The organism is Kitasatospora sp. NPDC048662 (assembly GCF_055587065.1).
The window spans coordinates 61,893-116,962 of the sequence record NZ_JBVJHA010000009.1 but is presented as its reverse complement, the minus strand read 5'-3'; the positions used below and the strand labels follow the sequence as shown (position 1 = coordinate 116,962).

Below are 55,070 nucleotides of genomic sequence, written 5' to 3'. Positions count from 1 at the left end.
GGCACGCGGCGGCCCAGCGCACCGCGTGCTCCGGGTCGTCGGCCCGGACCGACACCACCGCGCCGTCGGGTGCGGTGGTGTCGAGGCCGAACCCGGCGAGGCGGGTGGAGAGTTCGCGGGCCACCCGGAGCGCGTCGGCCGCCCGGCCGGGTTCGGCGCGCAGCAGGCGCAGCGCGCCGAGCGCGGCGCCGACGGCGGCCGGGTTGAGGCCGGTGTCGAAGATGAAGGTGCGGGCGGCGGAGATCAGGTGGCGGATCACCCGTTCGGGGCCGAGCACCACGCCGCCCTGGGAGGCGAGCGACTTGGAGAGCGTGGCGGTGGAGAGCACGTCGGGCTGGCCGGCGATGCCGAAGGCGGCGCCCGCTCCGGCGCCGCCGGGGCCGAGCACGCCGAGGCCGTGCGCGTCGTCGAGGACCAGTGCGGCGCCGAACTCGCGGGCGGCGGCCAGGTGCTGGGCGAGCGGCGCGGCGTTGCCGTCCACCGAGAACACCGAGTCGGTGACCACCAGGGCGCGTGGCTGCGTACGGGCGGCGAGCGCCTCGCGGACGGACTGCGGGTCGCAGTGGGCGGTCCGGGCGACCTGGCCCCGGGCGAGGCGGCAACCGTCGATCAGCGAGGCGTGGTTGTGGGCGTCGGAGACGATCAGGGTGTCCGGGCCGGCGAGTGCGGTGAGCACGGCCAGGTTGGCGGTGTAACCGGAGGAGAACACCAGGGCCGCCTCGTAGCCGCAGAACTCGGCGAGTTCCCGCTCCAGTTCGGTGTGCGCGGCGGTGGTGCCGGTGACCAGGCGGGAGCCGGTGGAGCCGCCGCCCCAGCGCAGTGCGGCCTCGGCGGCCGCGCCGGTGACCGCCGGGTGCCTGGTCAGTCCCAGGTAGTCGTTGGACGCGAGGTCGAGCACCTCGTCCTCGGCGGCCCGGCTGCGCAGCCGCCTGGTCAGCCCGGCGGCCTCCCGTTCGGCGGCCGCCGCGTCCACCCAGTCGAACACCGTCTCCGGGCGCGCGCCCCGCGTCCCCGTCCTGACCTGCGACTCTTCCATGTCCGGCACTCTGTCACCCTGCCCCGGCCGGGGGCAACGGCCGCCGCCCCGATGTGCGCCTTCGCACACACCGGGGTGCCGGCCGCCGCCCCGGGCGCCTTGGCGGCTGGTCAGTTGCGGTAGCGGAACAGGATCCGTCCCCTGGTCAGGTCGTACGGGCTGAGCTCGACCAGGACGCGGTCGAACGGGAGGATCTTGATGTAGTTCTTGCGGATCTTTCCGCTGATGTGGGCGAGCACCTGGTGGCCGTTCTGGAGTTCCACCTTGAAGGTGGCGTTGCGCAGGCACTCCAGTACGGTGCCCTCGATTTCCAGGCCTTTGGCGATACGCGGCAAGACAGCTCGTTTCTCGAGTCGGTGAAGCGAAGTGTGGTGGTGCTTGGTGGCGGTGTCAGTGCGGGCGTCGCACCAGCTCGGCGAGCTGGCCCGTGCGCCGGGCGCCGAAGTGTTCGAACAGGGTGGTGGCAGGGGTGTTGGCCTGGTCGATCTCCGTCCAGGCGGTGTCGATTCCGGCCTCGTGCAGCGTGTCGAGCGCATGCCCGAGCAGCACCCGTCCGATCCCCCGCCGCCGGTACTCGGCACGCACGGCGAGCAGCCCGATCCGGGCGCGCCTGCCCCGCGATACCACCCGGATCAACCCGCCGTACTGGCCGTCCACCACGGCGACGGCGTACAGCGACGGATCCACCAGGGTGTCCCCTGCCGGGCCGGACCTGAGCTCGGCGGGCATGGTGTGCCAGCCGACGGTGGCCTCGACCTGCGCCCGGATCTCCCGATCGAGCTCGCGCAGTAGCCGCTCATCGGCCGTGCCGGCGGGCAGGATTGCCACGCCCTCCGGAGCCTGGCCGCTGGTCTCCGTGCGGGTGGGCAGGAGGTACTCCCACTCACGCCGCTCAACGGCGAACCCGGCCTTCCCCCAACGGGCCGCCAGTTCGGCGTCCTCGCCACCGACCAGCGTGTGCAGCACGGCATTCGGCAGCTCGCCCAGCATCGCCTCGGCGAGCGGGTTGAACGCCTCGTCCTGCCACACGTCGATGCTGACGAAGAGCCGTCCGTCCGGCCGCTCGCAGACATCACCGCGGCCGACGATCTGCTCGTCCGCCACCGCCTGCCACTGGGCCTCGTCGACCCGGGAAATCATCACAGTGTTCATGGCTGTCGCCTTTCGGAAGTACCTGCACAGCAGGGCGCTCCCGACAGCGGCTCGATCAGCCGCACACCGTGAGGAAAAGGGGGAGCACCCACCTTGGTCCAGCTCTCATGGGTGTTCACCTCCTCGCGTCCTGTCACGGTGCTCCGTACGGTAGCAACCACCCCCGCGGCACCGCCAACGATTTAATTTTCCGGTCGCCACAAGGGGATTGGGCAGACTCCCCCGGGTCCGCCGACAGGCCGTCCGCCGAGCGGGCGCACCGGTGGACACCGGAGGCCGCGCGCGGTGGCCGAGGCCGGGCGGTTCGGCTCCGCGTTCGAGTGGCGGCATGGTGCTGCCCAGTCCGCCCGCCGACCGTCGGCGGACCTGTTGGCGCTGGGCGTCCGTGCCCGGGTCGTCGGCGCATCCTCGGCTCCCGGCAACGCTCCGCTTCCTCGGCCGGAAAGTCGGGATCGGGACCGCGGGAGTCCTGGCCCTGCGGGGATGAGCGCGGACTCCCGTCCCCGGAAGCCTCCACAACATCCGCCGATGGCCGGCCGCAGGTGCTGTCGGGGGCGCGTGGCAGGCTTGGCGGGTCGGCGGAGCGGGGAAGGTCCGGAGCGAATGGGAGGGGGCCGGTGATGTGGCGTCGGTTGAAGTCGTTGGCACCGGGGTTGGCGGTGTGGTGGCTGTGGATGCCACTGCTCGCCGCGCTGGTGTGGGTGGTCAAGCATGCGGTGTTCGGCGGGTTCGGGCAGCAGGACCAGAGCTATGTGCTGTTGCTGAAGCGGCAGCTCTTCCCGCACGGCGGGCCGGTCGATGCCGCGCCGCTGTTCTGGTTCTGGCTCGCGGTGGGCTTGTGCGGCACGGCGTGGGCGGTGGTGGGCGCTGTGGGCTTGGACGGTTGGCGGGCGCGTCTCGCCGTCTCGGTGGTGCTGCTGGCGCTGGTCGGTTCGCTGGTGCGGGCCGGCACCGGCGTGTGGGACAACGACAAGGACGCGGGCCGGTTCTACGCGGCGGCGACGGTGCTGGACGTACCGGCGGGCGGCGCGGCCGCGCCCCGTTCGGTGCTGCCGGTGACGCAGCACTCCCGGCCCGGTGACGGCACCCGGTGCGACCTGGTGGGCACGGCGGACGTGCCGGCCTGCGTGAAGACCGCGTCGATGCCGGACTTCGACTTCGAGGCGCGCACCGCCTCGTACGCGGCGGCGACCAAGGCGCTCACGGACAGCGCCGGTCTCTCCTCGGGCGTCCATCTGATGAACCACAGCCTGCACTACCTGCCCGGCGCGGCAAGTGGCGGCGGCGCGTGGACGGCGGTGCTGGACGGTTCGGGCGAGCAGCCGATGGAGGGCGTCGCGGTCTGGGACGGCAAGTCCAACTCGGTGGCCAGCTGCGCGTTCCGCGGCGACCACGCGTTCGACCGGGCGTTCGGCGGGACGGGCGCGGTCAGTCTGCGCAACCTGCTCGCCGAGAAGTTCCCCGGCCTGGTCTACAGCGACCAGGACATCTGGGGCTACTGCGACGGCCCCGACCCGCGCACTGCCCAGCCGGTGGTGGTGATCTCGGTGGCCCGGCAACTCGCCTGGAAGCAGCGCACGGTGGTGGCCCCGGCCGGGGTGCTGGTGCTGCGCGGATCGTCCGACGGGAAGCCGGACGTGACGTACCGGGCGCAGGTCGAACCGGGCGAGCTGCCGGGGGCGGTGTACCCGGCGTCGGTGGTGCGCTCGCAGATCCACGAGGTGCAGTGGCTGGGCGGTCGCGGCGCGAAGGACGACCAGGGCTTCGGCTTCGCGCACACCTCGGCGGGCACCAACGCCACCAACCCCGGTGAGTTCCTGCTCCGTTCGAAGGCGGACGGCCACCTGTACTACGTGACGCCGCTCGTCCCCCGGGAGAGCTCCTCCCAGCTGGTGGTGGCCTTCGCCGTCCTGCAGGCGGACCGGGCCGGTGGCGGCCTCAACGACCTGCACGTGTACGTCCGCAGCGACGACGCCCCCGCGGTGAACCTGGACGTGCTGGCCAGCCGGATGGTCTCCTACATGGCGCAGCAGACCGCGATCACCATCAGCGCGGGCCAGGGCGGCGCCCTCCAGGAGATCATCCCGTTCGGCCGCGACATGTGGCGCGGCTTCGTCGACTTCAACGGCCAGACCCAGGACTACATCGACCTCTCCGGCGACGCCACCGTCACCCCCAACCTGGTCTCCCTGACCGGCCCGATCACCGCCCCGGGCGGCCAACCCCAACCCCAGCCCCCAGGCCAGCCGACCGGCCAACCGTCGGGCCAACCCACGGCCAACTGCGGCGGCGACCCGAGCCAGCTGACCAACACCCAACTCGCCGCCTGCATCGCCGAGTTGTCGAAGGCCCTCCAGGGCCGGGTGAAGGACTAGCCACCCGCCCGGCCGCTACTCGCCGGCCGCGCCCTGTTCGTAGGCCGTCATGGTGCGGACGAACAGGGCGCGTTCGGCGGGGGTGAGCGGGGCGAACGCGGCGTGCCAGGCGGCGGCGCCGTTGGCGAGCCAGTGTTCGATGGCGGTGCGGGTGGTGGGGTCGGAGGTGAGGGAGACGATGGTGCGGCGGCGGTCCTCGGGGTCGGGGCGGCGTTCCAGGACGCCCTGACGGGTGAGGTCGCCGACCATCAGGCTGGCCGTGGTGGGCGCGACTTCGAGCCGTGCGGCCAGCGTCCCGACCGGCATCGGGCCGTCGTAGACCAGGTAGGAGAGCAACGACAGGTGCCGGGGGGCGAGTTGGAAGCCCGCCAGCGCCTCGGGGACGGCGATCCGTTTGACCCGGGCGGCGACCCGGGGCATCAGCAGCAGCATGGCCCGGACGGCGTCCGGCGCGGTGAGGCCGTCGTCCGGCTCCGGCCGGGGACGGGATGCGTGGGCCATCCAGCCTCCTTGCGCTGTCCGGTTCCTGGCCGCCGGGCCTCACCGTACCGGACGAGTCGGTCAGCGCGGCGGGTGCGGGGCGGACGGCGGCAGCAGGTGGGTCTCCTCGTAGGCGAAGTGGGCTTCCAGGCCGTCGGTGAGCCGGTCGAGTTCGGTGCGCAGCTCGGCGGCATCGGTGCCCGGGGCCGCCAGCCGTTCCTCGAAGCGGGTGAGCGCTTCGGCGACGGTGCGGTGTTCGGCGCGCAGCCGGGCGAGGGCGGGGATCAGCTGGGGGTACTGCCGCTCGAAGGCGGTGAAGGCGCCGTCCTCGCGGGTGTGGTGCATGCCGAGGCCGTAACAGAACTCCAGGCAGTGCTGGCGCAGTTGGGCGGCGAGGTCGGGTCCGGGGACGGGTCCGGCGTCGTCCAGCCGGGTGCGCAGGTCGGCGAGCTGGCGGCGCAGGTCCTCGTGGTGGAGCCGGAGTTGGCCGACCACGGCGGCGGCGGTCGCGGGGTTGTCGGTGAGATCGAGCGGGTGCAGCGCGAGGACCGGGATGGTGCGGTCGGTGCGCTCCGCGTAGGCGGCGAACGACGGTACGCGGCGGGCCTGTTCGGCGTACTGGCGGTCGCGTTCGGCGGGGTCGAGTTCGGCGGGGCGGACCGAGAGGGTGGTCAATCCACCTTCGCCGTCGGGGAGTTCGATGATGCCGCCGCCGGCGGCGAGCAGGTTGCGGTACCACTGGGGGTGTTCGGCGGCGCCCCCGTTGGAGCCGAACACCAGGTAGCGGCCGCCGTCCCGGTGGTAGGCGAGCGGCGTGGTGCGGGGCCGGCCGGTGCGTCGGCCGGCGGTGGTGAGCAACAGGATCGCGGGGAAGCCCTCGGCCCGTCCGCCGCCCGCCCGGAATTCCCTGATGACCCGCTGGTTGACGTTCTCTTCCATGGCTGAGCCTCTCCCCCGCTCCCAGATTATGTTTGCAAGCAAAGACAATCTAGGCAGACCGCCGACACCCGGTCAACATCCCGCCGGAAGCAGCGACTTGAAACTCCATCAGTAGTCGTAGACCGTCACGGCCGTACCCCGCACGGTCAGGCGCGCGGTCACCAGCGGCTCGATGCGCTCCCAGCGTCCGCCCGCCAGCCCGCACCCGATCCGCGGCATGTGGACGGAGGCGCCGAGGCGGCGGGCGTGGCCGCCGAGGGTGGCGAGGGCGGTGTCGATGGCCTCGTAGCGGACGGGGACGCCGGTGGAGCGGCCGGTCCTGATGCCGCGCTGGCCGACCATGTTCGCCACCCACAGGTACGACTCGACCTGCACCAACTGCACCGCACCGAGCCCGAAGTCGTTGCCGGACCGCTCCCGGTGCCAGCGCCGGTACGCGGCCTCGGGTTCGGGCCACCGGCGCGACAGCGCGAGCACGAAGCCCTTGCCCCACCCGCCGAGGTCGTTGCAGACGTGCGCGATGATCCGCGCGCCCTTGCCCTGCGGCGCGGAGGCGTCCCCGCGCAGATAACTGATCGACTGTTCCATCCGGGCATCCTCGCAGCCGCCCCGGACAGTGCTCAGTGCGCGTGCTCGGCGCCCGTGTAGCTCCGCGGCACCGTGCTCTCCGTCCCGGGGGCGACGGTCACGAACTGCCCCATCATTCCGGCGTCCTCGTGGCGCAGGATGTGGCAGTGGTACATGTACGGCTCGACGGGGTCGCTGAACGGGCCGAACCGGACGGCCAGGCGGACGGTGGTGTGGGCGGGGGTGAAGACGGTGTCCTTGTGGCCGCCGGTGGGGGCGCCTTCGTCGTCCAGGACCTGGAAGGCGACTTCGTGGATGTGGAAGTTGTGGGAGGTGCCGGTGCTGTTCTCGACCTCCCAGATCTCGACGGCTCCGGAGGGGACGACCTCGTCGATCCGTTTCATGTCCATCGGGCGGCCGTTGATGCTGTCGCGTCCGCTGAGCGTGAAGTGACGGACCGTCGCGCCGGCGGGCGGGACGATCGGGTCGGGCGCGGGGAGGGTGGCGGGGAGGTCGGGTGCGGAGCGCAGCTGCTCGGCGGCGACGAAGCGGATCAGGTCGAGGTCGCCCATGGCGATGTCGAGGCCGGTGTCGAGGCTGCGCAGCACGACGTTGTCGCCGGGGCTGAACTCGACCACGATCTCGGCGCGTTCGCCGGGGGTGAGGGCGAGCGTGTCGGTGGCGAGGGGTGCGGGCAGCAGCCCGCCGTCGGTGGCGACGAGGTGGAAGCTGCGGTGGTCGGCGAACGCCAGTTGGTACATGCGGGCGTTGGAGGCGTTGAGCAGGCGCAGCCGCAGGCGGGTGGTGGTGACGTCGAAACGCGGGTTGTAGGTGCCGTTGACCAGGATGCGGTCGCCGAGGATGCCGAAGGGGCCTTTGAGCGGGTCGCCGTCGATCCGGCCGTGGTCGTCGAGGTTCTTGTCCTGGAGGATCAGCGGAATGTCGTCGGTGCCGTAGCCGCTGGGCAGTTGGACCTCGTGGTCGTCGTCGATCAGGAACATTCCGGCCAGGCCCCGGTAGACGTGCTTGGCGGTGGCTCCGTGCGGATGGGGGTGGTACCAGGTGGTGGCGGCGGGCTGGTCGATGGTCCAGCTGGGGGTCCAGCGGGCGCCGGCGGCGATCAGCTGGTGCGGGCCGCCGTCCATCCTGGCGGGCAGGCGCATGCCGTGCCAGTGGACGGTGCTGGCTTCGGGGAGGGCGTTGCGGACGGACATCGCGACGCGGTCGCCGCGGCTGGCCCGCAGGGTGGGGCCGAGGTAGGCGCCGTTGAAGCCCCAGGTGGTGGTGGGTTTGCCGGGCAGCAGTTCGGACTGCCCGGCGAACATGATCAGCTCGAAGCGGCGGACCCGGTCGGCGTCCGGGTCGGGGTGCAGCAGCGGCGGGATCCGCAGGGGGGTGGACAGGTCGAGCGGCGGGGGCGGGAGGTGGTGCCCGGCGCCGGATCCGCAGCCGGCGGCGAGGCCGGCCGTCCCGGTGGCGCAGGAGAGCGCGGCGAGGGCGAGGAAGGTGCGCCGGTTCAACGGGTCAGCGCCGGGATGACGTGCTCGCCGTAGGCGTCGATGGTGGCTTCGCGGGCGTCGTGCATCGCGTAGATGGCGAACTGGTCGGCGCCCGCCTCCCGCAGGACGTGCAGTTTCTCGATGTGTGCCTCGGCGGGCCCGAGCAGGCAGAACCGGTCGACGATGGCGTCGGGGACGAAGTCGGTGGAGGGGTTTCCGGCGCGGCCGTGGTGGCTGTAGTCGTAGCCGTGCCGGCCCTTGATGTAGGCGGTGAGTTCCTCGGGGACGAGCTCGGAGTGTTCGCCGTAGCGGGCGACCAGGTCGGCGACGTGGTTGCCGACCATGCCGCCGAACCAGCGGCACTGTTCGCGCGCGTGGTCGAGGTCGTCGCCGATGTAGGCGGGCGCGGCGACGCAGACGGTGATCGCGGCGGGGTCGCGGCCGGCCTGTTCGGCGGCCTGGCGGACGGCCTTGACCATCCATTCGGTGAGGTAGGGGTCGGCGAGTTGGAGGATGAAGCCGTCCGCCTTCTGTCCGGCCAGGGCGAGCGCCTTGGGCCCGTAGGCGGCCATCCACACGGGCAGGCGGCCGCCCTTGATCCAGGGGATGCGGATCGGGGTGCCGTCGACGACCGCCTCGCGGCCCTCGGCGAGCTCGCGAATGGCGTCGATGGCCGCCCCGAGCCGGGCGAGCGTGTTGGGCCGCCGGCCGGCCACCCGCATCGCGGAGTCACCGCGGCCGATGCCGCAGACGGTGCGGTTGCCGTACATGTCGTTGAGGGTGGCGAAGGTGGAGGCGGTGACCTCCCAGCTGCGGGTGCCGGGGTTGGTGACCATCGGGCCGACGTGCAGCCGCTCGGTGTGTTCGAGGATCCGGCTGTGGATCACGAACGGTTCCTGCCACAGCACGGCGGAGTCGAAGGTCCAGCCGTAGCGGAAGCCGTTGCGTTCGGCGCGGCGCATCAGGTCGACGACCTTGGAGGCCGGCGGGTCGGTCTGCAGGACGAGTCCGAAGTCCACTGCGGAAAATCCCCACTTTCTCAGAGGTACTGGCAGGTGGAACGGGGCAGGAAGGCACCGTGTCCGGGGCGGCCGAGGTAGTGGCCGCGGTCGAGGACGACCTCGCCGCGCGACAGCACGGTCTCCACCCGGCCGGTGACGGTGCGGCCCTCGTACGCCGAGTAGTCGACGTTCATGTGGTGGGTGGCGGCGGACAGCGTGTGGGTGGCGTGCGGGTCGTAGATCACCACGTCGGCGTCCGAGCCGGGCGCGAGGGTGCCCTTGCGCGGGTACAGGCCGAACATCCGGGCGGGCGCGGCGCAGGCGATGTCGATCCACCGGCGGCGGGTCAGGTGGCCGTCCACCACGGCCTGGTGCAGCAGGTCCATCCGGTTCTCCACGCCGGGCAGGCCGTTGGGGATCTTCGAGAAGTCGCCGCGGCCGAGCTCCTTCTGCCCCTTGAAGCAGAACGGGCAGTGGTCGGTGGAGACCACCTGGAGGTCGTCGGTGCGCAGCCCGCGCCACAGCGCCGCCTGGTGGTCCTTGGGCCGCAGGGGCGTCGAGCACACGTACTTGGCGCCCTCGAAGTCCGGTTCGGCGAGGTTGTCGGTGGACAGGAACAGGTACTGCGGGCAGGTCTCGCCGAACACCGGCAGGCCCAGGTCGCGGGCGGCGGCGAGTTCGGCGAGCGCCTCGTGGGCGGAGACGTGCACCACGTACAGCGGTGCGCCGGCCACCCGGGCGAGCTGGACGGCGCGGTGGGTGGCCTCGGCCTCCAGCAGCGCCTTGCGGACCTCGCCGTGGTGGCGGGGGTCGGTCTCGCCGCGGGCGAGAGCCTGCTCGACCAGCACGTCGATGGCGGGGCCGTTCTCGGCGTGCATCATGATCAGCGCGCCGGTCTCGGCGGCCTGCTGCATGGCGCGCAGGATCTGGCCGTCGTCGGAGTAGAAGACGCCCGGGTAGGCCATGAACAGCTTGAACGAGGTGACGCCCTCGCCGATCAGCCCGGGCATCTCGCGCAGCGTCGACTCGTTGACGTCCGACATGATCATGTGCAGGCCGTAGTCGATGGCGCAGCGCCCGTCGGCCTTGGCGTGCCAGGCGTCGAGTCCGGCGCGCAGCGAGGCGTCCTTGGACTGCACGGCGAAGTCCACGATGGTGGTGGTGCCGCCCCAGGCGGCGGCCCGGGTGCCGGTCTCGAAGGTGTCGGAGGCGTACGTCCCGCCGAACGGCAGCTCCATGTGGGTGTGGACGTCCACCCCGCCCGGAATCACGTACTTGCCGCTCGCGTCGAACACCCGCTCCGCCGCCCACTGGTGGCGTCCGGGCAGGCCGAGTGCGAGGACGGTGCCGTTCTCGATCAGCACGTCGGCGGGCATCTCCTCGGCGGCCGTGACGACCAGTCCGCCGGTGATCAGGGTCCGGGTCATCGCGCTCACGCCCCGGTCAGCGGGCCGTAGGCGTCCGGCCGGCGGTCCCGGTAGAACGCCCACTGCTGCCGGACCTGGTCGATCAGGCCGAGGTCGAGATCGCGGACGAGGAGTTCCTCGCGCTTGTCGGAGGCGACCTCGCCGACGAACTGCCCGCGCGGGTCCACGAAGTAGCTGCTGCCGTAGAAGTCGTTGTCGCCGTACTCCTCGACGCCGACCCGGTTGATCGCCGCCACGAAGTACTCGTTCGCGACGGCCGCGGCGGGCTGTTCCAGCTGCCACAGGTAGGCGGACAGGCCGCGGCTGGTGGCCGACGGGTTGTAGACGATCTCCGCCCCCGCGAGCCCGAGCGCCCGCCAGCCCTCCGGGAAGTGCCGGTCGTAACAGATGTTCACGCCGACCTTGCCGACCGCCGTGTCGAACACCGGCCAGCCGAGATTTCCGGGCTTGAAGTAGTACTTCTCCCAGAATCCGTGCACCTGCGGAATGTGATGCTTGCGGTATTTGCCGAGAAAGCGGCCGTCGGCGTCGATCACGGCGGCCGTGTTGTAGTAGAACCCGGCCTGCTCGATCTCGAAGACCGGCACCACCATCACCATTCCGAGCTCACCCGCGAGCGCACACATCCGCTGCACGGTCGGCCCGTCCGGCACCGGCTCGGCCCACCCGTAGTGCTCGGGTTCCTGCACCTGGCAGAAGTACGGCGCGTTGAACACCTCCTGGAACCCGATGATCTCCGCTCCCTGCGCGGCGGCCTCCCGTGCGGCCGTCTCGTGCGCCGCGATCATGGATTCCTTGTCGCCCGTCCACGCGGTCTGGAACAGGGCAGCCCTGACGACACGACTCATAGTCGTACTCCTCGCTCGAAGGCCCGGCGGAAGAGGCACCGTAGATCGTCGAGACTAGGAGGTGCAGGGGAAATGCCGGTGTGCCACGCGGAAGACGACGGAAATTCCGCGATTGGAACGATTTCCGGATCGTACGTTCTACGGGGCGGAATTCACCCCGCGCGTCCACCAGCGACCGCGCCCCCCGGACACCCCACCCGCCCCATGCGTCCCCGCCCGGCGCCGATGTCGAAAACGGCGGTGGCCTGGCCCGACTTCGAGTGACCGGGCGTCCGCGTCCGTCAGGCGGTCGGGGGCAGCAGGCGGTTCAGGGCGTTGCGGGTGCGGGTCGCGGCGAGCGGGTCGCGCAGGAGCTGGAGGGACTGGTTGAGCGCCAGGTAGATACCGGTCAGCTCGTGGACGATCTGCTCGGGATCGGTGTCGGCGGGCAGCTCCCCGGCCTCGATCGCGAGCCGGACCTCGCCGGCCAGGCGGCGGCGCCACACCAGCAGCAGGCGGGCGACGTTCTTGCGGACGGGCCCGTCGTGGGCGTCGAACTCGACGGCGGCGGTGGTGAACAGGCAGCCGCCGGGGAAGATCTCGCGGGCGTGCTCCAGGTACGCGATCCAGCTCTCGCAGACGGCGCGCAGCCGCCGCAGCCCGGGCTCGGCGTGCGCGGCCGGCTCCCAGACGAGGGTGGTGAACAGCGCGGACGCCCGTTCCAGGGTGGCGAGTTGGAGGGTCTCCTTGGTACCGAAGTGGCCCAGCACGCCGGCCTTGCTGAGCCCGAGATCGGTGGCGAGCCGTCCGATGGTGAGGCCTTCGAGCCCGTCCACGGACGCCAGCGCCACGCTCCGGTCGATGATCCGGGCCCGGGTCCGACGCGCCTCGGCCACGGTGTTGCGCGGGCTCATCGGTCCACCTCCGTCACGCTGCCCGGTCCGGCGGCGCCCGGTCGGCACCCCGGTCGCGAATCCTACGTGGTGCCGACCTGGCGCGGTGAACCCGTGTGCCCGGTGGATCGGCAGGTCAGGGGGCGGGCGGTGACGCGGCACGCCGAGTGGTCCGGAGGGGCTGCTTCTGAATGAACGGCCACCGCGTCCGTGGCGCGCCGAGGGCGTGGCGGGGGGAGCCGGCGGGTGAGGATGCAGCCGTCGTGCGCCGGTCCGGCGGCGCGGTCGAACCTGCAGAGAGGCGCCCATGTCCGTCGAGGAGAACAAGAGTCTGGTCCGCCGGTTCTATCGGGAGATCGATGCGGGCAACCTGGAGGCTATGGACGAGTTGGTCTCCGAGGACTACGTGGACCACTCGCCGCCGCCGTTCCCGGGGCTCGCGCCCGGGCGTGAGGGCTTGAAGCAGGCGTTCCGGCTGTTCTGGGAGGCCACACCCGGGGTGCACGAGATCGAGGACCAGATCGCGGAGGGCGACAAGGTCGTGACCCGGCTGACGGGGCGCGGGACGAGCGTGGGCGACCTGCCGGGCATCCCGGCAACCGGGCGGCCGATCACCATGACGGCGACGGTGGTCCACCGCATCGAGAACGGGAAGCTCGCCGAGAAGTGGTCGGACAAGGACATTCTCGGCTTCCTTCAGCAGCTCGATGTGATCCCGCCGCTCGGTGAGCAGTCGGAATAGGCTCCCGTGGCACCGAAACTCCTTTTCCAGGGCCCGACCGACCGACCACAGGATGGCCGCAGGATGGCCGACAGCGGCGTCAGGCTCGGCGGGCAGAGGCGGTGAGCCGCTCGGCGAGCGCGAGGACGAGGTCGCGGAGTTCGTCCGGGCGCTCGATGACGAACGGCCGGTCGAGCGAGGCGAGGACGGGAGGCAACCAGTCGAGCCGCTCTGCTCGCACTTCGACGTGGAGCCACCGCTCGGTGTGCGTGTCGCCCTCCGCCGGCGCGGCCTCCGCCACGCTCGCGACGCTGGCCGGCAGTCGGGTGCGGATCTGTTCGACCGTCCCGTGGATCCGCAGGGTCACTTCGTGCCGGTACGCAGCCTTGGCGAGCCCTGACAGGACGTGCTGGGCCGGATCGAGTCCGGCGGGCGGCTCGAACGAACCCGGCAGCGTCCTCGCGTCCGCGATGCGGTCGAGGCGGAAAGTCCGGTCCTGGCCGATCCCGGGATCGGCGCCCGTGACGTACCACCGGCCCTCATGGGTGACGATCCCGTACGGGTGCAGGGTGCGTTCGCTCCGTCGGCCGTCCCGGGTGGTGTACCTGATCGAGATCGGGCGGCGGTGGCGTACCGCATCGGCGATGGCGAGCAGGACGCCGGTCTCCGGGGTGGCGGACTCGCCGGGCGGAGCCGTGAAGGCGAGGGATTCCATGACGGCGTCGAGCCGGCGGGCCAGTCGCTCGGGCAGGACCCGGCGGATCTTGGCCGCTGCGGTCTCGCCCGCGGTCCCGGTCGCCGTCAGCAACCCCGTCCGGCGGCCGGCGACGAGGCCGAGCAGCACCGCGAGCGCCTCGTCGTCGTTGAGCATGAGCGGCGGCAGCCGGTACCCGGGGGCGAGCCGGTACCCGCCGTAACGGCCACGGACCGCCTCGACGGGGATGTCGAGCTCGACCAGGTGGTCCACGTACCGCCGCACGGTGCGCCCGTCCACGCCGAGCCGGCCGGCGAGTTCGGCCACCGTTCTGACGCCGCCCGACTGCAGGAGTTCCAGGAGGGTGAGCACGCGGCTGGTGGGTCGAGCCATGTCCAGGAGCCTAGCGCCGATACCGGACCGATTCTGTCCACTATCTGCTCTAGCGTCCGGGGGCAACGGCTTCACCGACCCGAGGAGAGCACCATGGACTTCGTTTCGACCCGGATCATCACCGACGACATCGCTCGCCTCGTCGGCTTCTACGAGCGGGCCACCGGAGTGCGGGCGGACTGGTCCACCGAGGACTTCGCCGAACTGCGGACCGCCGGCGCGACCCTCGCGATCGGCAGCACCCGCACCGTGGCACTGTTCGCCCCAGGCTCCGCCCGTCCGGCCGACAACAACTCCGTGATCATCGAATTCCTCGTCACCGACGTGGACGGCGTGCACCGGAACCTGGCCGATTCCGTCACCGACTTCGTGGCCGGGCCCACCACGATGCCCTGGGGCAACCGCTCACTCCTGCTCCGCGACCCGGACGGCAACCTCGTCAACTTCTTCACCCCTGTCACGCCGGCGGCCATCGAGAAGTTCACCCGCTGACGACAGCCCGGCCGCCCCAGCGGGGTCCGTTCCGGGCGGGTCAGCAGCCCCGGCGGGTGGCGGCGGTCGGCGGTTCGGCTTTTAGCTTCCGACCGATCGGTTGCTATATTCGCGGCCGTTGCCCCCGGCACCGGCCGGTGGCCGTTGTTGCGGAAGGGAACTGCCATGCCCGGAGTCCGTATCACTGGTCTCGGCCACCACCAGCCCGGCAGGGTGCTGACCAATGACGAGTTGGCGACCATGGTGGACACCAACGACGAGTGGATCCGGCGGCGAACGGGCATCGCCACCCGGCGGATCGCGGGGCCGGACGAGTCGGTGGCGGATCTCGCCACGACCGCCGCCGCGAAGGCGCTGGCGGCGTCGGGGCTGGACCCGGCGGAGATCGGGCAGATCACGGTGGCCACCTGCAGCGCGATGGACCGGTGCCCGTCGACCGCGGCGCAGGTCGCGGCCCGGCTGGGGATCCCGTCCGCCGTGGCGTTCGACGTGAACAACGGCTGCGCGGGCTTCTGCACCTCGCTCTCGCTGGCCGACCACTCGCTGCGCGCGGGCGCCGCCCGCCACGCGCTGGTTATCGGCGCGGAGAAGATGTCGGACGTCACCGACTGGACGGACCGCCGCAGTTGCATCCTGCTGGGCGACGGCGCGGGCGCGGCCGTCCTGTCGGCGACCGACGGCACGGAAGCCGGCGTCGGGCCGGTGGTGTGGGGGTCGGATCCCTCGCGGGCGAGCGCGGTGCGGCTGCTGGGCGACTGGCACCCGCGGTTCGAACAGGACGGGCAGGCGGTGTTCCGCTGGGCGACCACGGAACTGCCGGCGCTGGCCGAGCAGGCATGCCGGGCGGCGGGGTTGAGCCCGGCGGAGCTGGACGGGGTGGTGACGCACCAGGCGAACCTGCGCATCATCGAGTCGCTGGTGCAGAAGCTGGGCCTGTCGGAGAACGCGGTGATCGCCCGGGACGTGGTGGACTCGGGCAACACCTCGGCGGCCTCCGTCCCGCTGGCGCTGGCGAAGCTGGTGGAGCGCGGTGAACTGCGCTCCGGCGCCCGGGTGTTGCTGTTCGCCTTCGGCGGCGGCCTGTCCTGGGCCGGCCAGGTCGTCACCTGCCCCTGACGCATTCGCCGTCGCCGGGACGCCGGCTTCCGTCGGCGCAGACGACGGTCGGGGCCGGCCGACCGCCAGGGCTCAGCTCCCGTCGGTGCAGGTGATGGTCAGGCGGATGGAGTCCGGCGGCGGCGGGGAGCCGCCGTAGGGGGCGATCCACGCTCCGACGCCGGTGGCGCCGACGGCCGTGGTGTGTACGCGCTGGTCGGGCCCGAGCGGGGTGCCGTCGCCGTTGGTGACGCGCACGTCCGAGGGGTGGGTGCCGTCGGGGCAGGTCGCGACCACTCCGCTGGGGGCGCCGGTCGCGGCCACCGTCTCGGTGAACACCGCGGCCGGCCCGGCCGCCATCGCCACCGTCGCCATAGCGACAACCGCCGGGCCGGCAACTCGCTTGCGCATGGATGTCCTTCCGTCGGGTCGCCCCCAACCACGTCGGGGGCGGGCGGCCCGATCCTCCCGTAACGCACAGCAACACGCCAAGCACGTAAAGGAATCGACCGGACGGTCCGGCGGCGGCGCGGGCGGGCCGTGCGGGCCCGAGCTTTGCCCATGGTCATGCCGGACGGGCAAGATAGCGGGGTGACCCTCCTGGACCTGATGCCGAAACCCGCCACGCCCGACTCGCTGTTCGAGACCTTCGCCGAGTGGGCGTCGGAGCGCGGCATCACTCTCTACCCCGCCCAGGAGGAGGCGCTGATCGAGCTGGTCTCCGGGAACAACGTGATCCTGGCGACGCCGACCGGCTCCGGCAAGTCCCTGGTCGCGGCGGGCGCGCACTTCGCCGCGCTGGCCGAGGGGAAGCGGACGTTCTACACCGCGCCGATCAAGGCGCTGGTGTCGGAGAAGTTCTTCGACCTGTGCAAGATCTTCGGCACCGAGCAGGTCGGCATGATGACCGGCGACGCCTCGGTCAACCCGACCGCGCCGATCATCTGCTGCACCGCCGAGGTGCTGGCGCAGATCGCGCTGCACGACGGCCCGCGCGCCGACATCGGCCAGGTCGTGATGGACGAGTTCCACTTCTACGCCGAGCCGGACCGCGGCTGGGCCTGGCAGATTCCGCTGCTCGAACTCCCGCAGGCGCAGTTCCTGCTGATGTCGGCGACCCTCGGCGACGTCCGCCGCTTCGAGGAGGACCTGACCCGCCGCACCGGCCGCCCGACGGTCGCGGTGCGTTCGGCGACCCGCCCGGTGCCGCTGTTCTACGAGTACCGGCGGACGACTCTCCACGACACCCTGGAGGAGCTGCTCAACACCGGTCAGGCGCCGGTGTACGTCGTCCACTTCACGCAGAAGGAGGCGGTGGAGCGGGCGCAGTCGCTGATGAGCATCAACATGTGCTCGAAGCAGGAGAAGGAAGCGATCGCCGATCTGATCGGAAACTTCCGTTTCACCACCAAGTTCGGTCGTAACCTGTCGCGTTATGTCCGGCACGGGATCGGCGTGCATCACGCCGGCATGCTGCCGAAGTACCGCCGTCTGGTGGAGCGCCTCGCGCAGGCCGGTCTGCTGAAGGTGATCTGCGGCACCGACACGCTCGGCGTCGGCGTCAACGTGCCGATCCGCACGGTGCTGTTCACCGCGCTGTCCAAGTACGACGGGCAGCGGGTGCGGATCCTGCGGGCCCGCGAGTTCCACCAGATCGCCGGACGGGCGGGCCGGGCCGGCTTCGACACCGTCGGCCAGGTGGTGGCGCAGGCGCCGGAGCACGTGGTGGAGAACGACCGGGCGCTGGCGAAGGCCGGGGACGACCCGAAGAAGCGCAAGAAGGTGGTCCGCAAGAAGGCCCCGGACGGGTTCGTCTCGTGGACCGAGGAGACCTTCGAGCGGCTGATCGGGGCCGACCCGGAGCCGCTGGTGTCCCGGTTCAAGGTCAGCCACGCCATGCTGCTGTCCGTCATCGGCCGCCCGGGCAACGCGTTCGAGGCGATGCGCGAGCTGCTCACCGACAACCACGAGGACCGCCCGGCGCAGCGCCGTCACATCCGCACCGCGATCGCCATCTACCGCTCGCTGCTGGAGGGCGGCGTGGTGGAGCAGCTGGACGAGCCGGACTCCGAGGGCCGCACGGTGCGCCTGACGCTGGACCTGCAGGAGAACTTCGCGCTGAACCAGCCGCTGTCCACCTTCGCGCTGGCCGCGTTCGACCTGCTGGACCCGGAGTCGCCGTCGTACGCGCTGGACGTGGTCTCGGTCGTGGAGGCGACGCTCGACGACCCGCGGCAGATCCTCGCCTCGCAGGAGAACAAGGCGCGCGGCGAGGCCGTGGCGGAGATGAAGCGCGACGGCATCGAGTACGAGGAGCGGATGAACCGGCTCCAGGAGATCACGTACCCGAAGCCGCTGGAGGAGCAGCTCGGTCACGCCTATGACGTGTACCGCCGGGCGCACCCGTGGATCGGCGACCACCCGTTGCAGCCGAAGTCGGTGGTCCGCGACCTGTACGAGCGCGCCATGACGTTCACCGACTACGTGGGCTTCTACGAGCTGGCGCGCACCGAGGGCATCGTGCTGCGTTACCTGGCGGGCGCGTTCAAGGCGCTGGAGCAGACCGTCCCGGACGACATCAAGACGGACGACCTGAAGGACGTCATCGCCTGGCTGGGCGAGCTGGTCCGCCAGGTCGACTCCTCGCTGCTGGACGAGTGGGAGGCGCTGGCCAACCCGACCGAGCCGGAGGCGGGCGAGGTGCGCCTCGACGACAAGCCGGCGCCGGTCACCGCGAACTCGCGGGCGTTCCGGGTGCTGGTCCGCAACGAGCTGTTCCGCCGGGTCGAGCTGTGCGCGCTGGAGCACTACGACGAGCTGGCCGAACTCGACGGCGAGGACGGCTGGGACGCGGACCGCTGGGCGGACGCGATGGACGGGTACTGGGAGGAGTACGACGACCTGTTCACCGGCCCGAACGCGCGCGGCCCGAAGATGCTGCTGATCGAGGAGGTCGAGGACGAGGGCCTGTGGCGGGTCCGGCAGATCTTCGACGACCCGAACGGCGACCACGACTGGGGCATCTCCGCGGAGGTGGACCTGTACGGCTCCGACGAGGAGGGCCGCGCGGTCGTCAAGATCACGGCGGTGGGCGCGCACTGACGTCCCGCCGGTCGGCGGCGGCTCCGGTGTCCACCTCCGGCGCCAGGTGCCCGGAGCAGCCGTCCTCCGGCCCGCCGAGGGGGAACCGCACCAGCGGTGTTCCGTGCGTCAGGTCACTCCTTCCCGGTGCTGCACACCTGCCCCCGGTACGCCCCGGGCGGGAGTTTTCGGGCGGCGGCGTCGGGCAGTGTCTCGTCGCCCAGCGCCCGGCAGAGCGCGGCCAGCCGCGCCCCGGCGTCCGCCGCGTCGGGGCGCTGCCCGGGCTTGGGCAGGCGGGTCAGCGGATCGCGGCCGGCCACCACGGCGAGCAGGCCGGGGTCGGCCATCAGGACCGCCGGTTCGGCTTCGGTACCGAACAGGTCCAGCGTCCAGTTGCCGCCGATGGACAGGACGGGCCCGTCGTCCGGGCCGGTGGCGACGGGCCGGCTGTCAGCGATGGGGAAGGCACCGTCGGTCTGGTAGGGCACGGCGTGTGAGCCGCCGGGGGCGATCGTGACGCCGGAGGCCACCACCTGCTGGTCGCTGGTGGTGTCGCTGAGGACGTGTCCGCTCGGCAGCTCGTGCACCACCAGGTGGTGACTGACCGTCCCCCCGGCCCCGATCCGGCTCTCCACGACCGCCGCCCGGTCCGCCGTCGGGCTGACGCCGACCACCAGGCCGTCCGTGGCGGAGGCGTCCCAGTGCAGCAGTTCCCGCCCGGTGGGCGCGTCGCCGCGCAGGTCCCAGAGTCTGAGCGAGTGGACGATCGCCATGTCCCGGCCCAGGCCCTCGTTCAGGCTGAGCAGGGTGTCGCCGCCCGCGCCGAGCCAGAGTTGGCCGTTCAGGTCGCTGGGGGCGGGCATCACCTTCCTGATCCGCCCGGACGCGGTGTCCCACAGCACCACCCGCCCTGCTGTGCCGAAGGCGCCGGTGCGGGCCAGCAGCAGCGAGCCGTCGGCCGAGAAGGAGAACTGCGCGTACTGGGTCGGCAGGGTCAGTCCGTCCGCACCGGCCTGTGCGAGGTCGGGCAGTTCGAATCCTGGCAGGACCCCGCTCACGTCCAGGTCCCAGCGCAGCGGGTCGCCCTCGACCGGCCTCTCCAGCTCCCGCACGGCGCCGGTCCGCACGTCGTACAGCTCGACCGGCAGTCCCCGGGAATCGGAGTCCGCGGTGAACGGTGGGGTGTGTCCCATCGCCAGCGCCGAGCCGTCCGGGCTGACGCCGATCACGGCGGCGCGGCGGCCGGTGGGCTGCCGGTGCACGCCGTCGGTGCCGAGGCGGAGCACCACCGCGGTGCCGTCCCCGGCCCACCCGACGACCATCCGTCCCGAGGCGTCGGTGAGCATCGCGGCGGGCAGTGCGCCGGTCAGCCCGGCGAGTGGCGACTCGGAGCTCGGGTAGCGGGGCACGAGCAGGTCGGCGAAGCCGTACTTGGCGTACATCTCGCCGAGCCGGGCCCGGGTCTGCTCGGTGTCGCGGGTGCGGTAGGCGCGCATCGCCAGCAGCAGCGCGGTGTAGGACGAGCCGCGGTCGGTGACGAAGGCGCCGTCGGCGTCCCGGGACTGCTGCACCAGCACCTCGGAGGCGGTGGTCGCCGCCTCGTCCCGGACGGTGTCCTGCCAGGCCCACGTTCCCAGTCCCACGAGCAGGCCGAGAACGACCGTCAGGGCCACCGCCGTGCTCCATCGCCGATGACTGCCGCGCACGCTCGCCGCGATGAACTCCCGTTCGGTGGGCGGCAGTTCGTCGGCACGGCGGCGCTGCCAGGTGCGGGCGTCGCGCAGTTCGGCGCCGCGCAGCAGGCGGCGGGCCGGACGGCCGTCGCCCTGCCAGCGGCCGATCCGCCGGCGCAGGTCGGCCTGCCAGGTGCGGAACTCGCGGTCCGCCTCGAACCAGCCGCGCAGGCGGTCCCAGTGGGTGAGCAGCACCTCGTGGGCGAGTTCGACGGTCTCCTCGGGCGGCCCGTCGGCGGGGAGGTACTCGGCGCCGGGGACGATCAGCCGGGTGGTCAGCAGGCGCTGGGCGATCCGCCACTGGCGGTCGTTCAGGTCGGAGCGGGCGGCGGTCCGCCGGGTCGGGGCGGTGCCGTCGCCGCCGGGTTGCACGAGCTGGACCAGCAGGGCGCGGGCCGCCCGCTGCTCGTCCTCGCTCAGGCTGCCCGTCCACAGCTGCTCGGCGTGCCTGGCCAGTGCTTGGCCGACGCCGCCGAGGGCCTCGTACGCGGTGTGGCCGATGGCGCCGTCCTGCTGGCGGTCCCACAGCTCGGCGAGGGTGAAGGCGAGCAGCGGCAGCCGGCCGGGGTCGCCGCCGAGGTCGCCGAGGAGCCGGTCGACCAGCCCCGGCTCGTAGCGGACGCCGGTGCCCTCCAGTGGCCGCTGCACGGCGGCGCGCAGTTCGCTGTCGGTCATCGCGCCCACGGTGACCAGGCGGTCGCCGCCGAACAGCGGGGCGAGGCCGGGGTGGGTGAGCGCGGCGGTGAGGAAGTCGCTGCGCAGGACGGTGACCACGCGCAGCGGGGAGCCGGGGCGCAGGGCGGCGGCGAGGGCGGCCGCCAGCGTGTCGAGGTCGGTGGCTTCGGTGCCGCTGAGGGCCTCCTCGAACTGATCGACCATCAGCAGCAGGCGGTCCTTGCCCTGCCGGGCGAGCAGCCGGTCGGTCAGTTCGGGCAGTCGGCCGTCCCGCAGCAGCTCGGTGAGGGCGGGGAGTTCGGCCAGCCGGGCGGTCTCGCTGAGGGCCGGTTCGAGGGCGGGCAGCAGGGCTGCCGCGAGCGCCTCGACCGGGCTTCGGCCGTGCTGCCCCGGGCGGAGCGTCACCACGTGGAGTCCGTCCTGGCGGCGCAGCCCGGGCAGCACTCCGGCGTGCACCAGCGAGGACTTCCCGCAGCCCGACGGCCCGACGACGCCCAGCACGGGCGCCCAGGCGAGCTGGTCGACGATCCGCCCGGTGAGCTGTTCGCGGCCGTGGAACCGGTCGGCGTGGCGTTCCGCGAACGGCTCCAGTGCCCGGAACGGGCTCACCGGCCGGGCGGCCGGGCCGAGTTCGGGGCGGCCGGCGCGCAGCGTCTCGGTGGGGATCAGGTACGCGGACCGGCCGCCGCCCGCGCCGTCGGCCGCGACCACCATGCCGACCACGCCACCCTCGGCGACGTCCCACACCGGTGCGCCGGAGAAGCCGGGGCGCACCCGGTGCTGCCCGGCCGGGTCGGTGTCGTACTGGTACCAGCCGGCCGCCGTCCGCCCGCGCAGCCACCCGACGCTCCACACCCCGTCGTCGTGCCCGGCCGGGAACCCGAACGTCCGTACCCGCCGGTCGGATGCCGCGCCCTGCTCCACCACCCTGGCCGAGGCTGCCCGGGCGGGCGCGGCCTCGACCAGGCGCAGCACCGCGACGTCACCCGACCCGTCCGGGGCGATCGGCGTCCACCCGGTGACCTCGGCGGCCGTCCGCCGCCCCGGCGCGACCAGGGGGAAGTCCACCTCCAGCCGACCGCCCGGCGCCTGCGCCGCGTCCGCCGCCACGCCGAGCACCCGGGCCACCACGTGCGCGCAGGTGACCACGTCGCGCCGCCCCACCAGGAACCCGGCCCCCTCCGGCCGCCCGTCCCGGCCGAGGACCCTCACCACCGAGGTGTCGCTCGGCGCGGCAGTGCCAGGCTCCATCCGCCTCACCCCCGAGGCAAGGAATTCTAATGCAGCGTCAAAATCCTTACCAGACAGCCTCGTTCACATTCACAGTGGCGCATCGGGAAGTCGGCGTGCGGTGCGTGACCCTTGCCACCGCACGCTAGTGACGGCCACTGGCGCTCAGCCGCTCCAGCCGTTCCACGATCGCTCGGGCGCACTCGGACGGGGGTGTGCGGGTGGTGTCCACCTCCAGGTCGTAGTGGACGCCGTGGTGCACCCGCAGGGCCTGGTCGGCGGCCATGCCCGGGGTGCGGTCGGGCCGGGCGCGCTCGCGGGCGGTCGCGGCGGCCGGGTCGCAGCGGACCCCGACCCAGAGCACCTCCAGGCCCAACAGTGCTTCACGCCAACGGTGTTGGGAGTCCGCCCCGGAGAGGAACACGTCGTCCACGAGGACCCGCGCACCCGCCCGGGCGGTGGCGGCGACGCCGGCCATCCAGGCGGCTTCCAGTCGGCGGAAGGTGTCGCCGACGGTGACGGCGCCGTCGCCGCCGAGGTCGATCCCGGCGTCCTCCGCCAGCAGGGCGGGCGGCATCGCCTCGATCAGGCCGTCGATCCCGAAGGTCAGCCAGGGCTCCGGCAGCCGGTCCTGGAGCGAGCGCGCCAGGCTGCTCTTCCCGCTGCTGGAGCCGCCGTTGAGCACGATCACCCGAATGGTCACCGGGCCACCCTATCTGCCCCTATCACCACTGGTGTGCGGCGAAGTCCACCGGGCTGGAGACCAGTTGGGCGGCGTGGGCGACCAGTGCGCCCAACTGCTCGGCCATCTGCCCGGGCGTCAGCTGCTTGCGGTCGCCGTGTCCCGGGAGCATCCATTCGAAGTGCAGCAGGGGCGCGACGCGGGCCAGCGAGGCGGCCTGCTCCTCGATCGAGTACCAGGTGACGTGTTCGGCGACGGCCAACGCGCCGGCGGTGCGCGACCAGTAGATGCTGTCGCCGCTGAAGCAGTACCGCCGGTCGGCGAGGTAGAGCACACTGCCCTCGGTGTGGCCCGGCACCGGGTGGGCGGTCACGCCGTCGGCGATCTCGACCGGATCGGTGCCGCGCAGCACCCGGTCGGCGTCCGGCGCGGCGGCCGAGTCGCCTTCGTGGATCCACAGTCGGGCCTTGAAGCGGTCCGCGTAGCTGCGGCCGTGCGCGGCGTGGTCCCGGTGGGTCAGCAGGACGTCCGTCACCCGCCCGACCGCCTCGTAGCGGGCGGCGAGCGACTCCGACCAGCGCGGCGTGTCGATCATCATCACGGTGCCGTCCGGCCGCCGCAGCAGATAGGAGTTGGCGCCGGCCGTCTGCCGCGAATTGTGGCCGCAGAGCAGGACGTTCTCGTCGATCGCCAGCGGGAACGGGTCGGCCGCCGCGTCCAGCGGCCCCGAGTGCCGGCGGATCGAACGGGTGTGGCAGGCGAACGCGGCCGCGTTCAACTGCGCCCGCTCGGCGGCGTCGCGCGGCTGGCGCACCACCTCCGAACCCCGGCCCACCTGCACGATCAGGTCGGGTGCGAGCTGCCGCGCCACATCACACCCGGTGCATCGATCGTCCACATACCAGTCTTCGCCCATGGCAGTGCCCCCACTTCGTTCCGATGAATCGTCAACGAGCCAGATCGGCCCGGCACATCAAGATTCACCCGAACAGACCGGAAAGGGGAAGAGTCACAGATCTTGTACTTCGGGCGACGAGGCTCTCTACAGCCGGAACGGGACGGGTTCGTGCCGGACGTCCATCGGCCGGCTCAGCGCGGGGCCAGGCCGTCCACCACCAGATCGACCAGGGAGCCCAGGAAGGCGGGGGTGACGGGTTCGCCGAGCAGCAGGTGGCGGGCGAACAGCGGGCTCATCAGCGCCTCGACCGCCGCCCGGGGATCGGCGTCCGAGCGGATCTCGCCGCGTTCGGCGGCCCGGCGCAGCAGGATCTCGGCGCGTTCCAGCCGCTCGGCCCAGTAGGCGTCGCGGCCGCTGCGGGTCTCGGCGGTGGCCGGGGCGATGCTCAGGTGGAGCAGCGCCGGACCCTCCGGGGTGTCGAGGAACGCGCCCAGGGCGGTGAGGAGTTGGCGCAGGTCCTCACGCAGGCTGCCGGTGTCGGGCAGCGGCAGGGCGTGGTCGGTGTAGTCGGCGAGGGCCTCGCGGAGCAGGTGCTCGCGGGTGCCCCAGTTGCGGTAGACAGACGTCTCGTGCACGCCGGCGGCGGCCGCGACGGCCGAGACGCTGGCGGCGTCGAGTCCGCCCTCGGCGAGCAGCCGCACGGTGGCGTCGAGCACGGCCCGCCGCATCGCGGCGCCGCGCCGACGCAGCGGGGTGGCGGCCCTGCCCTCGGCCGCGTCCGTCCCCGTAGGTCCCACCGGCTTCTCCTTCGACACGCCCGAAGCCTAACGCAGGCCTCCTTGCATTGCCGTGTGTCGCGTCGTAGCCTCGGCAATGCAAGTCGCCTTGCGATACACCTCGGGCAGGGCGCTGCGGCAACGAGGCCGCCGACACGTACGCCGCCGGCCGGAGAGGATCGACCATGGCCCGGATGCGTGCCGTCCGCCTGCACCTGCCCACCCGCAAGCTGAGCGTCGAGGAGGTGGAGCGCCCAGTCCCCGGCGCCGGCCAGGTGCTGATCAGGGTGGAGGCGGCCGGCGTCTGCCTGTCCGACGTCCACCTGATCGACGGCTCGCTCACCCCGCTGTACCTCCCCGGCGAGAGCGTCACCCTCGGACACGAAGTCGCGGGCACCGTCGCCGAGTTGGGCGAGGACGCGGGCGCCTGGCAGATCGGCGACCGGGTGGTGCTGCAGGCCGGCGAGAAGCGCGACGGCATCACCTGGACGCGCGGCGTGGACTACGACGGCGGCTGGGCCGAGTACGCGCTCGCCCGCAAGGACACCCTGGTCCGGCTGCCCGAGTCGATCCCGTTCGAACAGGGCTCGATCATTCCGGACGCGGTCTCCACCCCGTGGGCCGCCATCACCACCACCGGCCAGGTGCGCCCGGCCGAGCCGGTCGGCGTCTGGGGCGTCGGCGGCCTCGGCGCGCACGGCGTGCAGCTGCTGCGGGCGATCGGCGCGAACCCGGTCATCGCCGTGGACCCCTCCCCCGCCGCCCGCGAACGGGCTCTCGCCTTCGGTGCGGATGTGGTCCTCGACTCCGCCGACCCGCAGCTCGCCGCGAAGATCGGCGCCGCGACCGGCGGGGCCGGCCTGGCCGCCGCCTTCGACTTCGCCGGTGTCCCGGCCGTCCGCGAGCAGGCGCTGGCCGTCCTCGGGGCGCACGGGCGCCTGATCCTCGTCGGCCTGACCGACCAGCCGCTGACGGTCGCCAACAGCGTCCGTTTCTCCTACCTCCAGCAGCAGATCCTGGGCCACTACGGCTCGGAGGAGAACGCCGTCCCGCAGCTGATCTCCCTCGCCGCCGGCGGCCGACTCGACTTCTCCCGCTCGGTCAGCGAGGTGCTCCCGCTGGAGCAGGCCGCGGCGGCCGTCGAGCGCCTGCACACCAAGCAGGGCAACCCGATCCGCCTGATCCTCAAGCCCTGACACTTCGCCGGTTCGCACCCGGCCCGGCCCGTCCCGTCGAGAGCGGGGCGGGCCGGGCCGGCTCTGTGCCTCAGGCCGGGCGGGCCGGCCGAGGCGGAATCGTTTCCGCGGTCCCGGCGGCCTGGCGAAAACCCTCCCGGTGGGCGGGTACCCAGGCCGCGTCCGGTCGTTCAGGTCCGGGCCGAAGGCGCGCACGGAGGCCGGATCGGGCTCGACCGTCAGTACGGTGTGCGCGGCGACGAGCTCCCGTGCCCGGTGGAGCAGCTCGCGCGGGAACAGGTTCGCCTCCCCCGTCCTACCCACTCGTGCTCGACGGCCACAGGCGCGAAGCCGTCCTCGATCAGTTGGCCCACGTCCCATGCGTATGCCACAGCGGGAGCGTGGCGACGGGCGCTCCGGCCGTGCGAAGGAATTTCGTTCGCTCTCGGGCGGGTGTGCGGTGAATGATCGACGGATGACACTGCACGAGGACGAGATCCCGGCCGACGAAGCCCTGGTCCGCCGGCTGTTGGCCGAACAGCGGTCGGAGTGGGCCGGGTTGCCGATCCGCGCAGCCGGGTCCGGGACGGACAATCGGATGTTCCGGCTCGGGGGCGAGTTGCTGGTGCGGTTGCCGCGGACGCCGGGGACGGCGGAGGCGGTGCGCAAGGAGCAGAGGTGGTTGCCCAGGCTGGCGCCGGAGTTGGCGTGCGAGGTGCCGGAGCCGGTGCATGAGGGGGTGCCGGGGGGTGGGTTCCCGTTGCCGTGGTCGGTGTACCGATGGATCGAGGGCACCGAACCGGGGCCCGGTTCGGTGCCCGACTGGGGCGCGTTCGGGGCGGAGTTGGCGGGGGCGGTCCGCAGCCTGCACACCGCCCCGCTGCCGCCCGAGGCCGAGCGGGGCGGCCTGCACTGGTACCGGGGTGGGGAGTTGACGCCCTGCGCCGACTGGGTCGATGAGTGTTTCGCGCAGGCCCGCACCCTGCCGGGCCTCGACCTGGACCTCGACCGCCTGCAGGCGATCTGGCGCGGGGCGCTCGACCTCCCCGCCCCGGCCGGACCCCGGGTGTGGCTGCATGGGGACTTGAAGCCGTCCAACCTGCTGGTCCGGGACGGCCGACTGCACGCGATCATCGACTTCGGCGGCCTGTCGATCGGCTTCCCGGACGCCGAACACGCCCCGCTGTGGGACATGCCAGCGGCCGCCCGCCACGCCTACCGGGACGCGCTGGGCGTCAACGAGCCGACGTGGCAACGGGCTTGTGGCTGGGCGGTGGCCGTGGCGATCAGCGGAGTGCCGTACTACTGGCACACCGACCCGGCGTTCGTCGCCGAGTGCGTCGCCCGCCTGCGCGCCGTCCTGGACGACCCGGCCGGGCTGTGACCGAAGCGAGCGCCTCCGCCGCCGATCACCGCTCGGGCACCACCGCATGGCTCAGCACGGAGAGTTCGAACGGGCGCAGCGCGTCCGTCCGTTCCTCCCACAGGTGGGTGTCCACGGCATCGCGCTGGCGCAGGTGGCTGAGCGGGCGCAGGCCGTGGGTGCGCAGCAGGGTCTCCATCTCCTCGACGGTGAGGAAGGTCCGCCACGGCTCACCGCCCTCCGCGGCTGCGGCCTGCACGTGCTCGGCATAGGTCTGCCCGGCCGGGTCGCGGTGTTCCGCGGGGAGCAGGTGCTCAGCGATCAGTTCAGTGCCGGGCGCGAACTCGCCGATGGTGGAGAGGACTTGGCCGATCGCCTCGACGCTCAGGTACATGGTGACGCCCAGCCAGCCGACCACGGCCGGTCGGTGCGGGTCGAAGCCGGCGGCCGTCAGCGCTGCGGTCAGTGCGCGCGCCCCGCCCTGTTCGAGGTCGAACGGAACGAAGGACACCGTGTGTGGGACGGTGATTCCGGCGTCGGTCAGCCGGTTCCGCTTCCAGTTCTGGGTGTGGGGGTGGTCAACCTCGAACACCCGGACACTGTGGGCGAGTTCGCTGCGGCAGGCGAAGGAGTCCAGACCGGCGCCGAGCAAAACGTACTGGTCGATGCCGCGCAGGGTCACCGCCTCGGCGAGGCGGTCCTCGGTGCAGCGGCTGCGGGTGACGGCGGTGGTGCGGGCACCGGCCAGGATCGGGTGGCTGCCGAACTCGCGGTGATAATCGAGCAGTTGCTCGGCGGCCTCACCAATGAGGGTGGCGGCGAGGGTGTCGGCGAAGATCGGCGGCTGTTGGTCGACGAGCAGGTGGGCCGCTCGGGCGGCGGCCGACATCAGGGCGGTGCGGCTGGGCCGGTGTGCGTGACTGTCCATGACCCGGAACACTAATGCCAATTTCTGACATCATATCATATTTGGGAATTTTTCGACAGTGCTATTCAGTATGCTTTCCGCAACAATTCCCCGACGGATCGGTGGTCGCAGGCGGCAGGCAGGTGCAATGGCTTTCCCTCCCGCCTTTCCGGCCCCGCTGCACCGAATCGACGAGCGCTCCGCCCCCCCCCACAACGAAGTGACGCCTCAGCCCCCGCGTGTTGCCCCTCCGGGTGCCGTCCGGCTGCTCCCTGGTGCAGGGCTTGGCCATCACGCCACCACCCCGGCGAGCGAGGTCGTTTGGGTCGTCCTACGCTTTTGCCCTGGACGTCACCCCCATCGCCCCGGACGCCGAGGCGCACCCGTATCAGCAGATTGCGGCGGACATCATCCGGGCCATTCCAAGTCTTCATGCGGGCGAGGACGTGGGAGACCCCCGGGGGCCATGTCTTCTGCCTCCTGCGCGCCCGCAGCCCGGCCGGCTGATCGGTCCGGTCCGGCGGGCTATGCCGAATTGCTGTGCGGGGACCAACCTGCCTCGGTGACCCAGGAGTTGGCGACGGTGATGACGAGGTCGACGACCGGATCCTTGACGTCGGCGTAGGTGTCGAGGTCGCCGACCGCACCGGCGAGGACGGTCTTGAAGTGGGCGTAGGCGGGCACCGCTTCGGGATGCGCGCGGAACCAGTCGCGGAAGAGGAGCGCGAGGCGTTCGTTGGGGGAGCCGAGCAGGCGGACGTGGAGGTTGCAGTCGGCGTCGGCGTGTCCGCGGCGCAGCCACAGGCGCTTGGCCCACCGCGCGGGGTCGTCGTCGAGTCCGGCCGGGACGTGGTCACGTTGGTACGGGGAACGCCGGAATCCCCTCGCGGCCAAGGGCTGGTCGAAGGCGCGTTCGGCTTCGGCGAGGTCGGTGACGGTGATCTGGAGGTCGAGGACCGGCTTCGCGGCCATGCCGGGGATCGCGGTGCTGCCGATGTGTTCGATGTGCACGGGCAGCGGCGCGAGTGCCGAGCGCAACTCGGTTGCGAGGGCGAGTGCGTGTGCCTGCCAGGCTGGATCGTAGGGGGCGACGACGATGGGTTGGGTGTCAGTGGCCATTCGCCCCACTGTAGGTGATCGGTTGGATCCTTCGAGCGTGCAGGCCGGGCCGGAACTCCAGGCTTCCGCGCCACGCCAGAAGGCGGCTCGGGCATCGGGGATGCCCCTTACTCCACAGGTGCCCGGCTACGTCTCGCGGGCGAGGGCCGCCTCGTCCCGTGGAGCGATGACCGGCGGTCGACGTGCGTGCCGCGTGCGAGGCGCTCGCCGCCTGGGACACCCGGGCCGACGCCGACAGTCGGGGCACCGTCCTGTGGCAGGCGTACCGCGACGCGCTGGCGGGCACCCGCACCAGGGCCTGGCAGACGGTCCCGTACGACCCGGCCCGGCCGCTGACCACCCCGCGCGGGATCGCCGCCGACAACGCCGACGCGCAGCGCGCCTTCGCCGACGCCGTCCGCGGCCTGGCGGCCGCCGGGCTGCCGGTGGACGCCCCGATCGGAGCCGTCCAGCGCTGGGCGGGCATCCCGCTGCACGGCTGCGCCGGCCAGCTCGGCTGCTTCAACGTGCTGACGGCCGAGCCGGGTTCGGGCGCGGGCGGCGGCACCTACCCGGCGGCCGGTGCGGGTATCCCGCACGGCTCCAGCTTCCTGATGGCCACCGAGCTGACCCGGCAGGGCCCGCGCACCCGAACGCTGCTCACCTACGGGCAGTCGGCCGACCCGGACTCCCCGCACTTCACCGACCAGACCCGCCGCTACGCCGCCAAGCAGTGGGTGACCGAGCGCTTCACAAAGACGGGCGGGGTCAGGCCGGCAAGGTTCCTGCTGCTCAGGTGCTACCGCCCGTGCTCCACCGGGGATGACTTCCTAGGATGGTGGGGTTCGCAGGGTCGGCAGGGGGGCGGGGCGTCGTGGAGCGGTCGCGGCTGGTGGGGGTCGGTGGGCCGGGCGGGCCGGGTTCGGGGTACGCGATCGGTGGGCGGCTGGTGCTGACGTCCGCTCATGTGGTGGGTGGTGGCGGGCCGGTGGAGGTGTTCCGTCCGGCGGGGCCGGGTCCGGTCGGCGCCGAGGTGCTGTGGTGCGGGACGCCGGGCGGGCGGGACGACGCGGCGCTGCTGCTGCTCGAGGAGTCGCTGTGGGCGGAGCCGCCGGGGCCGGTGCGCTGGGGGCGGCTGGTGACGGACCGTCCGGGGACGGCCGGTGAGACCTGGGGCCTGCCGGACGTCGGCCAGCGGGCGGGGCGTCCGGCCGAAGCGGTGCAGTTGGTCGGGGAGTTGAATCCGGGTACCGGCTACGTCGACAACCGGCACGTGCTGAACCTGCGTCAGCAGCCGCCGCAGTGGTCCGGCGGTTCGCCGTGGGGCGGGCTGTCCGGCGCGGCGGTGCACTGCGGTGACCTGCTGGTGGGGGTGGTGGCCTCCGAGCGGGCGCACTCGGGCGGGGCGCAGCTGAACCTGGTGCCCGGGTACGTGCTGCACCACGATCCGGCGTTCCGGGCGGTGTTGGCGGCGCACGGGGTGCCGGCGGCGGCGCTGGAGCCGGTCGAGTTGCAGCACCTGGCCGATCCGGCCCTCGCTCCGGAGCGGGCGGCGGGGCCGGTCCGCTCGCCGGCGGCGCTGCTGCGGGCGGCCCGGCAGGTGGTGCCGTTCCACGGGCGGGGGGAGCTGCTGGGTGAGCTGGTCGAGTGGTGCGGGCGCGGCGGGTTCGGCGCCTGGCTGCTGCACGGTCCGGGCGGGCAGGGCAAGACCCGGCTGGCGCACGAGCTGGCGGCCCGGCTGTCGGAGCGCCAGTGGGCGGTGCTGTGGCCGCGTCCGGACGCCGGGGCCGAGGAGTTGGCGGACTGCCGGCGGGCGACGCGTCCGCTGCTGATCGTTCTGGACTACGCCGAGCACCGCACCGAGCAGCTGGCGGCGCTGGTCGGGGCCGCTGCCGCGCACCCCGGTCCGACGGCGTTCAAGCTCCTGTTGCTGGCCCGCACCGACGGCGACTGGTGGCAGCAGGCCGTCACCGCCGACGACGTGGCGCAGGACCACCTGGAGTTCGCCCCGACCCGGCGGCTGGAGCCGCTCCAGGACGAGCCTTCGGGCCGCCCGGCCGCGTACCGGGCCGCGGTGGAGGCGCTGGCCGCCGCGCTGCCGTTCGTGGACGGCCAGTCGGGGCCCGACTGGGCGGGTGTCGCGGCTGCGCTGCCGGTGCCCGCCGAACTCGGCCGGGCCGGGTACGACAATGCGCTGACCTTGCAGATGGCGGCGCTCGCCGACCTGCTCGACACCACCGGGGCGGCCGATTCCGCCGGACGGCCCGGTGCCGCCGTGGTGGAGGACCGGCTGCTGGGCCACGAACGCCGCTACTGGCAGCGCACCGCCGCCGCGCTCGGCCTCTCCCCCGCGCTGTCGGCGCGGGCGCTGGACGCCGTGGTCGCCGCCGCGAACCTGGCCGGCGCGGCCGACCGGGAACAGGCGGACCGGCTGTGGTGTCAACTCCCGGCGCTGGCCGACCAGCCACGCGACCGCCGCGACACGGTGACGGACTGGCTGGGCGCGCTCTACCTCGCCCCCAAGCCCCAGCCGTTCGGACCGCTCCCGCCCGACCGGCTCGCCGAACGCCACATCGCCCGGGTCGTCGAGTCCGATCCCGCGCTTCCCGAGCACCTGCTGCCCGCCCTCGACCCGCGCCGCACCGCGCAGCTCCTCACGGTCTACACCCGCGCCGCCGCGCACCCTGCCATCGGTGGCCGCCTCGACGCCGCGCTGACCGCGCTGTGTGTCCGTCAACGTGCCACGCTGGCCCCGTACTTCGTCTTCCTGGCCACCCGCAGCCCGCGCCCGGGGCCGCTGGTGGCGGCGCTGGACGCGATCGTCTCGGACCCGGGGACGCCGCTGGACCAGCTGTTCGAGCTCCACCTGCTGTTCCCGCCCGCCAGTCAGGCCCTGGTGCACGAGGCGGCCCGGGTGGCCCAGGTACTGACGGACCGCCTGCGGGAGCCCGCAGCCGCCGACCCGGAGCGGTTCCGCCTGGCGCTGGCCGGCACGCTCCAGGACCTCTCCCACCGCTTGGACCAGCTCGGCCGCGCCGAGGAGAGCCTGGCCGCGATTCAGGAGGCGGTCGAGCTGTGCCGGGCGTGCGCCGCCGCCGATCCCGAGCTCCACACCGTCGATCTGGCCGTCATGCTGGACAACCTCGCTGACCGGCTCACCGCCCTCGGCCGGCCGGACGAGGGTCTGGCCTTCGCCGGGGAGGCCGTCGAGCTGCACCGGGCGCGCGGCGAGGCGGGTCTGCCCGAGCTGGCCGACGCTCTGATCAACCTGACCACCGTTCTCGGCAGGCTGGGACGGCACGAGGACGGGCTGGCCGCCGTCCAGGAGGCCCTCGCCGTGATCGATCGGCTCGCCGGGGCCGACCCGTCGACGCAGCTGCGACGGCGGGCGGCCGCGACGGCCAACCTGGCCATCCGGCTGGGTGATCTGGGCCGGCTGCGGGAGAGCACACTGGCGGCCCGCCGGGCGGTGGCCGCGAGCCGGGAGCTCGCCGAGTCCGATCCGGACGCCCACCTGTCCGAGCTGGCCGGTGCGCTCGCCAACGAGTCCCAGGCCTGGCGGCTGCTCGGCCGGCCGGACCAGGGGCTGGCCCCGGCGGAGGAGGCGACCACGCTGCTGCGCCGACTCGCCGACCACAATCCCGATGCGCACCTGCCGCGGCTGCGCACCGTCCTCACCACCCTCTCCGACCACCTGCACGATCTCGGCCGGCCGGCCGAGGCGCTGGCCCTGGCCCGGGAGGCCGTGGCCATCGCACGGACGCTGAACGCCACCCCGTCGGACGCCACCCGGCCCGATCTCGCCGCCGCCCTGTCCGGTCTGGCCCGGCACCTCGGTGTGCAGCACCGGGCCGAGGAGGGCTTGGCGGTCGCCCAGGAGGCGGTCGAGCTGTGCCGTGCGCTCAACGCCCTGCGCCCGGCCGTCCACTCGGCCCGGCTCGCCGTCGCCCTGGACCACCTGTCCGGCCACCTTCAGTTGCTGGGTCGGACGCAGGAGGCGCTGGACAGCCGGGCCGAGGCGGTCAGCCTGCTCCGTGCGCTCGACGCACCGGTCCATCGCCCCCAACTGGCCACGGCCCTGGACAGCCTGGCCCACCTGCTCGGCTCCCTGGGGCGGCACGCCGAGGCGGTGCCGGTCTGCGCCGAGTCCGTCACGCTCTGGTTCACCCTGGCCGAGGCCGACCCGGGCGCCCACCTGTCGCGGTTCGCCCATGTCCTGATCCGGCTCAGCGAGGAACTGCGGCTCGCCGGGGACTTCGCCTCGGCCGTCCGTCCCGCCCGCGATGCCCTCGGCCTCGGCCGCGAGCTCGCCGAGGCCATGCCGGAGCGTCATCTCCCCTTGCTGGCCCACGCGTTGACCAACCTCGCCGACTGCCTCGACGAACCGGGCCAGTGGGCCGAGAGCCTCGCCCTGGCCGAGGAGGCGGCAGCCCTCCGGCGCACCCTCGCCAAGACCGACCCCGACACCCATCTGCCTTTGCTGGCCCACGCGTTGATCGTCCAGGGCACCCAGTCCGGCCTGGCCGGCCGGGCGCAGGACGCACTCGCCCCCATCCTCGAAGCCGCCGACATCTGCCGCGCACTCCACCGCGCCGACCCGGAACTCCACCTGTCGCCCCTGGCCGCCGCCCTGCGCATCCTCGCCCTGGTCCGACACAACCTCGGCCACCGCACGGAGGCACGGGACGCCGCGCTCGAAGCACTCGACCTCTACCGGGTGCTGGCCGCCGAACAGCCCGGCGAATTCGACCGGGTGGCAGCGCAGTTCGGGCAGATCCTGGCCGCGATCGACCAGCTGCCCTCCTGACGGGCCCCGTTGCACGGCCGGATACTGGCGGCACGGGATTCCGGACAGCTAGTATCCCGAATATGCGGACGAGCGAAGGTGTCGAGTGGGGCCTGCACTGCTGCCTCACCCTGGTATGGCTGGACGAGACCGACCCGGTGCCCTCGGCCCGGCTGGCAGCGATGTTCGAACTGTCGCCGACGTACCTCAACAAGGTGCTCCAACGACTCACCCGCGCAGGCCTGTTGACGTCCACCCCGGGCCCGCGCGGCGGCGTCCGACTGGCCCGCGACCCGGGCCGGATCACCATGATGGACGTGGTGACGGCCGTCGAGGGCGCCGACCCGCTCTTCACCTGCGCCGAGATCCGCCAACACGGCGCCTCCGCGGAGGGCGCCGGCCCCCGCGAGTTCACCCGCCCCTGCGGCATCGCCGCCGCCATGCGCCGCGCCGAACTCGCCTGGCGCCGCGAACTCGCCGCCCGCACCATCACCGACCTCGCCCAGAACGCCCCGGCCACCTCCATCACCCGCATCCGCCACAACTACGCCCGCCTCGCCTCAGCCGCGTAAAGGGGGCGCGAGCGCGAGCAAAACCAGGGGCGCGGGGAACTGCGCGAAGGGGAACGCACCACGTCCGCAAGATCGCGACGCAGGGCAATGACCTGCACTTGATCGCGACCTTACGGACGTGGCTTGCGCTTGTCGCGCAGTTCTCCCCCAGCCCTAGCGGGCCGGGAGGTACCCCCACGCGCCCCCATCTTCGCGCCCAACTGGTCTCGCGCCCCCGCCTTCCCCAATTCCGGACAACAAGCATCCAGAATATCCAGGAGCCCCACCATGCCCAGCACCGTCAAGTCCCCACCCGCCTCCGCCCTCGCCCCTCGCGGAGCCGGTCTCCGCCCGGCCGCCGTGCTCGCTCTCGGCACGTTCGCCGTCGGCACCGACGCTTTCGTCACCGCCGGCTTCCTGCCCGCCATGGCCGACGCGTTGCAGGTGTCCACCGCCGCCGCCGGGCAGTCCGTCAGCCTGTTCGCCGCCGTGTACGCGGTGGCCTCGCCGCTCCTCGCCGTCGTCACCGCCCGCCTGCCCCGTCGCACCCTGCTGGTGGGGGCGTTGGTGCTGCTCGCCGCCGCGAACGCGGCGTCCGCATTGGCGCCCACGTACGCCGCGCTGCTCGCCGGCCGCGTCCTCGCGGCTCTGGGGGCGGCCGCGTTCACCCCGACCGCCGGGGCGACGGCCGCGGCGCTGGTGCGGGCCGAGTCGCGGGGGCGGGCGCTCGCGGTGGTGATCGGCGGGCTGACGGCGGCCACCGCGCTCGGCGTGCCGCTCGGACGGGTGGCCGCCGTCGGCCTGGGGTGGCGGGCGGCGCTGGGCGCGGTCGCGGCCCTGTCCGCGCTGGGCGCCCTCGCGGTCGGGCTGGCGCTCCCTCGACTCCCGGGCGCCGAGCCCGCTTCGCTGCGTCGGAGGCTGGCCGCGCTGCGCCGCCCGGGGGTGCTCTCGGTGCTGCCGCTGACGGTGCTCGGGATGGCGGCGTGTTACGTGCCGTACTCGTACAGCGTGCCGATGCTGGCGGCGGTCGGCGTCTCGGGGCGGGTCGCGGTGCCGGTCGTGCTGGTGCTGTACGGGGTGGGCGCGGTGGCGGGCAACCTGCTGGCGGGGCGCTGGACGGACCGGGCCGGTCCGGTGCGGGTGCTGACGGCGGGCTATGCGGCGATGGCGGTGTCGTTCACGGCGCTGACCGGCCTCGCGGCGGGCCATCCGCGCACCGGCATCCCCACCGGTGTGCTGGCGTTCCTGTGGGGCGCGAGCAGTTGGTGCCAGACCCCGGCCCAGCAGCACCGGTTGCTGGCGGCGGCCCCCGAACAGGCCGCGCTGTTGGTGTCGTTGAACGCGTCGGCGATCTATCTGGGCATCGGCGGGGGCACCGTGCTGGGCGGCCTGGCACTGCCGTCGGGCGCGGTGGCGGTGTTCGCGCTGGCGGCGGTGCTGGCGTGCGGTGCGGCGGGGTTCCTCCGGGTGAGCGCCGCACGCAACCGAAGCGGTGGTACTACATCCACATGAACGGCTGACCGGCGATGGCGGCGGCGACCCGGGCGCTGGCGGTCAGTATCTCGTCCGGGTTGTCGCCGGCCCGCTGGTCGGCGTAGCGCGAGACGGCGATGGTGATGTGGTGGCCGACCAGTTCCACCTGGGTCGCGGCCATCGGCCGGATGCCCGCGGCGGGGGCCACCAGCCCGTCCGGGAAGGTGAATTCGAACTCCGCCGCGTGCTCGCGCACCGTCTGCACGGCCCGGGCGGCGGCGTCCCGGTCGTTGAAGCGCAGCACGGTGATGCTGCTGATCACGGGCTGGTCGTTGCGGGTGAGCGCGACGCCGAGCCAGCCCTGGCAGTCGAGCTTCTCCAGCAGGTTGTGGCTCTTGTCGATCTGGACGCCCTGGCAGTCGGCCCCGTCCCGGGCGGCGGTCCGCCGGGCCTTGAACGCGTCGTACTCGTACGCGCGCTGGGCGGGGAAGTACCGCTCCGCCCCGAATGCCTGAGGCTCCGTCAGCGGCTTGGCCACCTGTCCGGGCGCGGCAGCGGCAGCGGCGGGCAGAGTGCTGGTCGGGCCGAGTCCGGGCAGGATGTCACCGGGGTGCGGCGTGGACACCACCCACACGCCACCGGCGGCCAGCACCGCGACGACACTCCACAGGACGGCCAGGCGTCTCCGCTCGCCGATGGCCCGATGCCCGGTCACCGGCAGGTCCTCATCGGCGCCTGCGGGCGCGTCCCCCTGGATGGTCATGGCGCAGATTCTAAGCAGGTCATCCCACAATCCCACCTTCGGGTTGGGCGTACCGAAAGCACCCATGCCATGACCGCGGCAGCAGGCACTCGACTTATCGGCAGAAATACCGTTATGTCCAACTTGTATGCCCCAGCCCGACACTGGGTGGTTGTCAGAAAATCACTCGCACCACATCCGGCTTGGCGAACGGCATCATCTCCCAGCCCAGCGACCGGCCCCGCTCCCCCGGTTCGGGCGACCCGCCGGCCCGCCGGCCGGCACCCGCCACCTCGGCACCCGCCACCTCGGCACCCACCGACTCGCCCACGGGCTCACTCACCGAGCCCCGGCACCCACACCAGGCGCAGGACGTCGATGGTGCGTTCCTCCGGGTTGACGAACAGTTCGGCGGTGACCGACGGGGCGAGCACCGCGCTGCGCAGGTCGCCCCACTCGTCGACGGGGGTGCCGGCCCGGCCGTCGAGGGTCACCAGCGCGGCGGTGACCAGGGCGAACAACAGGTCGTCCGCCTTGGAGATTTCGAGCATCGTCTGGGCGGGCTGGTCCTGCAGCCAGAACCGCCAACCCTTCACGCGACGGCTCCGATCTGTCGCGACCGGGCGGCGGCGAGCACGGGGCCGACGGCCGCCCGGAACCCGGAGCGGTCGCTGCCGTACGCCGCGGACATCGCCCGCAGCCACCACGAGGTGATCACGGCCTCCCGGTCCAGCGAATCCTCGACCGGGCCCAACTCCCCGTAGAACCTGGCCCGTTCGTCATAGGTGAGCGCATGCCCGATGCCATTGATGCTCCGCGGCACCCGCAGCGTGCCGGACTCCGCCATTGCCGTCATGCCTTGCCCTCCCGTCCCAATGTCTCCGACCGTACCCGGGCAGGCTCGATCCGTCTGCCACCTTTCCCCCACGAACTCTTCCCCGACCCGAGGAAGCCGCTGCTGTCCCCCACTCGCGTCCGGGTGGGCGGACACGGCGATTCACCGCTCCGAGCCGGGCGCCCTCTCCTACGATTTGGGCGCCGACAGTCCCAGCGACAGGGGTGATTTCGATGCCGGACGACACCACGGGGATCGACCCGTCCACGCCGAGCATCGCTCGCGTCTACGACTATCTGCTCGGCGGCACGGACAATTACCCCGCCGACCGCGAGATCGGCGATTTCTTCCTCCGGGAACTGCCCGGTTCGGCCGCGGTCCCGATCGAAAACCGCCGGGCCCTGATTCGCGCCGTCGCGGCGATGGCCGACGACGGCATTCGCCAGTTCCTCGACATGGGCAGCGGCCTGCCCACCGCCGACAACGTGCACCAGGTCGCCGAGCGGCACCGCCTTGACGCGCGCGTCGTCTACGTCGACAACGACCCGACCGTACTGGCTCACGGCCGCGCCCTGTTGGCCGCCGACGACCGCACCACGGTGATCGGGGCGGACGTACGAGAACCGGAGAGCATCCACCGCCATCCCGAGGTGGCCCGCCTGATCGACTTCGACCAGCCGGTGGGCATCGTCTTCAGCGCCGTCCTGCACCATCTCAACGACGCCGAACGCCCCGGCGAGGTGGTGCGCTGGTGGGCGGACCGGGTGCCCTCGGGCAGCCGGATCTACATCTCCCACTTCCGCTCCGGCGACAACGAACAGACCCGGATCGCCGAACAGAAACTGCAGAGCGTCTTCGGCCGCGGCCGCTGGCGCACCGACGAGGAGATCACCGCCCTGTTCGGCGACCTCGACCTCCTCGATCCGGGCCTCGTCAACTGCCCCCTGTGGCGCCCGGAATCCGCACCGCTCGGCACCACCGCTGCGAGCCGCCGCGAACTGACGGTGTGGGAGCAGATGATCTCCTGCGCCCTGGCCCGCAAGCCGTAGGGGCCTCGACCGGGCTGCGTGAAACCGACTTTGACAATTCGCACGCGACCCCTATCCTTCACGCCATCTCTGCGCGTGATCCACACCGCAGACACCACTTCGGCGGGGGATCACTGTGCATTCCGAGAACGTTCACCACGCGCCGGGCCCGCAGGTCCTGCCCGACAGCGGATCGGCCACCGGCTTCCGGCGGTTGGCGCTGGCCGCGCAGGTGCTGATCGGCCTTCAGACCACCCTGCAGGTGACGGTCGCCGTGGCCGGCGGCACCCGCTCGGCGCTCTTCCTGGCGCTCGCGCCGCTCCTGATCGGACTGTTCCTCGGCACCTGCGTCGTGTTCCTTCTCTGGTTCCGGCGCTGCCGGCTCAACGTCGACCGCTTCGGTCCGGGGACTCAGAAGTACTCGGCCGGATGGGCCGTCGGCGGCTGGTTCGTCCCCCTGGCGATGTGGTGGATTCCGCGCCGGATCGCGCTGGACATCTGGCGCGCTACCGCGCCCACCGGCAAGACCTGGTTGATCAATGCCTGGTGGGCCGCGTGGCTCGCCAAGACGCTCGGCGCCCTGTGGGTCAACCGACTCAACGCGAACTCCAACGGCTACTCGGCCTTCGACGTGGTGGCCGGCCTTGCTGCGGCGGCGCTCGCGATCCTGGTGATCCAGCAGATCACGTCCGCTCAGGAAGCACGGCTGCACGCCGCCGCGCAGCCCGCCGCGACGGCGCGTGTGTGAGCAATGTCTCGCAGGCCCGCCCGCCAGGGTTCGGAATACCGTCAGATGGTGCGTAAAGCGGCAGGTCAAGGCCTGTTGTGACTACTCGCACACGCTCCGGGCGATCTTCTGGTGTGTTCCCTCTGGCGAACGGCGGGGCGGCCCGGGCAGGATCGGGCCATGGATCTCCTCGACACGCTGACCGACAAGGGCCTTCGCCGGGAACTGCCCACCCGCGAGGAGGCGCTGGCCGTACTGGCCACCACGGATGACGAGCTGCTGGACGTGGTCGCAGCGGCGGGGCGGGTGCGCCGGCAGTGGTTCGGGCGGCGGGTGAAGCTCAACTACCTGGTGAACCTGAAGAGCGGGCTGTGCCCGGAGGACTGCTCGTACTGTTCGCAGCGCCTCGGGTCGAAGGCGGAAATCCTCAAGTACACCTGGCTGAAGCCGGAGCAGGCCGCCGAGGCGGCGGCCGCGGGTGTCGCGGGCGGCGCGAAGCGGGTGTGCCTGGTGGCCAGCGGCCGTGGGCCGACGGACCGGGACATCGACCGGGTGGCGGACACCATCGCTGCCATCAAGGACGCGGACGAGCAGGTCGAGGTGTGCGCCTGCCTGGGTCTGCTGTCGGACAATCAGGCGGAGCGTCTGAAGGCGGCCGGCGCGGACGCGTACAACCACAACCTGAACACCTCCGAGAGCACCTACGGCGAGATCACCACCACCCACACCTACGCGGACCGGGTGGACACCGTGGAGAAGGCGCACGGGGCCGGGCTGTCGGCCTGTTCGGGGCTGATCGCGGGCATGGGCGAGAGTGACGAGGACCTGGTGGACGTGGTCTTCGCGCTGCGCGAGCTGGACCCGGACTCGGTGCCGGTGAACTTCCTGATCCCGTTCGAGGGCACCCCGCTCGCGGAGGAGTGGAACCTGACGCCGCAGCGCTGCCTGCGGATCCTGGCGATGGTCCGGTTCGTCTGCCCGGACATCGAGGTGCGGATCGCGGGCGGCCGAGAGGTGCACCTGCGGTCGATGCAGCCGCTGGGCCTGCACATCGCCAACTCGATCTTCCTGGGCGACTACCTGACCAGCGAGGGCCAGGCCGGACAGGCCGACCTCGACATGATCAAGGACGCCGGTTTCGAGGTGGAGGGCGCCGAGCAGACCACCCTGCCCCGCCACCGCGCGGCGGCGGCCGGTGGCTGCGGCGGCGGCGCGTCCGTCTGCGGCGGCCACGGCGAGGACGCCGCGAACGCCTGCGGGACGGGCGGCGGCTGCGGGACGGGCGGCGCCTGCGGCCCCTGCGGCGGCCACCCGACGGAGGACGCCACCGAGGACCAGGCCGTCACCGAGGACCAGGCCGTCACCGAGGACGAGGCGCGCACCGACCTGGTGCGGGTGCGCCGTCGTGGCGCAGGCACCGAACTGGCGCCGAACGCGTGAGCGACAACGCGCAGTTGCTCGACCTGGACCGGGCGCACGTCTGGCACCCGTACGGTCCGATGCCGGGGACGGTCCGGCCGTTCGTGGTGGAGTCGGCCGCGGGCGTGCGCCTGCGGCTGGCCGAGCCGGTGGGCGGGCACGAGGAGCTGATCGACGGGATGTCGTCCTGGTGGGCGGCGATCCACGGCTACCGGCACCCGGTGCTGGACGCGGCCGTCCACGATCAGCTGGAGCGGATGAGCCACGTCATGTTCGGCGGCCTGACCCATCGCCCCGCAGTCGAACTCGCCGTCAAGCTGGTGGAGTTGACGCCCGAGCCGCTGCAGCACGTGTTCCTCGCCGACTCCGGTTCGGTGGCGGTCGAGGTGGCGCTGAAGATGTGCCTCCAGTACTGGCAGTCGCTGGGACGGCCGGAGAAGCGGCGGGTGCTGACCTGGCGCGGCGGCTACCACGGCGACACCTTCCACCCCATGTCGGTGTGCGACCCCGAGGGCGGGATGCACCACCTGTGGGGCGGGGTGCTGCCCCGTCAGCTGTTCGCCGCCGAGCCGCCCGCCGGGTACGACGCCCCGGCCGACCCGGAGTACCTGGCGCACCTGGCCGGCCTGATCGAACGGCACGCCGGCGAGCTGGCCGCCGTGATCGTCGAACCGGTGGTGCAGGGCGCGGGCGGAATGCGCTTCCACTCCCCCGATTACCTGACCGCTCTGCGGGAGTTGTGCGACGCGCACGACGTCCTGCTGGTCTTCGACGAGATCGCCACCGGCTTCGGCCGCACCGGCGAACTGTTCGCCGCCGACCACGCGGGCGTCTCCCCGGACGTGATGTGCCTCGGGAAGGCGCTGACCGGCGGCTACCTGACGCTGGCCGCCACCCTGTGCACCAGCAGGGTCGCGGAGGGCATCTCGCGCGGCGAGGTCCCGGTGCTGGCGCACGGTCCGACGTTCATGGGCAACCCGCTGGCCACCGCCGCCGCCAACGCCTCGATCGACCTCCTGCTGAGCCAGGACTGGCGCACCGGGGTCAAGCGCATCGAGACTGCGCTCCGCACCGCCCTCGCACCGTGCGCGGGGCAGCCCGGGGTGCGGGACGTCCGGGTGCTGGGCGCGATCGGCGTGGTGCAGCTGGACGCGCCGGTCGACATGGCGGCGGCCACCGCGGCGGCCGCCGAACAGGGCGTGTGGCTGCGGCCGTTCCGCGACCTGATCTACACCATGCCGCCGTTCGTCACCGGGGACGCCGACGTGGCCGCGATCGGCCGCGCCGTCGCCGCCGCTGCCGCGTCCCACGCCGCGCACAGCGGCTGAACCCCGCACAGCGGCTGAACCACCCTCCTGAGGAAGCACCATGTCGTCCGTTCTGTTCGTCACCGGCACCAACACCGAGGTCGGCAAGACCGTCACCACCGCGGCCCTCGCCGCGCTCCGCACCGATCCGGTGGCGGTGCTCAAGCCCGGCCAGACGGGGCTGACGCCGGGCGAGCCGGGCGACGTGGAGGAGGTGGCCCGGCTGGCCGGGCCGCTGGTGCACGGCGTCGAACTGGCCCGCTACCCCGAGCCGTTGGCGCCCGACACGGCGGCCCGCCGGTCCGGTCTTCCGGCCCTCGCACCGGACGAGGTGGCGAAGACCGTGGCCGACCTGGCCGGACGCTTCGGCGCCGTGCTGGTGGAGGGCGCGGGCGGGCTGCTGGTCCGCTACGACGCGCAGGGCCGGACCATCGCGGACCTCGCCGCCGCCTGCGAACTCGCGGGCGTCCAGGTCGAGTTCCTGCTGGTCGCGGCAGCCGGCCTGGGCACCCTCAACGCGACGGCGCTGACCGCGGAGGCACTGCGCCACCGCGGCCTGGCGCTGCGCGGGGTGGTGGTCGGCAGCTGGCCCGCCGACCCCGACCTCGCGGCCCGCTGCAACCTGGCCGACCTCCCGTCCGCCGCCGGCGCCCCCCTGCTGGGCGCCCTGCCGGCCGGCGCGGCGGCCGCCCAATCGCCGTCCGCCTTCCGCGAGTTGGCCGCATCCTCGCTCGCCCCGTCGCTGGGCGGTCACTGGGACGCCGAGGCGTTCGCGACGGCGCACCACCCGGGCTGAGACGCCCGAACCGCGCCGCGCCCGAACCGCGCCGCGCCCGAACGCGGGCGGGCGACCGGCGGGCCGGGCAACCACGAGCCGATCCCGCCGACGCACAGGCCCAGGTAGGCGTCGTCGGTGACGTCCATGACGAACAGCGGCAAGGTGGCGGACATCCGACCGGCCGCGATCTGCCTGGGCGGAGGTGCCCGCGTTCGCCGGGTCGTACTCGCCGGAGGCGGGCGGGTACCCGGTGCTGCTCGACGCGCCGACGGGCACCCTGGTGGACTCCCGGCCGCCGAAGCCCGGACACCGCGGCGGGCGGCCGGTCCTCGCGCTACTCCCCCGCCCCTCCCGGTCCGCCGATCAGGCGGGTCACCAACTCGTCCACCAGCTTGGTGCGTTGCTCGGGGGTGAACAGGTCGGGCAGGGCGAGGCGCTCCAGGATCAGCCAGTTCAGGGCCAGGTACAGCAGTTGCACCGCGGTGGCGTCGCCCGGCAGGCCGGCGGCGAGGTGGTAGTCGATGTTGAACTGGAGGTCCGCGCCGATCCGGCGGGTGACGGTCTCCCTCAGTTCGGGGCGGCGCAGCGCGGCCAGGCGGAGTTCCAGCAGGGCGAGGAAGCCGGTCGGGAAGTCGGCGACCCGGTCGACGAGTTGGTGCATCAGCTCGGCGACCCTCGCGCTGTCGCGCGGCCCGGCCAGGCCCTGGGCGAGAGCCTCCGGGTCGGCGCCGAGGCGCTCGTACACGCGCTCGGCGCACTGGGCGAGCAGGGCGTCGCGGTTGCTGAAGTAGTTGGAGGCGGTGCCGGCGGGGACGGCGGCGCGCTGGTCCACCGCCCGGAACGTCAGCCCGCGGGCGCCTTCCTCGGCGAGGACTTCGATGGCGGCGTCGAGCAGGGCCGCGCGTCGTTCGGGATTACTTCGGGCCATTGCTTGTAACCACTCCACTCGTAGTGCTACGTTCTTACCACTCCAAACAGAGTACTACAGACCAAGTGGTCAACCCCTTCGAAAGGCACTGAATGCGAAAGCTCGTGTACTACGTCGCCGTCTCCATCGACGGCTTCATTGCCGGCCCGGCAGGCGAGTACGACTTCTACCCCCAGCCCGCCGACATGGCGGAGTACCTCCGGGCCGAGTTCCCCGAGACGATGCCGAGCCACGCCCGGCCGCACCTCGGCCTCGACGGGGTGCCCAACAAGCGCTTCGACACCGTGGTGATGGGCCTGAACACCTACCGGCCCGCGCTCGGCATCGGCGTCACCAGCCCGTACGCGCACCTGAAGCAGTACGTGGTGTCCTCCACCCTGCCCGAGCCGACCGATCCGACGGTCAACCTGGTCCGCACCGACCCGCTGGGCCTGGTACGGGAGTTGAAGCAGCAGGGCGGCGACGGCGATATCTGGCTGTGCGGCGGCGCCCGGCTGGCGGGCGAACTGCTGCCGGAGATCGACGAACTGATCTGGAAGCGCTACCCCGTGGTGGCCGGCACCGGCCTCCCCGCCTTCGCCGGCGAGTTCCGGCCGCGCCCGTTCGCCCACGTCGAGACGCTGGAGTTCAGCAACGGCGGCACCATTTCCACCTACCGCGCGGCCGAGTAGCCGTGCGACACCCGGGCGCGCGGCCGGCGCCGGGCGGGGCCCACCGGCGCGGTGCACGGGAGGCCGGGCGGGGCCGGCCTCCCGTGCGGGCCCGCCGCGCCGAACAGCGGGCGGCAGGGCGGCAGTTGCGTCAGCTGCGCCAGCCGTGCCAGCCGTGCCAGCTGCGTCAGTCGCTTCAGTCGCTTCAGTCGCGGAGGAAACCCTCCAGGGACGCCGCGAGGGCCACCGGGGTCTCGTACATCGGGTAGTGGCCGCTGCCGGCCAGCTCCTCGAGCTCGGCGTTGGGGTAGTGGGTGAGGAAGGTCCCGCGCATCACGTCGGCGGTGAGGGCGAGGTCGTGCTCGCCGACGATCACCTTGACCGGCACCGGGTTGCCGCTGATCCGGCCCTCCAGGTCGGCCGTCGCCCAGTCGCGGACGTAACCGCCGAAGGCCTCGGGGGCGGACAGCCGGAGCGACTGCTCGACCATGCGGTCGAGCCAGACCCGGCCGGCCCGCTGTCCGGTGACCAGATCGAGGATCGCCAGGCGCTTCTCCCGATCCTCGGCGGCACCGTAGAACAGCGCCTCACCTGCCTCGTCCAGCGGATACGCCCCGGCCGGCACCGGGGCCAGACCGACCAGTTTGCGCACCCGCAGCGGCGCCTCGGCAAGCACCTGCTGGGCCGCCTTCCCGCCCATCGAGTGGCCGACCAGGGAGAACCGGTCCCAGCCGAGCTGGTCGGCCAGGGCGAGCGCGTCGGCCGCGATCTCGGCGAGCGTGTACCTGCCGGGGACGTCCTTGCGCTGCCCGTAGCCGCGGTAGTCGAGGAAGGCGTAGCTGAACGCGCCCCCGTCGAGGTAGTCGAGGAACGGGCCCCAGCCGGCGCTGGTGCCGAACCAGTCGTGGAGCACCAGGACGTGGTGGTCGCCGGTGCCGGTCGAGCGGTGAGAAATCGTCATGCCCTCGGTCGTTCCCCGCGAACCGCCCGCCCGAACGGACGGTTCGCACGGGACGGACCGCGGACCCCGCACCGGCGGACGCGCCGCCCACGAAAGAAGCCCTCACCACCTGCCTGGCCCCGCCTCCGCACCGCGCCGGTTCGCGGCTCGCCCCTGCCCGGCCTCGGCAGGACGCGACAGGACGCGATAGGCCTCGGCAGGGCACGGCCGATCAGGGGTGCAGGGTGGCGAGTTCGGCCGCGGTGAGGGCGAGGCCCGCCGCGGCGGCGGAGTCGCGGATGGAGGCGGGCCGGCGGGCACCGGGTATCGGGACGACGGTCGGCGACTGCGCCAAGTGCCAGGCCAGGCACACCTGTTGGGGGCTGACCCGGCGCTCGGCGGCCAGCGCGTGGAAGGGGGTGGCGCTCGGCGGCCCCGGATCGGCCTCGCCGACCACCCCGGCCTGCTTTCCCTCCCCCCTCGCCGAACCCGCCCCGCGCCGCCACCTCGGCCTCGCCCTCTCCCGCCGCCGACGCGGCCACCCGGCCCGTCTCGCCCAGGAGTTGGCCACCCGCATCACCACCGGGGCCCGCACCCTCACCTGCACCCGAACGGGCGTCCCCGCGTCACCACCGCCCCCGCCCGCCCGTTGAACAACCGTCAGCCCCCGTCCCCGAGGAGTCCGCCATGCGCACCGCCCTCACCGCCCTCGCCGCCCTCCTCCTCGCGGCCGCCCCGGCCACCGCCGCCACCACCCCGGACCAGACCTACAGCATCCCGGTCGGCGCAATCACCGACCTCGGCGCCCTCCCCCAACTCGGCGGCCTGGGCTACGACTTCGCCCACCTCCTCGGCCAGTGACACGACTCCCCTGGCGCCCCCACCCCAACGGAGTTCCCCCTCCGCCGGGGCTCGCCTGCTGCGCAGCAGCGCGGTCGCGGCGACTGCGACAACCAGGCCCGTGCGGCGCGGCATGGCGGTGATTCCTCGCTCCATGGTGGTTCCCCCTTCGGGAAGTTGAGGGCGATTCACGGTGAGCCGCCCGCCGCCTGACCGGTTCGAGGCCGGACCGCTGCCGACCCGGGCGGATCCTCGAATCCTTGGGGTTCCACGAGCCCGTCGGAGGAGGTACCGGCCGTCCCGAACGGCCTCGCCGCGGCAACTCACGGCCGCGACGGCCGCGTTCGCCTCGCCTGCGGCATCCGGTGGGGTGCGCCGTTTCGGATCCCGTCCGGGCGCTGGACCGGATCGCGTTGCGGTCCACGGAGCCCGGCACCGGCACCGCCGACCTTGGCGCCCTCGGGACGACGCCGTTATTGACCGCAAGGTCAAATATGTCGTACCGTCAGGTCATGGGACGACCCAAGCAATTCGACGAGGGCACTGCGATCGCGCAGGCGATGCAGGTGTTCTGGACGAACGGCTACGCCGGGTCCTCGCCGGCCGAGCTGGCCGAGGCGGCGGGCATCGGCAAGGGCAGCCTGTACCACGCCTTCGGCTCCAAGCGGGAGCTCTTCGGCCGGGCGCTGGACGCGTACGACCGCACCGGCACCGAGCTGACCGAGGAGTTCCTGGCGGGGCCGGGCACCGCGAAGGAGTGCATCCGGACCTACCTGGCAATGCTGGTGGACAGGGACTTCGACGGCCCGGTGCGACGCGGCTGCCTCGCCGTCAACACCGCACTGGAGCTCGGCGGGCGGGACGCGGACGCCGCGCTCGCAGTGCGCCGACTGACCGAGCACAGCGCCGACCTGCTGGCCGCGCGCATCGAGCGGGGCAAGCTGGACGGCGACGTCCCGGGCTCGATGGACGCGCGGACGCAGGCCAGGTTCCTGATGACCGCGCTCGCCGGGCTGCGGGTGATGGCCCGGGCCTACGACCGCGAGACGGTCCTGGCGATCGTCGACACCACCGTCACCACCGTCTTCGGTCCCTGAGGAACCCCCAAGCGCACGACCCCCAAGTGCACGACCTCCTGACCGCACGGCCTTACCGCCGCGCGGTCTCGCACACCCTGATATTTGACCTCTGATTCAAGAATGTCGGCCGCCCGCAACGGGCGGACCGGAAATGAGGAGCCATGGATCTCGGACTCAACGGCCGCACCGCCCTGGTCACCGGCGCGGGACGCGGCATCGGCCTCGCCATCGCCCGCGCGCTGGCCGCCGAGGGAGTGAAGGTGGTGGGCGCGACCCGCACCGCCACACCGGAGTTGGCCGCCGTCGCCACCGTGGCGACCGCCGATCTGAGCACCCGCCAGGGCGCCGAGGACGCGGTCGGGCAGGCGCTGGCGACGCTCGGCGGCATCGACCTGCTGGTCAACAACGTGGGCGCGGGCGACCCCTCAATCTTCGCCCTCGGTGGCGTGCTGGACGCGGCGGACGAGCAGTGGCAGTCGCTGTTCTATCTGAACGTGATGTCGGCGGTGCGCACCACCCGGGCGGCGTTGCCCAGCCTGCTGGAGCGGCGCGGCGCGATCGTCAACGTCTCCTCGATCAACTCCCGTATCCCCACCGGCTCCCCGGTCGGCTATGCCGAGGCCAAGGCGGCGCTCACCCAGTTCGGCAAGCGCCTCAGCGAGGAACTCGCACCGCGCGGGGTGCGCGTCAACACTGTCTCGCCCGGCCCGACCTCCACCGACCAGTGGACCGCCGCCGACGGCTACGGCGGCCGGATGGCGGACGCCATGGGCGTCCCCCTCGATGCCCTGCTGGACGGCCTGCCCGCCCGGGCGGGCACCGCGTCGGGCCGGCTCTCCACCCCCGAGGAGGTCGCCGACCTGGTGGTCTTCGCCCTCTCCGACCGGGCCGCCAACATCCACGGAGCGGACCTGGTGGTTGACGGCGGAACCCTCAAGTCCGCCTGAACAGCAGCGAGTTGACGTTCAATCAGCTCAGCAGCCGGGTCCAGCGGCGCCACTGCTCCTCGCGCCCGTACCCGGCCGCCCGCCAGGCCGACCGGCCGAGTTCGTTGTGCTCCAGCACCATCGCGTCGGCCCGCCGCCCGCCCAGTGCCTCGAAGCGGGCGTGCGCGGCGGCCAGCAGTGCGCCGCCGATGCCGCGGCGGCGGGCCGACGGGTGGACGGCCAGCCGGTAGAGGTGGCAGCGCCAGCCGTCCCAGCCCGCGATCACCGTGCCCAGGATCGCGCCGTCCCGCACCGCCAGGATCAGCGCCTGCGGGTCGCGTTCCAACAGCCCTGCCACGCCTGCCCGGTCGTCGCTGATGCTGGTGCCCTCGGCGGCCTCGGCCCAGAACGCCAGCACCGCGTCGATGTCGGCGGGCAGCGCGGCCCGCAGTTCGTACTCGTTCATGGCACCCCTTCCTACCAGCGGCGACGGCCCGGCCACCAGCCATGTGCGGACCCGCTCTTGACGGCACCGGCCCCGCCCCAGCAAGGTGTGGGCCACTCCCTCGCACCGCTTCCCGTCCCGACCCTCCCCACCTCGGAGATGGCATGCGTGCGCAAAGAACCGCCCATCGCTACCGCCGCGACGGCCTGCCGATCGGCCTCGCGGCCGCCGCCCTCGCCCTGGCCGGCGCGGGCCTGGGCCTCGGCCTCGACTCCCCCGCGTCGGCGGCGCCGCCGACCGTCGATGTGGTCGACAACGGGCACTTCGACCAGGGCAACCGGATGCCCGCCTGGAGCTTCGAGAGCGGCCGGGTGCTGCCGCCGTCCGACGCCTTCGGGACGCTGGAGGGCCGTCCGACCGACAGCAGCTTCGCGGGCTGCACCCAGCGCGTCACGGTCGAACCGAACTCCACGTACCGGCTGAGCGCCCGGGTCACCGGGCCGTTCGCCTTCGCGGGCGTCACCGGATCCGGCACCACGGACCTCGCCCTCTGGTCGAACCGGAACGACTGGAACGAACTGACCGGGACGGTCACCACCGGCCCGGACACCCGCACGCTGATGGTGTACTTCCACGGCTGGTACCAGCAAGGGCCGTACCGGATCAGCTCGTTCGAGCTGTGGGGCCCGGGGCAGCCGCGGAACACCTGCACCCCGGTCCCGGCCGGCGGCAGCCCGGCACCCTCGGCCGGCCCTGCCACCTGACGCCGACCGCGACGCCCGCCCCGTCCGCCGGCTGACACCTCTGCACCGTCCGCACACTCCGCCCCCGCCTCGGAGCTGACGGTGCATCAGCCGCGCAGCGCCCAGACCGTGGTGGTCTTCACGGCCGCGTCCTCCAGGTCCGCGGCGACCGGGACGGCGTACTCGGCGAGAGCCGTGAAGCGTTCGCGCGGCAGATAGGCCCGGCCCGGATCGCCGACCACCACGGTCGCGCCCCGGGCGGCGGCGCGCTCCAGGAACGGCAGGAAGCGCGCCGCCATCGCCCGCTCGTAGAACACGTCGCCGGCCAGCACCACCTGGCAGCCGTCGCCGTCGCCGTCCAGCACGTCCGCCAGTTCCGCCGTCACCGACACACCGTTGGCGGCCGCGTTCACGGCGATCGCCGCCACCGCGTACGCGTCGATCTCCGCCGCCCGCACCTGCGCCGCGCCGCTCAGCGCCGCCGCGACCCCGACCAGGCCGGAGCCCGCCGCCAGGTCCAGCACGCTGCGCCCCGCCACCAGTTCGGGCCGATCCAGCACGTGCCGGGCCACCGCGACGCCACCCGCCCACGGGAACGCCCAGAACGGCGGCGGCAACCCGATCTCACCGCGTTCCCGCTCGGTGACCTCCCACAGCGCGATCGCGTCCTGCGCCATGCGCAGCCGCACCTCGGGCACGAACGGAACCGGCCCGGGCCGGGTGTGGGCGCGCACGAACTCCGTGTCGGCGGAAGAGATCTGACGCTCGGCGGTACCCCGCAGCGTGGCGGTGTCGTTCCCCATGGCGCACAGCCTAGGGCCAGTGATCGCTTCCCACGCGCAAGCAGCAGGCCGCCCACACGATCGCCGCGATTGCCTCCGCACGAGCACCGACCGAACACAGGCCACGTACCGTTTCGATACCGAAGCCGTCATGAGCTGCGGAAACGCTCGCTCCGCGGAGGGCGCCCGAGTACGATCCGGGCAGATGCCCCGGTTTTCACGGCACCACCGCACACGGGTTGTGCCCGGCCGCGGGCGGCAACTCGCGCGGGGGCGCCCGGTACCACACGCCGGTGTGCCGCGACCCGCGTCCACGGCACCGCGCGCCAGGGCGGTGGCGCGAAGCGGAAGGGCAGCGACTTGGCGGATCGTCTTACCGGCGGGGACTCCTCGCTGCTGCGGCGGATCAACGCGGCGGTCACCCTGCGGTCGTTGCGCGACGGACAGGCCGTCACGCTCACCCAACTCGTCGGCGACACCGGCCTGTCCAGACCTACCGTCGAGGGCGTCATCGAGGGGCTGCTGGAGTCCGGACTCGTCGCCGAGGTCGAACACGTCCAGGAGTCGGGCCGTCAACGCGGCCGCCCGGCCCGCTGGTTCCGCTTCCGCGCCGAGGCCGGGCACGTCCTCGGCATCGAAATCGGCGTCCACGACCTGCGGGTGGTCCTCGCCGACCTGGCCGGCGAGGTACTCACCAGCTTCGCCAAGCCGGTGGACGAGTCGATGGAGGCCGAGGAACGGCTCACCCAACTCCGCACCACCGTCGCCGAAGTACTGCGCAAGGCCGGGGTCTCCCGCGACAACCTGTGGGAGGTCGCGGTCGGCACGCCCGGCATCGTCGACCGCGAAGGCGTCGTCCGGCTCGGCACCGCGATGCCCGGCTGGACCGGCCTCGACCTCGGCGCCCGGCTGCGCCGCTCGTTCCGCTGCCCCGTGGTGATCGAGAACGACGCCAACCTCGCCGCCATCGCCGAACACTGGAAGGGCGCCGCCGTCGGCAAGGGCGACGTGGTGTTCGTGATGGCCGGCCTCAGCCCGGGCGCCGGCTCGCTGATCGGCGGCCGGCTGCACCGCGGCTTCGGCGGCGCGGCCGGCGAGATCGGCGCCCTCCACCTGCTCGGCCGGCAGGCCACCCCCGAGCGGCTGCTCTCCACCACCGGCCAGCCCCTCGACCCGCTGGACGAGGCCGCGGTGGCGCGCGTCCTGCGCCTGGCCCGGGAGGGCGACCAGGTCGCCCAGATCGCCATGGACCGCTTCCTCGGCCGCCTGGTCCACGACGTCACCGCGCTCGTCCTCGCCCTCGACCCCGAACTCGTCGTGGTCGGCGGCTGGGCGGCCGGCCTGGACGGCGTCCTGGAGCCGCTGCGCGAACAGCTCTCCCGCTACACGCTGCGCGCGCCCGAGGTCGCCCTCGCCGCACTCGGCTCCGAGGTGGTGGCGATGGGCGCCCTGCGGATCGCGCTCGACCACGTCGAGGAGCAGCTGTTCGCCGTCGATCCGCCGGTGCGGTAATTCCGTCTCGCGGCACACGGCGCAACTCCCGGCCGCCGAGCCGGTCCCCGAACCGACCGCCGAACCAGCCGCCGACCCGGCCCCCGCCCCGGTCGCGGGCATCGGTTCGCGACCGGTCCGGCTCAAAGCCGTGCCACCCCTGTTCACCGTTCCGCATCGGTGACCAGGGATGGCACGGGCAGCTGAAAATCTTCCGACGGACCGTCAGGACGCAGCGTTGGCCGCCGCGTTGGCAGTGACCGGCGTCGCGACCTGGACGGCCGTGCCGAACTCGCCGAAGGTCAGCTTGCAGGTGTCGGCGCGGTAGGTGGAGATGCCGACGGCCGCCAGCCGGCCCGCCGCGGCGTACTGGGTGGTGACCACCAGCACCGGGGTGCCCGGGGGGCGCTCCAGCAGCGCGGCCTCGGCGGACTCCGCCACGCCCAGCTCCACCGAGCGGGACTCGCCGTCGGCGCCGAGGCGCTCCAGCTGGCGCAGCACGCCGCGGGCGCGGTCGCCCTCGTCCACCACCACGGCCAGCCGCGGCTGCCCGGCGGCCGCCATGTGCAGCGACTCGACAGCGACCGTCACGCCCTGCGCGATCCGCAGCCGGCGCACCGTGTGCACCTGCTCGCCCTCGGCGATGCCGAGGGTGCGGGCCAGTGCGGCGGAGGCGGCGCCGGTGGTGCAGTCGACGACCTTCCACTCCTGGCCGCGCGCGGCCCCGGCCCGGGCGGACTCGCGTTCGCCGACCGGGATGCCGACGCGCGGAGCGGCGACGAGCGTACCGATGCCGCGACGGCGCACCAGGCGGCCCTCCAGCTCCAGCTGGTCGAGCGCCTGCCGCAGGGTGGCGCGGGCCACTCCGAAACGGGCCGAGAGCTCACGCTCGTTGGGCAGGATCTGGCCGGTGGAGAACTCGGCGTCCATGGTGCGCAGCAGCACCGAGCGCAGGTGCCAGTACTTCGGCTCCGCAGTCGCCGTGAGCGTTCCTTGCCCCACCGTGTCCTCCACCCTGAAGAGCGACGGCCCCGCCGCTGCTCCCCCGGTTTCGGCAGGTGGGAAGGGCGGGCTTTATCCGTGCTTCTTTATTAAAGGTCTTTGCAGTAAGCGACAGTAGGGGGTGCCCGTGGACATGGTCAAGACCAATGGGTGGGCTCCTTCGGGGCAAAGCGAACCTGCGCGCGACCGCAACCCGGTACTCTCGCCGGGTGAAGAGTGTTTCCACGGTCAACGTCAACGGGATCCGGGCTGCCGCCAAGAAGGGCTTCCTGGAGTGGATCGACGACACCAAGTCCGAGGTGGTGTGCCTGCAGGAGGTCCGAGCCGAGCCCGAGCAGTTCGGCGAGGTGCTGGCCCGGCTCGACGGCTGGCACGCGGTCTGGGCGCCGGCCGCGGCGAAGGGCCGTGCCGGCGTTGCCGTTCTCTCCCGCCGTGAGCCGGACGCCACCCGGATCGGCTTCGGCTCGGCCGAGTTCGACGTCTCCGGCCGCTACGCCGAACTCGACCTCCCCGGCCTGACCGTCGCCTCCCTCTACCTTCCCTCCGGCGAGGTCGGCACCCCGCGGCAGGACGAGAAGGAACGCTTCATGGCCGAGTTCCTGGTCCACCTCGGAGCGCTGCGCGAGCGCGCCGCCGCCGAGGGCCGCGAGGTGCTGGTCTGCGGCGACTGGAACATCGCCCACCGCGAGATCGACCTGCGCAACTGGAAGGGCAACTCGAAGAAGGCCGGCTTCCTCCCCGAGGAACGCGCCTGGCTCTCCCGTGTCCTCGACGACCACGACTACGTCGACGTCCTGCGTCAGCACCACCCGGACCAGGAGGGCCCGTACTCCTGGTGGTCCTACCGGGGCCGCGCCTTCGACAACGACTCCGGCTGGCGGATCGACATGATTTTTACAACGCAGGGTATCGCAAGCCGCTGCACCGACGCCTACGTGGAGCGCCCGGCCTCCAGCGCCGAGCGCTGGTCCGATCACGCCCCCGTCACAGCGGTCTTCGACCACACGTTCTAGCCAGGGAATCCGAACCGCTGCTGCCGTCGGCGCGCGGCAGCAAGGGGTGTCACGGCAATCGAATGCATACCGCCCATCAGGACGGGAGTAGGTGGCTGGGGCGATGCGGCCATCCCGGCTTCGGCTGGTGGCGGGGTCGCTCGCGCGTTCCGGCACCGGGCCGGACGCGTGACAACGCCCCTCGCGCCCGAAGGGCCCCAGGAGCAACCAGCTGGCTCCGCGCTTCTCCTCTCATCTGGCGAGGGAGGACAAGCACTGCCCCGTCAGTCGGTCCCACTACGGGCCCGCACCAGCAGTACGTCGCCCACCGTCAGCAGTCCGCCACCGGCCAGGCCGGCCCACGTCAGCGCCCCGGGCGCGCCCGTGTCCGGCAGGCCCGCACCGCCATGCGGCCGCGCCAAGGGGCCGCTGCGGCCGGGCGCCTTCGCGCAGACGCCCGCCCCCCGCGCCTGCCCTTCGGCGAGCATGCCTGCACCGCCACACAGACCTGTGCCTGGCCGCTGTGCACCGCCTCCCCTGCGGGTCCCACGCCGAGGCGGACGCGGCGTTGGTCACCTTGCCCGCCCGTCGGCGTCTGGTTCCGCCTCCATGGCCACGAGGAATCCCGAATCCACCCAGGCCGCGAACGCCACCAGCGGCCCCGGTATCCGCATTCCCCAGGGCCGCACGAGAGCGAGGGCCATGACGATCCCGGTGCCTGCCATGCCGATGGTCACGGTGTTGAGCACCACCCAGCCGGCCAGGCCGAATCCGTCGCCGATCGGTAAGAGTCCGGCGATCGCGCCGACCACCCACGAGACCTTGATCAACAGATAGGGCGTCATCACCAGCGCCGCCCCGTACGCAGCCGGCCGACCCACCCGGTCCAATCGATCCATTGCGGGTTCCCTCCTCAGTCGCGGGAACCACACCTTCATCCACTGCCCCGCCCCGTCACATCGTGCGCGGGTCGTGCGCGCATCATCCGCCAGGATGAAACTGGCCAACACCCGAGCCGAGCTTGGCGTGGTGGACGGAATGGCTGCGGCCGTAGCGGAGGAAGTCTTCCCCCGAGCAGAGCGGGCAGCAGCCGGCCTGCGAGGCGGTTCGTCCGGCAACGGGCCATCAAAATGGAATGGGCGCCCACTCGTGAACGAGGTTCCCCAGGTGCCGCCGCCGGACGCCGATGTAGCAGACGGCGAGCAGCGGACCGACGTCGCGGCAACAGTGTTGCGATCCTCGGCCGTCCCGAAGGACGACCGCCACGGACTGTTCCTGGCGCCCGCCTCCGGGGAGACGGATGTTGCGATCCTCGGCCGTCCCGAAGGACGACCGCCACGGACTGTTCCTGGCGCCCGCCTCCGGGGAGACGGATGTTGCGATCCTCGGCCGTCCCG

53 protein-coding genes and 1 pseudogene (1 of these 54 only partly in view) are annotated in these 55,070 nt (G+C 72.8%); 23 read left to right on the top strand and 31 right to left on the bottom strand.

The features are described from left to right. The 3 genes from ACZ6R9_RS23885 to ACZ6R9_RS23875 all read right to left on the bottom strand — a co-directional run. A protein-coding gene (locus ACZ6R9_RS23885; protein ID WP_380478765.1) for an 8-amino-7-oxononanoate synthase crosses the window boundary here: on the bottom strand, positions 1–1,036 show its 5' portion. It extends 140 nt beyond the left edge of the window; the window shows 1,036 of its 1,176 coding nt (coding positions 1–1,036); it begins with the start codon at positions 1,034–1,036; the stop codon falls past the left edge of the window. Positions 1,037–1,146: 110 nt separating this feature from the next. Further along, complete coding sequence (infA, locus tag ACZ6R9_RS23880; RefSeq protein ID WP_380478767.1) at positions 1,147–1,371, bottom strand: translation initiation factor IF-1; 225 nt, start codon at positions 1,369–1,371, stop codon at positions 1,147–1,149. A gap of 55 nt (positions 1,372–1,426) precedes the next feature. After that, complete coding sequence (locus tag ACZ6R9_RS23875; RefSeq protein ID WP_465540223.1) at positions 1,427–2,188, bottom strand: GNAT family N-acetyltransferase; 762 nt, start codon at positions 2,186–2,188, stop codon at positions 1,427–1,429. Between the two features lie 620 nt (positions 2,189–2,808). Here ACZ6R9_RS23875 and ACZ6R9_RS23870 point away from each other — a divergent pair. Next, positions 2,809–4,563, top strand: a complete 1,755-nt coding sequence (locus ACZ6R9_RS23870; RefSeq protein WP_465540221.1) for a hypothetical protein — start codon at positions 2,809–2,811, stop codon at positions 4,561–4,563. Positions 4,564–4,578: 15 nt separating this feature from the next. Here the strand turns inward: ACZ6R9_RS23870 and ACZ6R9_RS23865 are convergent, their stop codons facing one another. The 8 genes from ACZ6R9_RS23865 to ACZ6R9_RS23830 form a co-directional block, all read right to left on the bottom strand. Next, positions 4,579–5,064 (bottom strand): MarR family transcriptional regulator, encoded by a 486-nt coding sequence (locus tag ACZ6R9_RS23865; protein ID WP_465540219.1) that lies wholly within the window; start codon positions 5,062–5,064, stop codon positions 4,579–4,581. A gap of 60 nt (positions 5,065–5,124) precedes the next feature. Beyond that, on the bottom strand, positions 5,125–5,982 hold the full coding sequence (locus ACZ6R9_RS23860; RefSeq protein WP_465540218.1) for a nitroreductase/quinone reductase family protein: 858 nt from the start codon (positions 5,980–5,982) through the stop codon (positions 5,125–5,127). Between the two features lie 108 nt (positions 5,983–6,090). After that, complete coding sequence (locus ACZ6R9_RS23855) at positions 6,091–6,570, bottom strand: macro domain-containing protein (protein ID WP_465540216.1); 480 nt, start codon at positions 6,568–6,570, stop codon at positions 6,091–6,093. Between the two features lie 32 nt (positions 6,571–6,602). Further along, a complete protein-coding gene (locus tag ACZ6R9_RS23850; protein ID WP_465540214.1) occupies positions 6,603–8,069 on the bottom strand; it encodes a multicopper oxidase family protein in 1,467 nt (488 codons plus the stop codon). Further along, entirely contained in the window at positions 8,066–9,067 is a 1,002-nt protein-coding gene (locus ACZ6R9_RS23845; protein ID WP_465540212.1) for a TIGR03842 family LLM class F420-dependent oxidoreductase, read from the bottom strand. The genes ACZ6R9_RS23850 and ACZ6R9_RS23845 overlap by 4 nt, the downstream gene beginning before the upstream one ends. 20 nt (positions 9,068–9,087) lie before the next feature. Then, a complete protein-coding gene (gene hydA, locus ACZ6R9_RS23840) occupies positions 9,088–10,476 on the bottom strand; it encodes a dihydropyrimidinase (RefSeq protein WP_465540210.1) in 1,389 nt (462 codons plus the stop codon). A 5-nt stretch (positions 10,477–10,481) separates the two neighbouring features. Next, the gene (locus tag ACZ6R9_RS23835; protein WP_465540208.1) at positions 10,482–11,324 is read right to left on the bottom strand and encodes a nitrilase-related carbon-nitrogen hydrolase; all 843 of its coding nucleotides are present in this window, start codon (positions 11,322–11,324) and stop codon (positions 10,482–10,484) included. Between the two features lie 281 nt (positions 11,325–11,605). Further along, positions 11,606–12,217, bottom strand: coding sequence for a TetR/AcrR family transcriptional regulator (locus ACZ6R9_RS23830; RefSeq protein ID WP_465540206.1), 612 nt, complete (start codon positions 12,215–12,217; stop codon positions 11,606–11,608). Between the two features lie 286 nt (positions 12,218–12,503). Between ACZ6R9_RS23830 and ACZ6R9_RS23825 the strand changes: the two genes are divergently transcribed. After that, the gene (locus ACZ6R9_RS23825; protein ID WP_465540204.1) at positions 12,504–12,938 is read left to right on the top strand and encodes an ester cyclase; all 435 of its coding nucleotides are present in this window, start codon (positions 12,504–12,506) and stop codon (positions 12,936–12,938) included. A gap of 79 nt (positions 12,939–13,017) precedes the next feature. Here ACZ6R9_RS23825 and ACZ6R9_RS23820 read toward each other — a convergent pair whose 3' ends face one another. Beyond that, positions 13,018–14,004 (bottom strand): helix-turn-helix transcriptional regulator, encoded by a 987-nt coding sequence (locus tag ACZ6R9_RS23820; protein WP_465540202.1) that lies wholly within the window; start codon positions 14,002–14,004, stop codon positions 13,018–13,020. Positions 14,005–14,097: 93 nt separating this feature from the next. Between ACZ6R9_RS23820 and ACZ6R9_RS23815 the strand changes: the two genes are divergently transcribed. Continuing rightward, positions 14,098–14,496 (top strand): VOC family protein, encoded by a 399-nt coding sequence (locus tag ACZ6R9_RS23815; RefSeq protein ID WP_465540201.1) that lies wholly within the window; start codon positions 14,098–14,100, stop codon positions 14,494–14,496. Positions 14,497–14,661: 165 nt separating this feature from the next. Then, entirely contained in the window at positions 14,662–15,612 is a 951-nt protein-coding gene (locus ACZ6R9_RS23810) for a beta-ketoacyl-ACP synthase III (RefSeq protein ID WP_465540199.1), read from the top strand. A 72-nt stretch (positions 15,613–15,684) separates the two neighbouring features. Here the strand turns inward: ACZ6R9_RS23810 and ACZ6R9_RS23805 are convergent, their stop codons facing one another. Continuing rightward, positions 15,685–16,002, bottom strand: coding sequence for a hypothetical protein (locus ACZ6R9_RS23805; RefSeq protein ID WP_465540197.1), 318 nt, complete (start codon positions 16,000–16,002; stop codon positions 15,685–15,687). Between the two features lie 156 nt (positions 16,003–16,158). Here ACZ6R9_RS23805 and ACZ6R9_RS23800 point away from each other — a divergent pair, with 156 nt between their 5' ends. After that, positions 16,159–18,693: a DEAD/DEAH box helicase gene (locus tag ACZ6R9_RS23800; RefSeq protein ID WP_465540196.1), complete on the top strand. Its 2,535-nt coding sequence runs from the start codon at positions 16,159–16,161 to the stop codon at positions 18,691–18,693. 113 nt (positions 18,694–18,806) lie between these two features. On the opposite strand, the gene ACZ6R9_RS23795 is transcribed toward ACZ6R9_RS23800, so the two are convergent. From ACZ6R9_RS23795 to ACZ6R9_RS23780, 4 genes are all read right to left on the bottom strand, one after another. Beyond that, positions 18,807–22,331: an nSTAND1 domain-containing NTPase gene (locus ACZ6R9_RS23795; RefSeq protein ID WP_465540194.1), complete on the bottom strand. Its 3,525-nt coding sequence runs from the start codon at positions 22,329–22,331 to the stop codon at positions 18,807–18,809. A gap of 124 nt (positions 22,332–22,455) precedes the next feature. Continuing rightward, the gene (gene cpt / locus ACZ6R9_RS23790; protein WP_465540191.1) at positions 22,456–23,013 is read right to left on the bottom strand and encodes a chloramphenicol phosphotransferase CPT; all 558 of its coding nucleotides are present in this window, start codon (positions 23,011–23,013) and stop codon (positions 22,456–22,458) included. Positions 23,014–23,035: 22 nt separating this feature from the next. Beyond that, positions 23,036–23,908, bottom strand: a complete 873-nt coding sequence (locus ACZ6R9_RS23785) for an MBL fold metallo-hydrolase (protein WP_465540189.1) — start codon at positions 23,906–23,908, stop codon at positions 23,036–23,038. 173 nt (positions 23,909–24,081) lie between these two features. Beyond that, entirely contained in the window at positions 24,082–24,618 is a 537-nt protein-coding gene (locus ACZ6R9_RS23780) for a TetR-like C-terminal domain-containing protein (protein ID WP_380479250.1), read from the bottom strand. 233 nt (positions 24,619–24,851) lie between these two features. On the opposite strand from ACZ6R9_RS23780, the gene ACZ6R9_RS23775 reads away from it, so the two are divergent. Then, complete coding sequence (locus ACZ6R9_RS23775) at positions 24,852–25,862, top strand: zinc-binding dehydrogenase (RefSeq protein ID WP_465540187.1); 1,011 nt, start codon at positions 24,852–24,854, stop codon at positions 25,860–25,862. A gap of 454 nt (positions 25,863–26,316) precedes the next feature. Beyond that, complete coding sequence (locus tag ACZ6R9_RS23770) at positions 26,317–27,225, top strand: aminoglycoside phosphotransferase family protein (RefSeq protein WP_465540185.1); 909 nt, start codon at positions 26,317–26,319, stop codon at positions 27,223–27,225. 25 nt (positions 27,226–27,250) lie between these two features. Here ACZ6R9_RS23770 and ACZ6R9_RS23765 read toward each other — a convergent pair whose 3' ends face one another. Next, positions 27,251–28,132, bottom strand: a complete 882-nt coding sequence (locus ACZ6R9_RS23765) for a class I SAM-dependent methyltransferase (protein WP_465540183.1) — start codon at positions 28,130–28,132, stop codon at positions 27,251–27,253. A 504-nt stretch (positions 28,133–28,636) separates the two neighbouring features. Further along, on the bottom strand, positions 28,637–29,230 hold the full coding sequence (locus ACZ6R9_RS23760; RefSeq protein ID WP_465540181.1) for a GrpB family protein: 594 nt from the start codon (positions 29,228–29,230) through the stop codon (positions 28,637–28,639). Between the two features lie 182 nt (positions 29,231–29,412). Here ACZ6R9_RS23760 and ACZ6R9_RS23755 point away from each other — a divergent pair, with 182 nt between their 5' ends. The 4 genes from ACZ6R9_RS23755 to ACZ6R9_RS23740 all read left to right on the top strand — a co-directional run bounded on the left by ACZ6R9_RS23755 (position 29,413) and on the right by ACZ6R9_RS23740 (position 36,058). Continuing rightward, positions 29,413–30,165 carry a penicillin acylase family protein gene (locus ACZ6R9_RS23755; RefSeq protein WP_465540178.1) on the top strand — a complete coding sequence of 251 codons (753 nt, stop codon included), beginning with the start codon at positions 29,413–29,415 and terminating at the stop codon, positions 30,163–30,165. After that, positions 30,084–34,016: a tetratricopeptide repeat protein gene (locus ACZ6R9_RS23750; protein WP_465540176.1), complete on the top strand. Its 3,933-nt coding sequence runs from the start codon at positions 30,084–30,086 to the stop codon at positions 34,014–34,016. Before ACZ6R9_RS23755 ends, ACZ6R9_RS23750 begins: the two co-directional genes overlap by 82 nt. 62 nt (positions 34,017–34,078) lie before the next feature. Further along, entirely contained in the window at positions 34,079–34,567 is a 489-nt protein-coding gene (locus ACZ6R9_RS23745; RefSeq protein ID WP_465540174.1) for an RrF2 family transcriptional regulator, read from the top strand. Positions 34,568–34,834: 267 nt separating this feature from the next. Beyond that, positions 34,835–36,058, top strand: coding sequence for an MFS transporter (locus tag ACZ6R9_RS23740; RefSeq protein WP_465540173.1), 1,224 nt, complete (start codon positions 34,835–34,837; stop codon positions 36,056–36,058). On the opposite strand, the gene ACZ6R9_RS23735 is transcribed toward ACZ6R9_RS23740, so the two are convergent. The 4 genes from ACZ6R9_RS23735 to ACZ6R9_RS23720 all read right to left on the bottom strand — a co-directional run bounded on the left by ACZ6R9_RS23735 (position 36,045) and on the right by ACZ6R9_RS23720 (position 37,617). Next, positions 36,045–36,782 (bottom strand): hypothetical protein, encoded by a 738-nt coding sequence (locus tag ACZ6R9_RS23735; protein ID WP_380478820.1) that lies wholly within the window; start codon positions 36,780–36,782, stop codon positions 36,045–36,047. The two genes, ACZ6R9_RS23740 and ACZ6R9_RS23735, sit on opposite strands and share 14 nt — an antisense overlap. Positions 36,783–36,936: 154 nt before the next feature. Continuing rightward, positions 36,937–37,104: a hypothetical protein gene (locus tag ACZ6R9_RS23730; protein ID WP_465540170.1), complete on the bottom strand. Its 168-nt coding sequence runs from the start codon at positions 37,102–37,104 to the stop codon at positions 36,937–36,939. Next, on the bottom strand, positions 37,097–37,357 hold the full coding sequence (locus ACZ6R9_RS23725; RefSeq protein ID WP_380478824.1) for a hypothetical protein: 261 nt from the start codon (positions 37,355–37,357) through the stop codon (positions 37,097–37,099). The genes ACZ6R9_RS23730 and ACZ6R9_RS23725 overlap by 8 nt, the downstream gene beginning before the upstream one ends. Beyond that, positions 37,354–37,617 (bottom strand): hypothetical protein, encoded by a 264-nt coding sequence (locus ACZ6R9_RS23720; protein ID WP_380478825.1) that lies wholly within the window; start codon positions 37,615–37,617, stop codon positions 37,354–37,356. The genes ACZ6R9_RS23725 and ACZ6R9_RS23720 overlap by 4 nt, the downstream gene beginning before the upstream one ends. 212 nt (positions 37,618–37,829) lie before the next feature. Between ACZ6R9_RS23720 and ACZ6R9_RS23715 the strand changes: the two genes are divergently transcribed. The 5 genes from ACZ6R9_RS23715 to bioD all read left to right on the top strand — a co-directional run bounded on the left by ACZ6R9_RS23715 (position 37,830) and on the right by bioD (position 42,873). Next, the gene (locus ACZ6R9_RS23715; protein ID WP_380478827.1) at positions 37,830–38,645 is read left to right on the top strand and encodes an SAM-dependent methyltransferase; all 816 of its coding nucleotides are present in this window, start codon (positions 37,830–37,832) and stop codon (positions 38,643–38,645) included. Between the two features lie 115 nt (positions 38,646–38,760). Continuing rightward, the gene (locus tag ACZ6R9_RS23710) at positions 38,761–39,372 is read left to right on the top strand and encodes a DUF4328 domain-containing protein (protein WP_465540167.1); all 612 of its coding nucleotides are present in this window, start codon (positions 38,761–38,763) and stop codon (positions 39,370–39,372) included. A 159-nt stretch (positions 39,373–39,531) separates the two neighbouring features. Next, on the top strand, positions 39,532–40,791 hold the full coding sequence (gene bioB / locus ACZ6R9_RS23705) for a biotin synthase BioB (protein ID WP_465540166.1): 1,260 nt from the start codon (positions 39,532–39,534) through the stop codon (positions 40,789–40,791). A 59-nt stretch (positions 40,792–40,850) separates the two neighbouring features. Beyond that, positions 40,851–42,098, top strand: coding sequence for an adenosylmethionine--8-amino-7-oxononanoate transaminase (locus tag ACZ6R9_RS23700; RefSeq protein ID WP_465540340.1), 1,248 nt, complete (start codon positions 40,851–40,853; stop codon positions 42,096–42,098). Positions 42,099–42,138: 40 nt separating this feature from the next. Then, on the top strand, positions 42,139–42,873 hold the full coding sequence (gene bioD, locus ACZ6R9_RS23695; RefSeq protein WP_465540164.1) for a dethiobiotin synthase: 735 nt from the start codon (positions 42,139–42,141) through the stop codon (positions 42,871–42,873). 316 nt (positions 42,874–43,189) lie between these two features. Here the strand turns inward: bioD and ACZ6R9_RS23690 are convergent, their stop codons facing one another. Beyond that, on the bottom strand, positions 43,190–43,783 hold the full coding sequence (locus ACZ6R9_RS23690) for a TetR/AcrR family transcriptional regulator (protein ID WP_380478834.1): 594 nt from the start codon (positions 43,781–43,783) through the stop codon (positions 43,190–43,192). A gap of 92 nt (positions 43,784–43,875) precedes the next feature. Between ACZ6R9_RS23690 and ACZ6R9_RS23685 the strand changes: the two genes are divergently transcribed. Next, positions 43,876–44,454, top strand: coding sequence for a dihydrofolate reductase family protein (locus ACZ6R9_RS23685; RefSeq protein WP_465540161.1), 579 nt, complete (start codon positions 43,876–43,878; stop codon positions 44,452–44,454). 184 nt (positions 44,455–44,638) lie between these two features. Here the strand turns inward: ACZ6R9_RS23685 and ACZ6R9_RS23680 are convergent, their stop codons facing one another. Together ACZ6R9_RS23680 and ACZ6R9_RS23675 are read right to left on the bottom strand one after the other, a co-directional pair. Next, complete coding sequence (locus ACZ6R9_RS23680) at positions 44,639–45,394, bottom strand: alpha/beta fold hydrolase (protein ID WP_465540159.1); 756 nt, start codon at positions 45,392–45,394, stop codon at positions 44,639–44,641. A 211-nt stretch (positions 45,395–45,605) separates the two neighbouring features. Continuing rightward, a pseudogene (locus tag ACZ6R9_RS23675) lies at positions 45,606–45,809 on the bottom strand (aldo/keto reductase); the annotation flags it as partial. Between the two features lie 251 nt (positions 45,810–46,060). Between ACZ6R9_RS23675 and ACZ6R9_RS23670 the strand changes: the two are divergent. From ACZ6R9_RS23670 to ACZ6R9_RS23660, 3 genes are all read left to right on the top strand, one after another. Next, entirely contained in the window at positions 46,061–46,234 is a 174-nt protein-coding gene (locus ACZ6R9_RS23670; RefSeq protein ID WP_465540157.1) for a hypothetical protein, read from the top strand. 491 nt (positions 46,235–46,725) lie between these two features. Further along, positions 46,726–47,310 (top strand): TetR/AcrR family transcriptional regulator, encoded by a 585-nt coding sequence (locus ACZ6R9_RS23665; RefSeq protein WP_465540155.1) that lies wholly within the window; start codon positions 46,726–46,728, stop codon positions 47,308–47,310. Between the two features lie 143 nt (positions 47,311–47,453). Then, a complete protein-coding gene (locus ACZ6R9_RS23660; RefSeq protein ID WP_465540153.1) occupies positions 47,454–48,239 on the top strand; it encodes an SDR family oxidoreductase in 786 nt (261 codons plus the stop codon). Positions 48,240–48,261: 22 nt separating this feature from the next. Here the strand turns inward: ACZ6R9_RS23660 and ACZ6R9_RS23655 are convergent, their stop codons facing one another. After that, positions 48,262–48,684: a GNAT family N-acetyltransferase gene (locus ACZ6R9_RS23655; protein ID WP_465540151.1), complete on the bottom strand. Its 423-nt coding sequence runs from the start codon at positions 48,682–48,684 to the stop codon at positions 48,262–48,264. 143 nt (positions 48,685–48,827) lie between these two features. Here ACZ6R9_RS23655 and ACZ6R9_RS23650 point away from each other — a divergent pair, with 143 nt between their 5' ends. After that, positions 48,828–49,427, top strand: a complete 600-nt coding sequence (locus ACZ6R9_RS23650) for a carbohydrate binding domain-containing protein (RefSeq protein ID WP_465540149.1) — start codon at positions 48,828–48,830, stop codon at positions 49,425–49,427. 86 nt (positions 49,428–49,513) lie between these two features. Here the strand turns inward: ACZ6R9_RS23650 and ACZ6R9_RS23645 are convergent, their stop codons facing one another. Beyond that, positions 49,514–50,209 carry a class I SAM-dependent methyltransferase gene (locus ACZ6R9_RS23645; protein ID WP_380478851.1) on the bottom strand — a complete coding sequence of 232 codons (696 nt, stop codon included), beginning with the start codon at positions 50,207–50,209 and terminating at the stop codon, positions 49,514–49,516. A gap of 339 nt (positions 50,210–50,548) precedes the next feature. Here ACZ6R9_RS23645 and ACZ6R9_RS23640 point away from each other — a divergent pair, with 339 nt between their 5' ends. Continuing rightward, entirely contained in the window at positions 50,549–51,700 is a 1,152-nt protein-coding gene (locus tag ACZ6R9_RS23640; protein ID WP_465540147.1) for an ROK family protein, read from the top strand. 204 nt (positions 51,701–51,904) lie between these two features. On the opposite strand, the gene ACZ6R9_RS23635 is transcribed toward ACZ6R9_RS23640, so the two are convergent. Continuing rightward, positions 51,905–52,681 carry a GntR family transcriptional regulator gene (locus ACZ6R9_RS23635; protein ID WP_380478855.1) on the bottom strand — a complete coding sequence of 259 codons (777 nt, stop codon included), beginning with the start codon at positions 52,679–52,681 and terminating at the stop codon, positions 51,905–51,907. Between the two features lie 209 nt (positions 52,682–52,890). On the opposite strand from ACZ6R9_RS23635, the gene ACZ6R9_RS23630 reads away from it, so the two are divergent. After that, on the top strand, positions 52,891–53,694 hold the full coding sequence (locus ACZ6R9_RS23630) for an exodeoxyribonuclease III (RefSeq protein ID WP_465540144.1): 804 nt from the start codon (positions 52,891–52,893) through the stop codon (positions 53,692–53,694). Positions 53,695–53,957: 263 nt separating this feature from the next. Here ACZ6R9_RS23630 and ACZ6R9_RS23625 read toward each other — a convergent pair whose 3' ends face one another. Continuing rightward, positions 53,958–54,161 carry a hypothetical protein gene (locus ACZ6R9_RS23625; RefSeq protein WP_380478859.1) on the bottom strand — a complete coding sequence of 68 codons (204 nt, stop codon included), beginning with the start codon at positions 54,159–54,161 and terminating at the stop codon, positions 53,958–53,960. Positions 54,162–54,245: 84 nt separating this feature from the next. Next, positions 54,246–54,572, bottom strand: coding sequence for a hypothetical protein (locus ACZ6R9_RS23620; protein ID WP_465540142.1), 327 nt, complete (start codon positions 54,570–54,572; stop codon positions 54,246–54,248). Between the last annotated feature and the right edge of the window lie 498 nt (positions 54,573–55,070).

What these genes read in the sequence shown, in the direction of transcription:
- ACZ6R9_RS23685 (WP_465540161.1), top strand. Translation starts at nt 43,876, where the DNA reads ATGCGAAAGCTCGTGTACTACGTCGCCGTCTCCATCGACGGCTTCATT.
- ACZ6R9_RS23765 (WP_465540183.1), bottom strand. Translation starts at nt 28,132, where the DNA reads ATGGACAGTCACGCACACCGGCCCAGCCGCACCGCCCTGATGTCGGCC.
- ACZ6R9_RS23645 (WP_380478851.1), bottom strand. Translation starts at nt 50,209, where the DNA reads ATGGGGAACGACACCGCCACGCTGCGGGGTACCGCCGAGCGTCAGATC.
- ACZ6R9_RS23815 (WP_465540201.1), top strand. Translation starts at nt 14,098, where the DNA reads ATGGACTTCGTTTCGACCCGGATCATCACCGACGACATCGCTCGCCTC.
- ACZ6R9_RS23620 (WP_465540142.1), bottom strand. Translation starts at nt 54,572, where the DNA reads ATGGATCGATTGGACCGGGTGGGTCGGCCGGCTGCGTACGGGGCGGCG.
- ACZ6R9_RS23625 (WP_380478859.1), bottom strand. Translation starts at nt 54,161, where the DNA reads ATGCTCGCCGAAGGGCAGGCGCGGGGGGCGGGCGTCTGCGCGAAGGCG.
- ACZ6R9_RS23655 (WP_465540151.1), bottom strand. Translation starts at nt 48,684, where the DNA reads ATGAACGAGTACGAACTGCGGGCCGCGCTGCCCGCCGACATCGACGCG.
- ACZ6R9_RS23745 (WP_465540174.1), top strand. Translation starts at nt 34,079, where the DNA reads ATGCGGACGAGCGAAGGTGTCGAGTGGGGCCTGCACTGCTGCCTCACC.
- ACZ6R9_RS23735 (WP_380478820.1), bottom strand. Translation starts at nt 36,782, where the DNA reads ATGACCATCCAGGGGGACGCGCCCGCAGGCGCCGATGAGGACCTGCCG.
- ACZ6R9_RS23665 (WP_465540155.1), top strand. Translation starts at nt 46,726, where the DNA reads ATGGGACGACCCAAGCAATTCGACGAGGGCACTGCGATCGCGCAGGCG.
- ACZ6R9_RS23780 (WP_380479250.1), bottom strand. Translation starts at nt 24,618, where the DNA reads ATGCGGCGGGCCGTGCTCGACGCCACCGTGCGGCTGCTCGCCGAGGGC.
- ACZ6R9_RS23650 (WP_465540149.1), top strand. Translation starts at nt 48,828, where the DNA reads ATGCGTGCGCAAAGAACCGCCCATCGCTACCGCCGCGACGGCCTGCCG.
- hydA (WP_465540210.1), bottom strand. Translation starts at nt 10,476, where the DNA reads ATGACCCGGACCCTGATCACCGGCGGACTGGTCGTCACGGCCGCCGAG.
- ACZ6R9_RS23785 (WP_465540189.1), bottom strand. Translation starts at nt 23,908, where the DNA reads ATGGGCGAAGACTGGTATGTGGACGATCGATGCACCGGGTGTGATGTG.
- ACZ6R9_RS23860 (WP_465540218.1), bottom strand. Translation starts at nt 5,982, where the DNA reads ATGGAAGAGAACGTCAACCAGCGGGTCATCAGGGAATTCCGGGCGGGC.
- ACZ6R9_RS23820 (WP_465540202.1), bottom strand. Translation starts at nt 14,004, where the DNA reads ATGGCTCGACCCACCAGCCGCGTGCTCACCCTCCTGGAACTCCTGCAG.
- ACZ6R9_RS23800 (WP_465540196.1), top strand. Translation starts at nt 16,159, where the DNA reads ATGCCGGACGGGCAAGATAGCGGGGTGACCCTCCTGGACCTGATGCCG.
- ACZ6R9_RS23810 (WP_465540199.1), top strand. Translation starts at nt 14,662, where the DNA reads ATGCCCGGAGTCCGTATCACTGGTCTCGGCCACCACCAGCCCGGCAGG.
- ACZ6R9_RS23660 (WP_465540153.1), top strand. Translation starts at nt 47,454, where the DNA reads ATGGATCTCGGACTCAACGGCCGCACCGCCCTGGTCACCGGCGCGGGA.
- ACZ6R9_RS23870 (WP_465540221.1), top strand. Translation starts at nt 2,809, where the DNA reads ATGTGGCGTCGGTTGAAGTCGTTGGCACCGGGGTTGGCGGTGTGGTGG.
- ACZ6R9_RS23720 (WP_380478825.1), bottom strand. Translation starts at nt 37,617, where the DNA reads ATGACGGCAATGGCGGAGTCCGGCACGCTGCGGGTGCCGCGGAGCATC.
- ACZ6R9_RS23795 (WP_465540194.1), bottom strand. Translation starts at nt 22,331, where the DNA reads ATGGAGCCTGGCACTGCCGCGCCGAGCGACACCTCGGTGGTGAGGGTC.
- bioD (WP_465540164.1), top strand. Translation starts at nt 42,139, where the DNA reads ATGTCGTCCGTTCTGTTCGTCACCGGCACCAACACCGAGGTCGGCAAG.
- ACZ6R9_RS23715 (WP_380478827.1), top strand. Translation starts at nt 37,830, where the DNA reads ATGCCGGACGACACCACGGGGATCGACCCGTCCACGCCGAGCATCGCT.
- ACZ6R9_RS23760 (WP_465540181.1), bottom strand. Translation starts at nt 29,230, where the DNA reads ATGGCCACTGACACCCAACCCATCGTCGTCGCCCCCTACGATCCAGCC.
- ACZ6R9_RS23740 (WP_465540173.1), top strand. Translation starts at nt 34,835, where the DNA reads ATGCCCAGCACCGTCAAGTCCCCACCCGCCTCCGCCCTCGCCCCTCGC.
- ACZ6R9_RS23865 (WP_465540219.1), bottom strand. Translation starts at nt 5,064, where the DNA reads ATGGCCCACGCATCCCGTCCCCGGCCGGAGCCGGACGACGGCCTCACC.
- ACZ6R9_RS23775 (WP_465540187.1), top strand. Translation starts at nt 24,852, where the DNA reads ATGGCCCGGATGCGTGCCGTCCGCCTGCACCTGCCCACCCGCAAGCTG.
- ACZ6R9_RS23770 (WP_465540185.1), top strand. Translation starts at nt 26,317, where the DNA reads ATGACACTGCACGAGGACGAGATCCCGGCCGACGAAGCCCTGGTCCGC.
- ACZ6R9_RS23805 (WP_465540197.1), bottom strand. Translation starts at nt 16,002, where the DNA reads ATGCGCAAGCGAGTTGCCGGCCCGGCGGTTGTCGCTATGGCGACGGTG.
- ACZ6R9_RS23830 (WP_465540206.1), bottom strand. Translation starts at nt 12,217, where the DNA reads ATGAGCCCGCGCAACACCGTGGCCGAGGCGCGTCGGACCCGGGCCCGG.
- bioB (WP_465540166.1), top strand. Translation starts at nt 39,532, where the DNA reads ATGGATCTCCTCGACACGCTGACCGACAAGGGCCTTCGCCGGGAACTG.
- ACZ6R9_RS23700 (WP_465540340.1), top strand. Translation starts at nt 40,851, where the DNA reads ATGCCGGGGACGGTCCGGCCGTTCGTGGTGGAGTCGGCCGCGGGCGTG.
- ACZ6R9_RS23670 (WP_465540157.1), top strand. Translation starts at nt 46,061, where the DNA reads ATGCGCACCGCCCTCACCGCCCTCGCCGCCCTCCTCCTCGCGGCCGCC.
- ACZ6R9_RS23825 (WP_465540204.1), top strand. Translation starts at nt 12,504, where the DNA reads ATGTCCGTCGAGGAGAACAAGAGTCTGGTCCGCCGGTTCTATCGGGAG.
- ACZ6R9_RS23680 (WP_465540159.1), bottom strand. Translation starts at nt 45,394, where the DNA reads ATGACGATTTCTCACCGCTCGACCGGCACCGGCGACCACCACGTCCTG.
- ACZ6R9_RS23690 (WP_380478834.1), bottom strand. Translation starts at nt 43,783, where the DNA reads ATGGCCCGAAGTAATCCCGAACGACGCGCGGCCCTGCTCGACGCCGCC.
- ACZ6R9_RS23855 (WP_465540216.1), bottom strand. Translation starts at nt 6,570, where the DNA reads ATGGAACAGTCGATCAGTTATCTGCGCGGGGACGCCTCCGCGCCGCAG.
- ACZ6R9_RS23875 (WP_465540223.1), bottom strand. Translation starts at nt 2,188, where the DNA reads ATGAACACTGTGATGATTTCCCGGGTCGACGAGGCCCAGTGGCAGGCG.
- ACZ6R9_RS23835 (WP_465540208.1), bottom strand. Translation starts at nt 11,324, where the DNA reads ATGAGTCGTGTCGTCAGGGCTGCCCTGTTCCAGACCGCGTGGACGGGC.